48 protein-coding genes and 1 pseudogene (2 of these 49 cut by a window edge) are annotated in these 57,671 nt (G+C 48.0%); 32 read left to right on the top strand and 17 right to left on the bottom strand.

Annotation, left to right across the window (positions count from 1 at the left end; all coding sequences use genetic code 11):
• Positions 1 to 1,594: the 3' portion of a beta-glucoside-specific PTS transporter subunit IIABC gene (locus GUA98_RS18025; protein WP_193723990.1), read on the top strand. 326 nt of this gene lie to the left of the window's left edge; the window shows 1,594 of its 1,920 coding nt (coding positions 327-1,920); its start codon lies off the left edge, out of view; the stop codon is at positions 1,592 to 1,594.
• Positions 1,595 to 1,727: 133 nt separating this feature from the next.
• On the opposite strand, the gene GUA98_RS18020 is transcribed toward GUA98_RS18025, so the two are convergent.
• Positions 1,728 to 2,609 carry a LysR family transcriptional regulator gene (locus GUA98_RS18020; protein WP_193723989.1) on the bottom strand — a complete coding sequence of 294 codons (882 nt, stop codon included), beginning with the start codon at positions 2,607 to 2,609 and terminating at the stop codon, positions 1,728 to 1,730.
• Positions 2,610 to 2,779: 170 nt separating this feature from the next.
• On the opposite strand from GUA98_RS18020, the gene GUA98_RS18015 reads away from it, so the two are divergent.
• Entirely contained in the window at positions 2,780 to 3,373 is a 594-nt protein-coding gene (locus GUA98_RS18015) for an ankyrin repeat domain-containing protein (RefSeq protein WP_193723988.1), read from the top strand.
• A gap of 50 nt (positions 3,374 to 3,423) precedes the next feature.
• Positions 3,424 to 4,779 carry a uracil/xanthine transporter gene (locus tag GUA98_RS18010; protein ID WP_193723987.1) on the top strand — a complete coding sequence of 452 codons (1,356 nt, stop codon included), beginning with the start codon at positions 3,424 to 3,426 and terminating at the stop codon, positions 4,777 to 4,779.
• On the opposite strand, the gene GUA98_RS18005 is transcribed toward GUA98_RS18010, so the two are convergent.
• Positions 4,766 to 5,143 (bottom strand): PilZ domain-containing protein, encoded by a 378-nt coding sequence (locus tag GUA98_RS18005; protein ID WP_153979574.1) that lies wholly within the window; start codon positions 5,141 to 5,143, stop codon positions 4,766 to 4,768. The genes GUA98_RS18010 and GUA98_RS18005 overlap by 14 nt on opposite strands.
• Positions 5,144 to 5,252: 109 nt before the next feature.
• Positions 5,253 to 5,717 carry a hypothetical protein gene (locus tag GUA98_RS18000; RefSeq protein WP_193723986.1) on the bottom strand — a complete coding sequence of 155 codons (465 nt, stop codon included), beginning with the start codon at positions 5,715 to 5,717 and terminating at the stop codon, positions 5,253 to 5,255.
• 151 nt (positions 5,718 to 5,868) lie between these two features.
• Between GUA98_RS18000 and GUA98_RS17995 the strand changes: the two genes are divergently transcribed.
• From GUA98_RS17995 to GUA98_RS17955, 9 genes are all read left to right on the top strand, one after another.
• The gene (locus GUA98_RS17995) at positions 5,869 to 7,452 is read left to right on the top strand and encodes a HEAT repeat domain-containing protein (protein WP_193723985.1); all 1,584 of its coding nucleotides are present in this window, start codon (positions 5,869 to 5,871) and stop codon (positions 7,450 to 7,452) included.
• A gap of 28 nt (positions 7,453 to 7,480) precedes the next feature.
• Positions 7,481 to 7,945 (top strand): DUF6386 family protein, encoded by a 465-nt coding sequence (locus GUA98_RS17990; RefSeq protein ID WP_193723984.1) that lies wholly within the window; start codon positions 7,481 to 7,483, stop codon positions 7,943 to 7,945.
• Between the two features lie 78 nt (positions 7,946 to 8,023).
• Positions 8,024 to 8,707 (top strand): hypothetical protein, encoded by a 684-nt coding sequence (locus tag GUA98_RS17985; protein ID WP_193723983.1) that lies wholly within the window; start codon positions 8,024 to 8,026, stop codon positions 8,705 to 8,707.
• Between the two features lie 21 nt (positions 8,708 to 8,728).
• On the top strand, positions 8,729 to 9,349 hold the full coding sequence (locus GUA98_RS17980) for an SMI1/KNR4 family protein (protein WP_193723982.1): 621 nt from the start codon (positions 8,729 to 8,731) through the stop codon (positions 9,347 to 9,349).
• A 22-nt stretch (positions 9,350 to 9,371) separates the two neighbouring features.
• Positions 9,372 to 9,893, top strand: a complete 522-nt coding sequence (locus GUA98_RS17975) for a DUF5412 family protein (protein WP_227779787.1) — start codon at positions 9,372 to 9,374, stop codon at positions 9,891 to 9,893.
• A gap of 376 nt (positions 9,894 to 10,269) precedes the next feature.
• Positions 10,270 to 10,818 carry an RNA polymerase sigma factor gene (locus GUA98_RS17970; protein ID WP_249281152.1) on the top strand — a complete coding sequence of 183 codons (549 nt, stop codon included), beginning with the start codon at positions 10,270 to 10,272 and terminating at the stop codon, positions 10,816 to 10,818.
• Entirely contained in the window at positions 10,808 to 11,947 is a 1,140-nt protein-coding gene (locus GUA98_RS17965) for a DUF4179 domain-containing protein (RefSeq protein ID WP_193723980.1), read from the top strand. The genes GUA98_RS17970 and GUA98_RS17965 overlap by 11 nt, the downstream gene beginning before the upstream one ends.
• 317 nt (positions 11,948 to 12,264) lie before the next feature.
• Positions 12,265 to 13,809, top strand: coding sequence for a methyl-accepting chemotaxis protein (locus tag GUA98_RS17960; protein ID WP_193723979.1), 1,545 nt, complete (start codon positions 12,265 to 12,267; stop codon positions 13,807 to 13,809).
• 138 nt (positions 13,810 to 13,947) lie between these two features.
• Entirely contained in the window at positions 13,948 to 14,661 is a 714-nt protein-coding gene (locus GUA98_RS17955) for a DUF4274 domain-containing protein (RefSeq protein WP_193723978.1), read from the top strand.
• A gap of 86 nt (positions 14,662 to 14,747) precedes the next feature.
• On the opposite strand, the gene GUA98_RS17950 is transcribed toward GUA98_RS17955, so the two are convergent.
• The 3 genes from GUA98_RS17950 to GUA98_RS17940 form a co-directional block, all read right to left on the bottom strand.
• A complete protein-coding gene (locus tag GUA98_RS17950) occupies positions 14,748 to 15,620 on the bottom strand; it encodes a DUF4850 domain-containing protein (protein WP_193723977.1) in 873 nt (290 codons plus the stop codon).
• Between the two features lie 119 nt (positions 15,621 to 15,739).
• Positions 15,740 to 16,105, bottom strand: a complete 366-nt coding sequence (locus GUA98_RS17945; protein WP_193723976.1) for a VOC family protein — start codon at positions 16,103 to 16,105, stop codon at positions 15,740 to 15,742.
• 210 nt (positions 16,106 to 16,315) lie between these two features.
• Positions 16,316 to 17,968, bottom strand: coding sequence for an alkaline phosphatase (locus GUA98_RS17940; protein WP_227779738.1), 1,653 nt, complete (start codon positions 17,966 to 17,968; stop codon positions 16,316 to 16,318).
• Between the two features lie 237 nt (positions 17,969 to 18,205).
• Here GUA98_RS17940 and GUA98_RS17935 point away from each other — a divergent pair, with 237 nt between their 5' ends.
• The 3 genes from GUA98_RS17935 (at position 18,206) to GUA98_RS17925 (ending at position 22,540) form a co-directional block, all read left to right on the top strand.
• Complete coding sequence (locus tag GUA98_RS17935) at positions 18,206 to 19,510, top strand: hypothetical protein (protein WP_193723975.1); 1,305 nt, start codon at positions 18,206 to 18,208, stop codon at positions 19,508 to 19,510.
• Between the two features lie 226 nt (positions 19,511 to 19,736).
• Positions 19,737 to 21,236 carry an AbgT family transporter gene (locus GUA98_RS17930; protein WP_193723974.1) on the top strand — a complete coding sequence of 500 codons (1,500 nt, stop codon included), beginning with the start codon at positions 19,737 to 19,739 and terminating at the stop codon, positions 21,234 to 21,236.
• Between the two features lie 47 nt (positions 21,237 to 21,283).
• The gene (locus GUA98_RS17925) at positions 21,284 to 22,540 is read left to right on the top strand and encodes an amidohydrolase (protein ID WP_193723973.1); all 1,257 of its coding nucleotides are present in this window, start codon (positions 21,284 to 21,286) and stop codon (positions 22,538 to 22,540) included.
• A 131-nt stretch (positions 22,541 to 22,671) separates the two neighbouring features.
• Here GUA98_RS17925 and GUA98_RS17920 read toward each other — a convergent pair whose 3' ends face one another.
• Entirely contained in the window at positions 22,672 to 24,258 is a 1,587-nt protein-coding gene (locus tag GUA98_RS17920; protein WP_193723972.1) for a choice-of-anchor I domain-containing protein, read from the bottom strand.
• 484 nt (positions 24,259 to 24,742) lie between these two features.
• Here GUA98_RS17920 and GUA98_RS17915 point away from each other — a divergent pair, with 484 nt between their 5' ends.
• Positions 24,743 to 25,186: an Hsp20/alpha crystallin family protein gene (locus tag GUA98_RS17915; protein WP_153979557.1), complete on the top strand. Its 444-nt coding sequence runs from the start codon at positions 24,743 to 24,745 to the stop codon at positions 25,184 to 25,186.
• Positions 25,187 to 25,316: 130 nt separating this feature from the next.
• Here the strand turns inward: GUA98_RS17915 and GUA98_RS17910 are convergent, their stop codons facing one another.
• Both GUA98_RS17910 and GUA98_RS17905 read right to left on the bottom strand, forming a co-directional pair.
• Entirely contained in the window at positions 25,317 to 25,871 is a 555-nt protein-coding gene (locus GUA98_RS17910) for a DUF1697 domain-containing protein (RefSeq protein ID WP_193723971.1), read from the bottom strand.
• Positions 25,872 to 26,009: 138 nt separating this feature from the next.
• Positions 26,010 to 26,660, bottom strand: a complete 651-nt coding sequence (locus tag GUA98_RS17905) for a hypothetical protein (protein ID WP_193723970.1) — start codon at positions 26,658 to 26,660, stop codon at positions 26,010 to 26,012.
• A 435-nt stretch (positions 26,661 to 27,095) separates the two neighbouring features.
• On the opposite strand from GUA98_RS17905, the gene GUA98_RS17900 reads away from it, so the two are divergent.
• The gene (locus tag GUA98_RS17900) at positions 27,096 to 27,902 is read left to right on the top strand and encodes an alpha/beta fold hydrolase (RefSeq protein ID WP_153979554.1); all 807 of its coding nucleotides are present in this window, start codon (positions 27,096 to 27,098) and stop codon (positions 27,900 to 27,902) included.
• Between the two features lie 24 nt (positions 27,903 to 27,926).
• Positions 27,927 to 28,847, top strand: a complete 921-nt coding sequence (locus tag GUA98_RS17895) for a sensor domain-containing diguanylate cyclase (protein WP_193723969.1) — start codon at positions 27,927 to 27,929, stop codon at positions 28,845 to 28,847.
• A 112-nt stretch (positions 28,848 to 28,959) separates the two neighbouring features.
• On the opposite strand, the gene GUA98_RS17890 is transcribed toward GUA98_RS17895, so the two are convergent.
• Positions 28,960 to 30,438: a right-handed parallel beta-helix repeat-containing protein gene (locus tag GUA98_RS17890; RefSeq protein ID WP_227779736.1), complete on the bottom strand. Its 1,479-nt coding sequence runs from the start codon at positions 30,436 to 30,438 to the stop codon at positions 28,960 to 28,962.
• Between the two features lie 116 nt (positions 30,439 to 30,554).
• Here GUA98_RS17890 and GUA98_RS17885 point away from each other — a divergent pair.
• Positions 30,555 to 30,788: pseudogene (locus GUA98_RS17885) on the top strand (SMI1/KNR4 family protein); the annotation flags it as partial.
• A 19-nt stretch (positions 30,789 to 30,807) separates the two neighbouring features.
• Positions 30,808 to 31,464 (top strand): DUF2625 family protein, encoded by a 657-nt coding sequence (locus GUA98_RS17880; protein WP_193723968.1) that lies wholly within the window; start codon positions 30,808 to 30,810, stop codon positions 31,462 to 31,464.
• 146 nt (positions 31,465 to 31,610) lie between these two features.
• On the opposite strand, the gene GUA98_RS17875 is transcribed toward GUA98_RS17880, so the two are convergent.
• The 3 genes from GUA98_RS17875 to GUA98_RS17865 form a co-directional block, all read right to left on the bottom strand.
• On the bottom strand, positions 31,611 to 32,957 hold the full coding sequence (locus tag GUA98_RS17875) for an MFS transporter (protein WP_193723967.1): 1,347 nt from the start codon (positions 32,955 to 32,957) through the stop codon (positions 31,611 to 31,613).
• A 239-nt stretch (positions 32,958 to 33,196) separates the two neighbouring features.
• Entirely contained in the window at positions 33,197 to 35,848 is a 2,652-nt protein-coding gene (locus GUA98_RS17870; protein WP_193723966.1) for a cation-translocating P-type ATPase, read from the bottom strand.
• 207 nt (positions 35,849 to 36,055) lie between these two features.
• A complete protein-coding gene (locus tag GUA98_RS17865) occupies positions 36,056 to 36,427 on the bottom strand; it encodes a hypothetical protein (RefSeq protein WP_193723965.1) in 372 nt (123 codons plus the stop codon).
• 243 nt (positions 36,428 to 36,670) lie between these two features.
• Here GUA98_RS17865 and hcp point away from each other — a divergent pair, with 243 nt between their 5' ends.
• The 3 genes from hcp (at position 36,671) to GUA98_RS17850 (ending at position 40,559) form a co-directional block, all read left to right on the top strand.
• Positions 36,671 to 37,963 (top strand): hydroxylamine reductase, encoded by a 1,293-nt coding sequence (gene hcp, locus GUA98_RS17860; protein WP_153979549.1) that lies wholly within the window; start codon positions 36,671 to 36,673, stop codon positions 37,961 to 37,963.
• Positions 37,964 to 38,190: 227 nt separating this feature from the next.
• Positions 38,191 to 39,582, top strand: coding sequence for a PTS transporter subunit EIIC (locus tag GUA98_RS17855; RefSeq protein WP_193723964.1), 1,392 nt, complete (start codon positions 38,191 to 38,193; stop codon positions 39,580 to 39,582).
• A gap of 278 nt (positions 39,583 to 39,860) precedes the next feature.
• Positions 39,861 to 40,559 (top strand): collagen-like protein, encoded by a 699-nt coding sequence (locus tag GUA98_RS17850; protein ID WP_227779798.1) that lies wholly within the window; start codon positions 39,861 to 39,863, stop codon positions 40,557 to 40,559.
• Positions 40,560 to 41,016: 457 nt separating this feature from the next.
• Here the strand turns inward: GUA98_RS17850 and GUA98_RS17845 are convergent, their stop codons facing one another.
• Complete coding sequence (locus GUA98_RS17845) at positions 41,017 to 41,766, bottom strand: isoprenyl transferase (protein ID WP_193723962.1); 750 nt, start codon at positions 41,764 to 41,766, stop codon at positions 41,017 to 41,019.
• A gap of 155 nt (positions 41,767 to 41,921) precedes the next feature.
• On the opposite strand from GUA98_RS17845, the gene GUA98_RS17840 reads away from it, so the two are divergent.
• From GUA98_RS17840 to GUA98_RS17825, 4 genes are all read left to right on the top strand, one after another.
• Complete coding sequence (locus GUA98_RS17840; RefSeq protein ID WP_193723961.1) at positions 41,922 to 42,566, top strand: hypothetical protein; 645 nt, start codon at positions 41,922 to 41,924, stop codon at positions 42,564 to 42,566.
• Between the two features lie 225 nt (positions 42,567 to 42,791).
• Positions 42,792 to 43,334 carry a CueP family metal-binding protein gene (locus GUA98_RS17835; protein ID WP_193723960.1) on the top strand — a complete coding sequence of 181 codons (543 nt, stop codon included), beginning with the start codon at positions 42,792 to 42,794 and terminating at the stop codon, positions 43,332 to 43,334.
• A 286-nt stretch (positions 43,335 to 43,620) separates the two neighbouring features.
• Entirely contained in the window at positions 43,621 to 44,637 is a 1,017-nt protein-coding gene (locus GUA98_RS17830) for an ABC transporter substrate-binding protein (protein ID WP_193723959.1), read from the top strand.
• On the top strand, positions 44,634 to 46,685 hold the full coding sequence (locus GUA98_RS17825; protein WP_193723958.1) for an iron ABC transporter permease: 2,052 nt from the start codon (positions 44,634 to 44,636) through the stop codon (positions 46,683 to 46,685). Before GUA98_RS17830 ends, GUA98_RS17825 begins: the two co-directional genes overlap by 4 nt.
• A 100-nt stretch (positions 46,686 to 46,785) precedes the next feature.
• Here GUA98_RS17825 and GUA98_RS17820 read toward each other — a convergent pair whose 3' ends face one another.
• Together GUA98_RS17820 and GUA98_RS17815 are read right to left on the bottom strand one after the other, a co-directional pair.
• The gene (locus GUA98_RS17820; RefSeq protein WP_193723957.1) at positions 46,786 to 48,858 is read right to left on the bottom strand and encodes a methyl-accepting chemotaxis protein; all 2,073 of its coding nucleotides are present in this window, start codon (positions 48,856 to 48,858) and stop codon (positions 46,786 to 46,788) included.
• Positions 48,859 to 49,022: 164 nt separating this feature from the next.
• Positions 49,023 to 50,195, bottom strand: a complete 1,173-nt coding sequence (locus tag GUA98_RS17815; protein WP_193723956.1) for an aminotransferase class I/II-fold pyridoxal phosphate-dependent enzyme — start codon at positions 50,193 to 50,195, stop codon at positions 49,023 to 49,025.
• 166 nt (positions 50,196 to 50,361) lie between these two features.
• Between GUA98_RS17815 and GUA98_RS17810 the strand changes: the two genes are divergently transcribed.
• Entirely contained in the window at positions 50,362 to 51,387 is a 1,026-nt protein-coding gene (locus GUA98_RS17810) for a hypothetical protein (RefSeq protein WP_193723955.1), read from the top strand.
• Between the two features lie 79 nt (positions 51,388 to 51,466).
• Here GUA98_RS17810 and GUA98_RS17805 read toward each other — a convergent pair whose 3' ends face one another.
• Positions 51,467 to 53,752, bottom strand: a complete 2,286-nt coding sequence (locus GUA98_RS17805) for a helix-turn-helix transcriptional regulator (protein ID WP_193723954.1) — start codon at positions 53,750 to 53,752, stop codon at positions 51,467 to 51,469.
• Positions 53,753 to 54,102: 350 nt separating this feature from the next.
• On the opposite strand from GUA98_RS17805, the gene GUA98_RS17800 reads away from it, so the two are divergent.
• From GUA98_RS17800 to GUA98_RS17785, 4 genes are all read left to right on the top strand, one after another.
• Entirely contained in the window at positions 54,103 to 54,768 is a 666-nt protein-coding gene (locus tag GUA98_RS17800) for a hypothetical protein (protein WP_193723953.1), read from the top strand.
• A gap of 466 nt (positions 54,769 to 55,234) precedes the next feature.
• Entirely contained in the window at positions 55,235 to 56,140 is a 906-nt protein-coding gene (locus GUA98_RS17795; RefSeq protein WP_227779782.1) for an ABC transporter permease, read from the top strand.
• A 48-nt stretch (positions 56,141 to 56,188) separates the two neighbouring features.
• Positions 56,189 to 57,025 carry a carbohydrate ABC transporter permease gene (locus GUA98_RS17790; protein ID WP_193724020.1) on the top strand — a complete coding sequence of 279 codons (837 nt, stop codon included), beginning with the start codon at positions 56,189 to 56,191 and terminating at the stop codon, positions 57,023 to 57,025.
• 44 nt (positions 57,026 to 57,069) lie between these two features.
• Positions 57,070 to 57,671, top strand: partial view of an extracellular solute-binding protein gene (locus GUA98_RS17785; protein ID WP_193723952.1) — the 5' portion only. The gene runs 958 nt beyond the window's last position; the window shows 602 of its 1,560 coding nt (coding positions 1-602); the start codon lies at positions 57,070 to 57,072; its stop codon lies off the right edge, out of view.

Below are 57,671 nucleotides of genomic sequence, written 5' to 3'. Positions count from 1 at the left end.
TTCAGGTGTGTTCACTCCAATCCTTCCTGCCATCACTGGCGCGGGTATGATCAAAGGGATCGTGGCCTTGCTGCTTACCTTTGGGTGGATTGATGCAACAAGTTCAACATACATCATCTTGTCCGCTATTGGTGATGGTGCGTTCTACTTCCTGCCAATCATTCTCGGGATTAGTACAGCACGTAAACTCGGAAGCAATATGTATATTGGTGCGGCCATTGGTGCATCGGTTATGCATCCAACCATTACGGCTTTGTTAGCACCGGGTGAGAATGTATCTTTCATCGGTTTGCCTGTTGTAGCTGCAACCTATGCATCTTCGGTTATTCCGATTTTGATTGCAATCTGGCTGGCGTCTTATGTGGAAAAGGCGATCGACAAAGTTACACATGCTTCACTTAAATTGATTGTTGTGCCTACAGTGACTCTGCTTATCATTGTTCCTGTTATGATGATTGCCGTAGGACCACTAGGGGTTATTATTGGTAACGGCTTGACGGACGGTATTAACTGGTTGTTTAATAATGCTGGTTTGTTTGCAGGATTGCTTGTTGGTGGAGCGTTCTCACTCTTGATTATTACAGGAATGCACTATGCACTCGTTCCAATCATGATCGGTTCCATTGCAACATTGGGATACGATTACTTGATTCCGCTTATGATGGTAGCTAACTTTGCACAAGCAGGTAGTGCTCTGGGTGTTTCTCTGAAATCCAAAAACAAACAAATCAAATCCTTGTCTGCATCGACTGGTGTTACCGCACTTATGGGTATTACAGAACCGGCCATGTACGGGGTCAACATGCGATTCAAAAAACCGTTTGTGGCAGCACTGATTGGTGCGGCAATTAGCGGAGCGTTCATCAGCTTCTTCCAAACTAAAGCGTATGTTATCGGTGGCCTGGCAGGTCTTTCAGGAATTCCAATGATCATCGGTCCGACATTTGTATATGCTCTGATCGGAATTGTCATTGCGGTTGTAGCTTCAGCAATTCTGACCTACATCCTTGGATTCGAAGATGTTCCAGAAGCCGTTCCAGCAGCAGCGACTACCGCTTCAGCTGAGCCTGTTACACCAGTTGCCGCTGATGTAAACAGTTCCGCTTCCGCAGTATCTGCGGTTGAAGAAGAAAAAGCCCAGGATCAAGAAGTATTCAGCCCGATGACAGGGGAAGTAAAACCGCTGAGCGAAGTCCCAGACCCTGCATTCGCTGAAGAAATTATGGGTAAAGGATTTGCAATTCAGCCGACTGAAGGTCGTGTGGTTTCCCCGATTAACGGAACGGTGTTCTCCTTGTCGAAGAGTGGACATGCCATTGGTCTGGTCAGCGACAACGGTGCCGAGATGCTGATCCACATCGGAATTGATACGGTGAAACTGAAAGGCCAATTCTTCTCGCCTAAGGTTCAGGCAGGTGCAAAAGTTGCTGTGGGTGATGTGTTGATGGAATTTGACCGTAAAGAAATCGAAAAAGCCGGTTATACAACCATCACACCAGTCATCGTCACAAACATGCATCAATATGAGTCGATTGTATCTGCAGGTCGCACTGCAATCAAAGAACAAGAGCTGCTCTATACAGCCAAAGCCTAACAATAAGAAACAGCAGAGTTTCCAAACATACTGGAGACCCTGCTGTTTTTTTGTTTTATAGCTGCGCTAATCGCCTGTGTTTCATTGCAGCTGAATAGCTGTTGCTTTCAATTAACACCTCATCCGTTATGTACTATGGGAGCATCTCCCGAACCAACTGCACGAATTGCTGGGCCGGCTTGGACAGATAACGATGGTGCAGCCAGACGAGCGCCGAACCCACGGTGGAGTTCGGATCAAGGATCCGATAGATATGGAATGATTGTTCGTGATGGAGCTGCAGTACAGTGCCAGGCACGATGGAATTCGCGAATCCGAGCCGGACCAGCTCTAGCAGCATGGCCACATCTGAGCATTCGCCCATAATCGAAGGCTTCACCTGATGTTCCCGAAACTTCTCGAGAATCAGTTCAAACATGCCGAGTCCTTCTGTACTGGGAAGCAGGAGTGGAACTTCGGCCAACTGATCAAAGTAAGTGCCATTTTCCCCCTTGGTCTCCAGCGGCCCCGGCGATATGTAGTAGAGCGGCTCCTGCGGCAGATGCAGTACTTCGTAGTGTTTGGTTTTTACCGGCATGCGTACGCAGGCCAGCTCAATCAGTCCATCATCCAGCATGCTGCATAGTTGAGCGGATTCATTCTGCTGAATTTTGTAGGTTACTTGAGGATGGCTTGTACGAAACTGCTGGAGTGCCTTCGGGATCAGACTATCGGAAATGGTATTCATGCCCAGGGATAGCTTGCCCCGGATTCCGTAACGGAAGCTCTGCATCTCCATAACGGCTTCCTCCATGTATTTGGTCATCGTGACGGCATAATCATAGAAGCTGCGGCCTGCTTGCGTTAATTCCATCAAGCGTCCTTTGCGTTCAAAGAGTGCTACGCCCAGCTCTTCTTCCATCAGTTTTAATTGCTGGCTGAGTGGAGGCTGTGCCATGTGCAGTCTACGGGCAGCTGCGGTAATCTGTTTCTCTTCGGCAATGGCAATAAAGTAGCGACATTGTTTGATATCCACTTGTTTTCACCCTCGTTGCAAGTATATGTATTTCGTATAGTTAGCCAACAAAACATGTATTTTTAATATACTATCCTCCTATGGTACCATACATTAGATTTACGCACCTAAATAGCAAGATTCGATCTCCATTGGAACGCTGATCCACAAGGTTAACAACGAATTGGAGGATGAACACATTGATTATTACGATACATGCCGCTGCTGAAGCTGGACATACAGATGAGGTGATCCGGTTTATTACACAAGGTGCCGGATTGAATGAACGGGATGCGCTTGGGAGAACTCCGCTAATGGCTGCAGTGCATGGCAATAAGGTACAGACCGTTAGCATGTTGATTGATGCCGGAGCGGATATTAACATTCAGGATAAACGATTGGATAATCCGTTGTTATATGCCAGTGCTGAGGGCCTCAAGGACATTGTTGAAATGGCCATCGCGGCTGGGGCAGATACAAGATTAACGAATCGCTTTGGCGGAACCGCACTTATCCCTGCAGCAGACAGGGGCCATGTGAACATTGTGGAATTCCTGCTGACTTGTACGGATGTGGATGTGAACCATGTCAACAATCTGGGCTGGACAGCGCTGCTGGAGGCCGTCATTCTGGGAGACGGTGGACCCCGGCATCAGCAGATCGTGGCATTGCTTCTGCAATATGGTGCCGATAGAGAGATCGCGGATCGGGATGGCGTTACCCCGCTAGCTCATGCCAGACGGAACCGTTTTACCGAAATGGAACGGTTGCTATCGAATAGCTGAATGAAGGTGCCTAACTCTATATTGAGGCGCGAAAGGACACGAATTAAATCATGAACAGACACCAAGAGCATTTCATTACAAAATATATAAGTCAGACATCATCTCTGGTTTTGGCAGGGATTCAATGGTTCTTCTTCCTGTTTACCAACACGGTCGTGGTACCATTATCCATTGGTCATAATTTTCACATGTCACCGGATGCCATCGCTGCATCCATGCAGCACGCTTTTCTGCTGACCGGAGCCGTGTGTATTCTGCAGGCCTTGTTTGGGCATCGCTATGCAGTCATGGATGGACCGTCCGGTCTCTGGTGGGGATTGACCCTCAGCCTGACCGTCTCGGCATCTTCCGCCGGCATGAGTCTGGAGCGGATCGGGGGCGGACTTGCTGCCGGCTTCCTGCTCGCAGGACTGACGATGGCCGTTCTTGGCCGATTGGGCGCAGCCCATCTGCTGCAGAAGCTGTTTACACCCATGGTTAAGAGCGCCATGCTGTTTCTCATGACGATTCAGCTGACCATGAATTTCTTCAAAGGCATGATAGGGTATACCGAATTCGGTACATTTAACCTGCCGGTTGCAGCTTTGTCTGTAGCTATTGCCTTTCTGGTCGCCCTGATCCAACTGAAGGGAAGAGGTAAACTGGGCAACTACTCCATCCTCATTGGCATTGTGACAGGGTGGATTGCCTACAGTCTTGTGTTTCCAGGCCAGCATGCAGGGTTATCGGGCAATTCTGGGGGGAGTTTGTTTACGCTGTTTCCATGGGGAGTACCGACGTGGGAGCCAGGCATTGTTGTAACGGCGTTCTTCGTGGGATTGGTCAACATGACGAATTCAATTACGACATTAAGCACAGTTGAGAAAATATATGAAACACAGACGACAGACCAGCAATATAAACGTTCCTATGTACTAACCGGATTGTTCAGCATGCTATCCGCATGTGTGGGTGTGCTGCCATTTGGTTTATTTGCTTCGTCCATCGGTTTTCTAGAAAGTACTCGGATTTTGCGGCGTGCTGCTTTTATTATCGGGGCTGCCATGTTATGTATTTTGGGACTCACCCCTTCGGTGACGGCCTTTTTTGCGCAAATACCACCGAGTGTGGGCAGTGCCGTGCTGTTTGTAGCCTATCTGCAAATGTTTGGAACGGCTCTCCGCACCATTGAAGGTACTGCATTTAATTCCAAGACGATCTACCGCGTGGCGCTGCCCGTGCTAACCGGTGTTGCCGTGATGAACATCCCTGCTGAAGCCTTTCAGGCATTACCGATTTACCTTATTCCGATTATTAGCAACGGTCTCGTGATCGGAGTTATGGTCTCGCTTATTCTGGAGAAAAGTGTGAACTGGTCCAAAATGGAGAGTGCTTCTACCGCAAGTAAAACCGTTACTTCACCATAATTCTCCCCTGTCCAGCAAGCATGCGCAGTTCTCTGGACAGACGATCATGGTTCCCGTCTTGTATTTCAAGCTGTACGCCGTAGTGCCAGGTTTCGTTCTCCTCGTTGCCCCAGCGCAGTGTTCCTTCCAGATCTAAAGGATCTTCAAAAAGAAGCAGATTCATTCCGATCCGGATTTCATTGGACTCCACATGCAGGCTTAGCGGAAATGAAAGCTGGCACCCCGATCGGCTGATATCGATCAATTCGGCCTGAATGGGTTTGTGCGGAGCAGAGACTCCGTTAATGCTGATAATGTAAATTTCAAACGTGATGGGTTCCTTCAATGTATAACGAAAAGGCTCTCTTCTAAGGTTGATTGACATAGTTTCCTCCACAAAGTTCAACAGATTCATGTTATGGATATATCGTCAATTTGTACCCAAAAATGAAGAGATACGGCCCTGTTTGCATTGAAGGGGATCCAACACCATATCAGGTAAAAGTGATCCCTATGCTCGCACTCGCAGACCGTGGATCATAGCTGGAATATATCGAGCCCCAGGGAAGCCTGTATTCCATGTAGGGATAGGGTTTGGAGCGATTAATTTGCGGTGCAGCGGCAATCTGCTCACGAAGCCACTCATCATGGGCCAGCTTGCGCTTCGTCTCACCTGCCTCGGTCCAGTCATCCCATGAAGAGGGGAATTCTTCGCCGTCCAGTGCCAAACTGGCCTGAACCAGCCTAGACTGATGGAAACACAAGGCGAGGTAAAATGCCTTACCATCTGCAGAGGCATCTGATTTGAATTTGTACCACGTATATCCCGTAGTGAGCTTCTGAACCTCCGTGCTGTTCTCCCGATAAAACGAACTTGCCTTCAATTCCTCCTCCGTAAGTCCAGAGTACAGTTTCAGGCTATCGTGAACCCGAATGACGCCGCTTTCCCATCCGTCCATATTACAGTCCTACCCTCATTGCATTTTTCTCACAAGTATAGCATACACAGATATAGCCCCTGAGTTCCTTTAACCCTGTTGCTTGGCTTGATATAATGGTTGGATATGGTTCTGATTCCTCACCTGAATCAGATGGGAAGGAGCGGATGAAATGCGGCAATTAACTTCAGAACTACGGCTTAGATTGGATCAGCTCGGGACGGGAACGGTTCAGGAAACCGACGAGCAGCTCCGTCATCTTGGTCAATCCGGAGAGTATATCTTGATCCCAAGTCTGCTTCGACTGATGGATGACGACAGTCTTGTTATCCGTCAGGCTGCGGAGCAGGCAGTAGCCCGTTTAATAGAAGCGTGTCCAGTATTCGAGCTGGTGTGGCTGAACGAACATGTGAGGGAATGGCGTCCTTCACCCGTCATTTGGAAGCGGGTCGTGGAACGTGAGGTACTTAAGATAGATCAGGCCAGTACAATCCGTTTGTCCATGCTGACGATGCACTGGAGCGGCTATATCAGAGAGGCTGCGGTTAGAAGAATGATTCGGGAGGATGAGTCCTACAGCTTTCCTTATTTGCTGCTTCGGTTGAATGACTGGGTGTCCGAAATTCGTCAGTTGGCGAGAGCTGCACTGGAACTTAAACTGAAGCCCGAGCATGCCAGGCTGTGGATGGAAAATATCCTGCTTGTGGAGCGACTTCGGATCTGCGGACGGGATCAATTCGAGCCTTTTATCGGATCCGTACATCACCTGCTGCGTCAGAAGGAATGCAGGTTTGTCCTTCATAACGCACGGGTATCCCCTGAACCCAGCATCCGTCAGTTCGCTTTTCGGATTTCACTCGAAGCAGAGGGAACGGATACTAGCATGATTATGGAGCAGGCATTACGGGATGAGAACCCTGCCATCCGGCGATGGGCAGCACAGCGGGTAGATCGTATGTTGTCTGGTCAAAAGCTGAGAGAAGCCCTACTTGGCATGCAGCTGGACAGTGTTCCTTCAATCCGCCGAGAAGGTCTGGCTGTACTTGCCACGAGGTATCCTGATGATGCGAAGGCCCTTATAATGGATCGGCTTCTGGATTCAAACCTGTCAGTGCGGGATACAGCACGGAGGTATGCCAAACGATGGATGAATGTGAGCTATGCGGAGTGGTATCTGGATGTCATCTGGGGCGATGATCATCATCATCTCGCTGCAGCAATTTCAGGACTGGGAGAGACGGGGGACAAGGCAGACGCAGAAGTGGTGTATGAATATGCGAAGCATCCATCGATTGCCGTACGAAAGGCAGTTATCCGCGGATTAATGCGGCTGGACGCTTCTTCATACGGAATGCATTTTGTACATTCACTAACAAGCGAGCAACCTGGCATTTCCCGGGAGGCCTGCCGCGCGCTTATGCAGCATCCCTATCTTATACAGCCTGATGAAATGGCTGGTCTGTTGTTGGACCCTGATGCCCTGCCTCATGTCGTTCGCAATGTGCTGCGCATTATTTCTTCCATGAGCAAGTGGAATCAGGTTGGACTGCTGCTGCAGCAGCTTCCAGCGGCAAGACACGAATGGGTGAAACAAGCCATTCATCGCCAGTTGTATAACTGGGCCAGATACCCGAACCGCAGCTACGGCGGGAGATTGTCCACGGCAGAACGGGAACGTCTGCATAAGCTGCTGTCGTTATGCGGGCAGGAACTGGACAGTGATCTGCTGCATCGCTTGGAGTGGCTAATGCAATAAATCATGACAATCAGAGAGGAAGATAAGAATGCGTGGGACATTTCAATTCGTGACGGGAACGGCAACCATGTGCCTGTTCGATCTGGCTTCGTTAAAACATCGTGTAGAAGAACCTTCCGACTGGTGGTCCATTCCGGAAGATGAACTGGCTGAGGTGAATGGGGGCAATTGCCTCTTTTTCAATCTCGGCGCCGATGGATTGTACGAAGTGTTATGGCGTGTGGACATCTCGAATTCAACGAGGGCAGTGCAAGAAACGGATGGTGCGCAGGTATTCTATCTGCAAGTTCCAACCGGCAGCGTATTTCTGGGTGCAGCTGAAGATGTCAGCGGGGGAGAACTCGAGCCGGATGAGTCATGCGATGGAATGATCCTATCGCTGCAGCCGGGAAATGTGGCTTGCATCGTCTCAAGAGAAGGCAATCAGATCTCACTGACGATTCAACCAGGTGCTCAAGGACACAACGATCTGGATAGTTTGATCCGGATTTGAAGTGTTTTTATAAGGGTAGACAGGACTCATATAACTCGAACTCAAGAAATGAAGAAAGCTGAAGCGGGAGGAATCCACATGCCGAATTGGAATTTCACAACGATCACGGATTCAGATAAACTGCACCAACAGATGCGGATACTTGCTGCACTGGATATCATTCTGTCCGAGGAAGCATGGCTTCGTGTACATCGCTATGAAGCAGAGCTGCAGCCTGGTGTAGCTTGGGGGAGTATTGACAACGGGGCAGGAGATCACCTGCATGTGCTGTTTACCCCATCGGGTACCTTAATCAAGGGGTTTGATCATGAATCTCCCTTAAGTCCCCATGCTCGTGACGATGGGGAAGTCTATCCGGGCATGTATGATGAAGTGCCGAAGGCATTGCGAGCAATCTTGGCGGACCAGGAAGAGAGAATGGAACCCGAAGATGTTACCTTTTGTATTTGGCAGGAAGGAAACGACCCGGAGTGGAAGACTGGAAGCTGGATTCAGCAGGCGTTCATCGAAGAAAGCGAAGACGATGCCACAGGCGGTGCCGATTTTTTGCTGGGTTATATTGAGGAAACACCGGAGGCGTTCGCTGATTGGGCAGAGGGGTATTACGAGTCACATGAACTGCCGCTGTCTGCGATCGCTGAGGTATATGAAGGAAAACCAGTAACGGCCAGTATAATCAAGAAGCTATGTCCTGAACGTGATGTAGAAGCAGCACTGAATGAGCTGCATCAACGTGGATATGTCGTAGAACGAATGGGATAGAGGGTGAGGGGGACAGCAGTCGTGTATAAGCAGCAGCTGGAACGCATAAGCGAGAAGTTGCAGGATCTTCGCAGCTTGGATGCGGAAATGAGCTTGTTTGGGGCAGAAAATCATGAGTATGTGATGGAGCGGGTATGGACACCGGAAGAGATCACAGGGTTCGAACAGAAATGGATGATTACTTTGCCAGAGGAATATGGGGCTTTTTTGCTGCATATCGGGTCGGGAGGAGCTGGTCCATATTACGGACTGGAGAAGCCGGAAGATGGGGTGTATGCCTTCATTGGATATGACAATGAGCTGAATGCTATCTCGGATCCATTTCCCTATGTAGAAGCTTGGAACTGGGAAGTTGACTGGTATGATGACAGCAAGGAAGAAGAGGAGTGGGAGGCACTAGACCATGATTATCTGAATCCTAAACGGTCGGCTGGCTTGCTGCGCATCAGTGATTTTGGCTGCGGCATTTCCATGAATCTGGTCTTGAATGGACCATGCAGCGGGGAGATCTGGACCGATGATCGGGCAAATCGCGGCGGCATCTATCCGGATCATTATTTCGGCAATACGGAACGTCTGCATTTTCTGGATTGGTATGAGTTATGGCTGGATCGTTCCATCCATGAACTGAATGAAGAGTAGGGGATTCTTGATGGTGAAAAAAATGAACAGGATTGCATTGCTGCTCGTGCTCATTTTATATTTCATTACGTTTTACTCATTATATGCCAATATGCATAATCAATGGTTGATCGCTCCGCCTGTCTATGTGCTGCTCGTTACTTCTATATTTGTTCTTGCTCTAGCCTTATTTGGTATTCAAGATCGATCGAACAACTTTGCGAAGCTGAGAAGCTGGATCTCGGTGATTCTCTCTTCAGTCCTCATTGTCCTACTACTTGTCGTTGCATCATTTACTGCGATGTTCTCCGGAGCAAAAGTATTACTTACGACGACACATTCGCCAGATCAGCACTATACACTGAAATTATATAAAACAGATGCGGGTGCAATGGGGACATTCGGTATTGTAGGGGAATTACAGGGACCGCTTTGGTTTCGAAAAGTAGTGTATTCGGAGCGAAAAGCAGATCAAGTCCAGTTGGAATGGAGCAATAACTACACCGTTGTCATTAATGAGCACCAAGTGAATTTATTGCTAGAGAAATCCTGGATTCCACAATAATACTCATTGAGAATAAATAAGCTTTCTAGAGATCCCGTTGTAACTCATGCAGATCAGTAATAACCCTTTAACGTGAGTGGAAATCGCCCATTCCACATTACATAAATAAATAGAGTTTATAGAAAACGTACGAGGATCGATAAAGCACATTTTAATAAAGAACAGTACGGATTAATGAATGATCTCTGCCTTAAACAGGGGTCATTCTTTTTATCGTTTAACTCAAAAGAGCTCCAGACAGCAGCCCTGAGCCTTAACGGGCCAGTTTTAATCTATTTTACAATCCGGCTCATTTGGCATGTGGGCAAATAATAAAAACCGTTTGGTGCAGTTGCCCGTCTTATACCACAGAAAGAGAGAGAAGGAGGGAACCGGGGTGGAGACCAAAGCCGAGATGAAGAAGATGATATTCGTGCAAACCGAAGATGAGACGGTGTTTGTCCAGTCCATCATGGAGCATCAGGATACACTGATCTCCATTGCCTACAGCTATCTCCGCAATCGTCATGATGCACTGGAAGCTGTACAGGAGATGACATGCCGGGCTTGGACGAAGCGTCGGAGTTTGAAAAATGAAAAAGCGTTCAAATCCTGGATCATTCGAATTCTGATCTATGTCTGTATTGATGAACAGAGACGCCGCAAGCGGACCACACCGCTGTCTAATGACGGTTTGGAGGAAGTGGTAGCAGATTTCACTAGTGCAAGCCTGGAGGATAACCGAATCGCCATGTGGTCATTGCTGCAAAAGATAAAACCAAAATACCGCCATGTATTATTGCTGAAATATTATAACGACATGACCCTAAGCGAAATTGCCTCGATCCTCGGTAAACCCGAAGGCACCATCAAAACCTGGCAGCACAAGGGATTGGAGCACTTACGCAAACTGATGAAGAACAGGGGGGATTGGCATGAGAACTAGTCCGGAGGAAAAGGTACTACTCGCAGACGCCTATCAGGTCAAACTGGAGAAACAGCAGCTGAACCCGGCAGATACGGCGTTTGCTATCCAGCGAGGGCTTGCAAAAGCAAGAGCGAGGCGAACGACAAGCGGTATCCCAATAAAATGGATTACTGCTGTGCTCATAACAGCAATTACTGCAGCGTGCCTCCTACTCGGGCCATACCGAGGGATTATGATCCCCCAGACAACAGCTGTTGAACCCATTCAGGATTGGGGAGTGCTGGAGCCTTTTCGTAAATTAGCTGAGACGGATATCGATAGAGAGTCAATGGAATCCGCAATAAATAACGGTTATGTTCAGTTTGTAAACCGTAGCGTTAGAACGGGGGTTTATCAATTGAACATTGATGCAATTATGGCAGATGAGAATCGGATCACCGTGTTATATACAGCGAAAACAGATGATTCTCAAGAGATCTATAATGTTAACAGTGCTCGAATTACGGATGGTGTAACCCATCGTAAGTTGGATAATGGCAATGTCGGAGGAACGCAATTGGGTAAAGGCATGCACACGCTTCATGGGCGTGAAACGATAGACATCGACCGAGCCAACCCACTTCCGGAGAAACTATTGCTGGATTTTCAGATCGCCTCTGTTGACCCGGGTAAGTTGGATGATCCCCAAATCGGGACGAAAGTTTCTGAAATGCATTACTCGGATCGTCTAAAAATGACTCTTGATCTGGATCCCAAATTCTCGGTTCCACAGACGGAAGTCTTGGAACTGAATAAGGTATTCACAGTTGGTGGATATGAGGTGATGTTATCTGAGGTAGAGATATCACCACTTGTGACTCGTGCCAGATTCATCTACGAACCTGAGAAAGAGATTGATTACCAAACCAAGCTTAAGATCTCCGATGCGGTGAATCCGGTTAAAATCGTTTCAACTACCAAGGATGGTAAGCAGATAGAATTATCCTCGGTAGGAGGAGCGGGCACCGAAGACGGCATGATCTACTCGTTCAGCAGCAACCTGCTGGATGATCCACAATCGTTAGTATTAAAGCTGCGTGCACCAGGCAAAGTGTACAATGATCTTCAGGAAGCAGAGCGCGAGATGATTAAGTTGAAAATCAAATAGGATGGTCTGCCAACATCATATATTGAGCTGAATCAAACTGGATTGGCCTGCCTGTACGCGTAGCGTTCAAGGCGGGCTTTTTGTCTGATCTCTCAATGGATAAAGAAGCATTTTATTTTGCAGATGCATATAAAATTTACATTTAGTTTACCGATATACATAATGTAGCGCTCATTTCATGTTTATGAAGTTAATTTGTACTATGCTACAGCGCGGGGGATTTGCGGATTGCGTATAAGCAGGACCATAGACCAATGGAATGTAGTACAGAGTTGCCCTACAACACCACATTTACCTAGATAAAGGACGGGGAACGGATGAATCGGTATGATGAGATTATTTGGAAAAGGAACAAGCTAATCAGTATCATTTTGTGGGTTATTCTTGCGATTGGTGTGAGTCTGAGCTTCATGCTCCCTAAGCTGCTTGTTTCCAATGGGATTGCCATTTTGTTTGCAGCTTGGGTTACATACGCTAATGTGAAAAGAAAACATATTCATTTAATTCCTTGGCTGTTTACCATTTTGATTACCTTATGTGGGGTCTATGTCGGTTGGGGTACGGTTAACCTTACGATGAGTCTGGTAATAACCGCTGTTTTGCTGCTCATTCCGAACAAGAAGTTTTTTATGATTGGTTTTTTTGTTTTGCTCGCCCACAGTGTGCTCCAGCTATTTGTTATCAACACAGCTCATGCTGATGAACTTATAGAGAACATTGTTAACGTTGGACTGTTCGCTCTTACTGGAGCAATCCTGATGTTAGTCTCCCATTTGAATCAAAGGCTTTTCCTGGACAGCGAAGTTCGCTGGCAGGAAGTAGAGCAATCCAAACAAAGAGTTGAGACCATGATGGAACGTGTCAAAGCTTCGGTGGAAGGCCTGTCTCTGTATACGGATCAACTGAAACAAAAGGTGGACGCGACCGGGTCCATCACGCATGAAGTGACGCTTGGATTCAGTGAAGTGGCCAAAGGTGTGGAGTTCCAGGCGACCAGCGTAGCGGAAATTTCGGAATCCCTGTCCCTGTCGGATCATCATATCCGTGATGTTGCTTCCTATTCGTCTCAAATGAAAGAACTGTCTGCCAGTATGGCATCCAGCACGGAAACGGGAAGTGCACGGATGGACCATCTGAATGTGCAGATGCAGGAACTCTATGAGACGATTGATACCACAGCATCCGATATGAGAAAGTTCAATGAGGAAAGTGAAGCGATGTCCCTGATGTTGAACAGTATCTCGGATATTGCGAACCAGACCAACTTGCTTGCACTCAATGCCGCGATCGAAGCCGCTCGTGCAGGCGAACATGGACGCGGATTTGCCGTGGTATCGGAGGAAGTTCGCAAGCTGGCAGAGCACTCTGGTCAGTCGGCAAGTGAGATTGGCACTATTTTGACCCGGTTAAAAGGACAAACGCAGGCTCTGACGGATCGCTTCGAACGCATCCGCCTTGCTCTTCAGGAAGGAAGAGATAGCGTGCAGACGGCAGAAGTTGTTTTCCGTACAATTAATAGCAATTCCCAGGAAGTGCTGAATCAGGCCACGGACATTGAGAGCAGTTCGGCCACGATGAAGGAATCCTCCACCAAAGTCGTGAATGAGGTTTCCGAGATTTCAAGTGTGACTCAGCAATCCAGTGCAGCTACAGAAGAGATTCTTGCCAGTATGGAGGAGCAGCGTAACCTGACTCAGAAGATGGTGGACAGCTTCGGCGAGCTGGAGCAACTGATTCTGAACCTGAATGAACTGGTGTCGGATCATCAGTTGTCCGCTCCTGTCACGGAAGAGAAGGCAGATGATCGCCCTTCGCCGAGTGTCGTACCGATCGATACGCTGTCAGCTAAGAAGGCAGGCTAGCTTTTAGTAGAAAATGTTGAGACCGCCCTTACGTTCATCGTGAGGCGGTCTTTTTGCTGCCAATTGGTGACTTGAACCCCATGTATATCTCCTTTACAGTGTAATGTAGAATGAGAGTTGCAAGGGGGAGAATGGTTAATGAATTGGCTTGAAATCAGTAAGTCCAAAGATGTGGAGCAAGCTTGCGCAGCAGTACATAGCCTGGATATCAATGAGCGGGATGAACGGGGACGTACGCCGTTAATGCTTTTCTTGACGTATCGCATGCCAGCTGAGGCTATTAAATGTCTGTTGGAGCAGCAAGCAGACTTGGACGCGGAAGACAAACTCGGCGATACCGCTCTAAAAAAAGCTGTGAAGTTCAAGCAGATCGAAGCCATCCAGCTATTGCTTGAATATGGGGTGAAGCTGGACTCTACATATGGAATTCAGGCGACGGCCTGGAATGCAGCTAGACGGGACCCGGCGATTGCAGATATGCTGCTCGGTACCACGGGCTCGGTAAGACTTCAGCTGACCCAGGCGGAACAAGCCATCGTGGATGACATTTTGTACGAAGAATCTTCAGAGAGGGCAGCCGCGAAGATCCGTGATCTGGACTCAGCTGTACTTCTGCATGCTGTCGTGGACGGGTACAACTGGGATGACAGTCCCGAGCCTATGCTGGCTGCTTGTGAACATCCTGCCTGTGCGGAGATCACACTGCTGGACATGATAGATCTACTGGATGCCGATTATTGGCTGGAAATGGACGAAGATGAAGTGAACCAAAGCGAAGATGGACCGGGATATCGCCGGCTTGCCGAGCTGCTAAGAATGAAGTGTCCGAGAAGTTCCTCAAATGAATTGTGAATACAAAACAAGAGCATGTTCTAGGCACAACTAGAGATGCTCTTTTTTTGTATAGTTGAAAATAATCTCATTATCTAGACGAGCGTTTAGTCTGCCTCTATATTAAGCGGTCCATGGTGAAACTGGAAAAAATGCAAAGAGGACTGAATTACCTCGTCTTCGATAGAGGGAACTTGTGCTAGGTTGAATTCCAGCAGCCGGAATACATAATCATTGCTATCTTCTTCGTAATAAACGACACCTTCTTGGTAGTAACCGTCTTTCAATGTCGTCACATATGATGCTGTTCGGTGATTCTCTCCCTCCGAACCGCCAACGTTCCATTCGTGAAAAGACATAGGATCATAGACAGTGAAGCCCTGTTCATCTGCCCAGCCGGCCTGATCGGGAACATATGTTCCAATGTTGTTTATGGCACAGCCTTGACAGGCCCAGGCGTTATCCGAATAATGCAGATTCTCTTCTGTATTATCTGGATTCATCAGTGTGAGTCCATATGAACCGTTCGCACCGACGCTTCCCGAAGCTTCCCAGCCTGCTGGCGCTAGTAACAGGTAGCCGCCTGGCATGTCTGGTCTATACACCAGCACGGCTTGCAGCTTGTCTTTAAGATCCGGTGAGAGTTCATAACTCATCTCCGGAATTCGGGGAGGTGCAGATCTGATATAACTTCGATCACTGTCCACGCTGAGATCTGCTTCCGTCAATTGAAGAGGCAATACAACCTGACTTCCATCTGTTCCTGGAAAAACGATAGTATCCTTCGTCACTTGAACAGGTGCTGAATATTGTTCAATCTCTTCTGAAGCAGGAGCCGATGCATTGCCAGTTCCCCAGGTGGCCGTGGTAAAGCCTGCATACATTCCACATACTAGCAGAGGAACGGCAGCGATTGCTGCGAACCAACCTATTTTGCGACGGGGTTTGACGGATGGTTGCTGTGCCACGTTTTTCCCCATTCCTTGCTCAACTCCTTATCTAATAGTCACTAGCTTAGCGTTCGGTTCGTGGCAGTCTTGATTGGGCGCATATAATGAGAGAGCAAGTTATTGGCACTGATGCACCTTGTCACATCAGATCATGCATGTTCGGCGAGCTGTACCTCGAAGCCGTCCGGGTCGGCAATGTAAAGGAAGCGTAGATGTGGATTCGGCTGAATGGGCCCGCGAACAATGGGAATATTCAGTACTGCCAGTTGTTCCATGGCTTTTTTCAGTGAACTTACCTCGTAGCCGATGGACACACCAGAGTCCTTTTTGAGGACGGATTCACTTCCCTCAATCAGCTCCAGCATGGTTTCATTTTCAGTGCCCAACATGGCAATTTGCCGCCCACGACTTTCGAATTGACGCTGAATTGGAAGCCCGAGCAGGTCGTGGTAGAACCCAAGCGAGGCTTCCAGGTTGCGCACCCGGAGCGTGATCCAGTTTAGTTTCATCAACATGGGTGAATCTCTCCTTTTTGTCTCTATTTATCAATGTTACGTCCATTATACGACAAGCAAGGAGGGGGAACCCATCCTTGTCTGGGAAACAACAAAAATAGCTGCCGATAAATTTCGGCAGCCCAATGATATAATTCCGGTTGAAACGTTGTAAACTGCTACGCTTTCCCATTATGTGTTTGGTTTATAAGCGCAGACTATCTTTCAAACTTACTGAATCAGATCAACTGCACCTTGTGGTACAAAGGCATCTACGCCGTTATACACGATTACGCCTTCCAGCGCAGTCTTTTTACCGTTAACCAGCGCAATGTTTTTGTAGATTTGCAGTTCGACTTTAGTGCTGCCTTTAGTGACCAGGATTTTCGGGTTTTTGGCATCTGTCAGGTCCAGCTTGTACGTTGCGCCTTTGGCTGTGAAGGCTTGTTTGGCAGGAACAAACAATTGTTTGCTCACGCTGTCCAGATCCAGATCCAGTACACGTGCCATGTATTTAGCCACATCCGTATTGTCGATTACGCCGAATGGACGGTCATTGTTCGGAGCATACGTGTACAGCACAACGTCTCCACCTGTGTGACCACCAGTCGTCCATCCAATGCCTGCGCGTTTGCTGATCATTGGTCCGATGGCGTAGTTCAGACTGCCTGGCTCGGCTGCCTTAATGGTAGCAATCTCCTCGGATGTCAGGTCGGAAATGCCATAGTATTGTTTCATGACCGCTTTGATATTGGTGCGTTTGGCATTCAGCTTGGCTTCCACGCCTTCGCCTGTCAGCTTGGCCTTTTTCAAAGGTCCGATAAAGGTGGACAATGGTTCTTTGTCATAGGTGCCCGTTGTTGCATTGTTACCGATCGTGAGACCGCCGTTACCGTGGTCCGTTACTGCCACAACAGCTGTCTCTCCATCGGCTTTGGCAAAATCCATGGCTACTTTTACGGCATCGTCAAATGCCAGCACGTCACTGATAATTCCGATCGGATCGTTGGCATGCGCGGCCCAGTCCACTTTGCTGCCTTCAACCATGAGGAAGAAGCCGTCTTCGTCTTTGGACAGAACATCAATGGCTTTGGAAGTCATTTCAGCAAGGCTTGGCTGCTTGGCAGGGTCACGGTCCATATCATAAGCCATGCCTGCAGGTGCGAACATTCCCCACAGCTTGCCGGAGTTTGAGGCTTTCATGGCAGCCGGTGTGGTCACGTAATCGTAACCGAGTGCTTTGATGGAAGAGACCAGATTCTCGCCGTCTTTGCGGCCCGCTGGCTCAAGGTAGCGACTTCCCCCACCCAAAACAACATCGAGGCCGTTATATACTTGCTGTTTGCTGAGTGCGTCGTAATTTTTGCGATCCGGATAGTGGGCAGAGAAGTCTGCCGGTGTAGCGTGCATAATCTCGGAGGTGGCTACAATACCGGTTGCCTTGCCTGCCAATTTGGATGCCTCCAGCACGGAAGCAATCGGTTTCTTGGCATCTCCGGGCGCGATCGCCTTCTGTCCAGGCATGGTTGCCTTGTCTGGCAGTACACCAACATATCCTGTATGTGATTTATAACCTGTAGCAAAAGCCGTTCCCGCAGGAGCCGAGTCCGCAATCGGAGCATCCGCGGAGTGTGTGCGAACCATACCGCTTGCCATGGAATCCAGAGTCAGGGAAGACCCTTTGTACCAGCGGGCCAGTGCAGTGGCGTCGTTAGCCATGCCGTCCGGAATCAGGATAATGACATTTTTGATCGGTGATGATGATGCGGGTGCAGCAGTGTCCTCAGCAGCCCATGCTGCGCTGCTTCCTCCCAGCGTAGCTGTAACAACTGTTGTAACCGCGAGCATCATTTTGGCCGCACGGGCATTGAACCGGTTTAACATGAATACATCCTCCTAAAATAGATATGTATAGTTTGGTATCCCAAAACCAGTGTATACAACAATTGCTAAACGAACGTAGGGAATGGGTTAACTAAATGTAAAATTTACGATTATGATGCATAATTAGGAATGAGAGGGTGCAAGCCCTGGCTGAGATGAAGAGGTTTACAGCGGAACCTCAGTTCGGTATGATTTTTGTATTAAACAATGCTGCGTTGGACAAGGGGATGTGAGTGCATGTACCGAATCGGAATTGTAGGACCGAAGCCGTCCATTGAGCGGACCATGCGTGCTGTCGAGGGGCAGGATCTGGAGGCTCATTTTGAGCTGTATCCCTATGAACACGCACGCGAGACGGGCGAAATAATTACGAGGAACCGCGACAAAGTACACGGGTGGGTGTTTACGGGCCCCATTCCTTATCTGACCGCCCAGGACGTCTTGCATGAAAAAGAACATGCCATCTACTGCCCGCCTACCGGGGCGAGCTTGTACAAAGCCATGCTGCAAGCCATTTATACACTGGGCAATCCGGTCAAGGAAATCTCCATTGATATGACGGGAAATGAGAGCTGGGGGCTGATGGACAGTCTGGAGGAATTGAATTTCTCGGATGAGCAGCTGCGAAAATACGTTTTTTCCACCGATTACGATGTCGAAGACATGATCCAATTCCACGTTCGTCACTGGGAGGAAGGGCAGACCAAGGCAGCCATTACCTGTCTGTACGCTGTATATGAAGGATTACTTCAGAGAGGAGTACCTGTCTTCAAAATCGATTCCACCAAGCTGGAAACGGTGCAAGCGGTACGAATGCTGATTGAGCAGATTCGCAGTTCTGCATTCAAAGACAGCCAGATCGGCGTGTTAATGGTTGAGATTGAAGGGTGGCATGCAGCCGGTGATCAATCAACGGAACGGTATCAGCTGCAGCATATGGAGCTCAAGATCAAAGGCATCCTGCTGCGTCATTGTGAACAAATCGATGGTTCCCTCCACCAGGATGGTACAGGACGATATCTGATGTATGGTTCCAGGGGTGGAATGGCCCGCAACATGGAATCGCTGCATACAACATTGCACCAGCTTGAGCTGGATACGGATCTGCTATCCTTTGCGGGGATCGGTTTTGGTGAGACGGCATTTGATGCAGAGCGTAATGCCCGGAAGGCGATTCAATATGCCAAGGACGATGAAGCTGGACGTGTGATTGTCTATGAGACGGATGGGACGATTGTGGAAGCAGCGGGTGAGGATCAGGAATTATCCTATGAGATGTATTCAAGTGACGCTGAATTGCTCGAACAGTTGAATAAAGCAGGGGTAAGCATCCGTACATTTCAGAAATTAAAGGCATACATACGCCGAATGGGCAGAGAAGAATTTACGGCCAGTGAACTAGCCTCGGGATTATCAATGACCATCAGGCACGTACAGCGAATTCTTGGCAGTCTTACGGCATTCTCCCTGGCTGAAATCACGGGGAATGAGCTGAATACCCGCAGAGGAAGGCCAAGTAACCGATATCGGCTGCTGCGTTAGATTTACGAACATAGAAACAGAATAAGGATACCGATGATGCAACCTTAGTTCTCATGTCCACTCCTGGCGGACACGGTGGACCTGGTGGCAGATCGGTATTTTTTATATTTAGTGTCAAAATACATAACATAAGTATTGAGTTTTGTGTGGAGTTAATTATATAATGTCCTAAAATTACGACATTTTCGTTAAATGTACGTTAATATCACAGTCAGGGGGTATTTGCATGGTGAAAGCGGAAAGGCAGGAGAGTACAGGACTTTTTGGTTGGGTAGAGAAAGTGGGGAACAAGCTTCCCAATCCGTTTTTATTGTTTATCTATCTCATTGCTACCCTTGTACTGTCGTTCTTTAACGCGACAGCACATAACCCGATTGATGGGGAGAAGGTTCAGGTCAAAAACCTGCTGAGCCGAGAGGGAATACAGTGGCTGCTGCCGAATGTGGTAAAGAACTTTGCTGATTTTAAACCGCTCGCTTCGATTCTGGCATTGGTACTCGGAATTGGTTTGGCTGAGAAAGTAGGGCTTCTGGAAGCAGTCATGCGCAAAATGGCTGTTCGGGTACCCGCCCGCTATGCCAGTTATCTTGTCATTTTCATTGCATTCTTCAGTCATGTATCTTCAGACGCAGCGCTTGTCATCATGCCTCCGCTTGGAGCCTTAATTTTTCTCGCTGTAGGCAGACATCCGATTGCCGGATTGATCGCAGCCATTGCCGGAGTTGGTGCTGGTTTCACCGCAAATATGCTGATTGTGACGACGGATGTATTATTGTCAGGCATCAGTACCGAAATTGCCGCCTCGGTAGATCCAAGTGTGGGTGTTACGGTCTTGGATAACTGGTACTTCATGTCCGCCTCTGTCATTGTGTTGACACTGGTCGCAGGTTTTATGACCGACAAATTCCTGGAACCGCGACTAGGCACATATGAAGGGGAACGTGTGTACAAGCTGGAAGCTCCAACACCTGAAGAAAACCGGGCACTTCGTGCGACTGGTATAGCCGCCCTTCTTTTTATCGCTGCTATCGCGTTTATGGTGGTGCCTTCGAATGCTATTCTTCGCAACCCGGAAACTGGCAGTGTGATGGGTTCGCCTTTTCTTGCAGGGATTGTGCCTGTCATTTTACTATTCTTCTTCACCGTAGCACTGACTTACGGCATTAAACTGAAAGTGATTCGGAACCAGAATGATCTGCCGAAATTGCTGATTGAACCAATCAAAACGATGGCTGGCTTCATCGTGATGGTCTTCCCGCTATCGCAATTCGTGGCGATGTTCAACTGGAGCAACATGGGTAAGTTTCTGGCACTGACTATCACGGATCTGCTTGAAAAAACAGGCATTAACGGCATCCCGGTGGTGATCGGATTGATCTTCCTGTCTGCGCTGCTAACAATGTTTATCGCAAGTGGATCCGCGATCTGGTCCATTCTGGCTCCGGTGTTTATCCCGATGATGATGCTGCTTGGATTCCATCCGGCATTCACTCAAGTCATTTTCAGGGTATCCGACTCCGTTATTATTCCACTTGCCCCGGTATCGCCTTTTGTACCCTTGTTCGTCGGATTTTTGCAGGAGTACCGCAAGGATGCCAAGCTCGGGACGTATTATTCCTTGATTTTGCCATATTCCATTGCATTCTTCTCCGTCTGGGTCGTCATGGTCATTCTCTGGTACGTCTTCAACCTGCCACTTGGCCCGGGAGTTCACGCCAGATTATAGAAGATGGACTGATTCGGAAATAAGAGAGTTGAGAGAGGGGAACCGATATGATCGACATTATCGCACTTCGCAGAGAGCTGCATCAATATCCCGAATTGGGATTCACTGAATTTCGTACCGCTACCAAAGTTGTACAGATGTTAACGGCATTAGGCTATCGTGTGACGTATGGAAAAGATGCCATTGATGACGCGTCCCGGCGGGGGCTGCCCAAACCGGAAGTACTGGAAGATGCTTATCAGCGTGCTCTCCAGGAAGGAGCGGAGCCCGCTATAGTGGAACAGATGCGCGGCGGATTTACGGCTGTTGTCGCCGAGCTGGATGGAATTCAGGAAGGGCCGACAACGGCATTTCGCTTCGATATGGATGCACTGCCGATTCGTGAAAGCGGACAGGACAAGCACGTACCGCAGTCCGGGCAGTTCCGCTCAACCCATGAAGGCATTATGCATGCATGTGCACACGATGGTCACACCAGTATCGGTCTAGCGCTGGCAGAACGATTAAGCGACAGACAGTTTGCCGGGAAAGTGCGGCTGTTATTCCAGCCTGCAGAAGAGGGAGTACGCGGTGCGTACGCCATGGTGGAAAAGGGCATGCTGGATCAGGTGGATCGCCTGTTCTGCATGCATCTCGGCACGGACGTACCATCCGGTCATGTCAAAGGGGCCTCCGCCGGTTTCCTGGCGACGACGAAGCTGGAAGCGCACTTTACCGGGGTATCCTCTCATGCGGGAGCTTCACCTGAAGAAGGGCGGAATGCACTGCTTGGTGCCGCAACGGCCATGCTTAACATTCATGCTCTGCCAAGATTCAGTACAGCCGATACACGGATCAATGTAGGCATTTTGGAAGGAGGAACTGGTGCGAACATCATTGCCGAGCACGCTCGCATGGTGATTGAGACGCGTTCCACGAAGGAAGAAACGAATCTTGAACTGGAGCGGCGTGTGCGTCAGATTCTGGAGCATAGTGCAGCCATGCATGAGTTAAGAGTTACCGTTGAGACTGTAGGCGGAGCTATTCCGATAAGGTGCGATATGGAACTTGCGGAGCTTGCTGTGAAGAAGGCAGAAGGGATATCCGGAATAAAACATGCTGAAGCAATCTCGGATGGCGCTGCCCTGGGAAGCGAGGATGCGAGCTATATGATCAAACGCGTACAGGAGCAGGGTGGACTTGCCACGTATATGATTGTGGGCAGCGACCTGCCTGCACCCCATCACCATCCTGAATTCGATATCGATGAAGCGGTTCTCGCTCCGGCGGTGGAATGGCTGGAACGATTGGCTCGCAGCGTGTAAAGCAGCAGAGATGGTGCATTAGCAGGCAGGAAAAAGGACATGAGAGCGTGATGCTCTCATGTCCTTTTGAGATTTCATAGACTCGGTATGCAGCAGGCAGCTGCTGGAACAGATGCCTGCTGCGTACAGGACTATTTTTTCTCGAAGAAGCTAAGGGTCCCTGTGCTCTCATCCGCACTGACAAATAGGCTGCGGCTGTTAACCCGGTGGATTCCTTCCGGTGACTCACCAGCTGTCGGAATCAGGCCAAGGTAGGCCGGGTTCACCGGGTCAGCCAGATCGAAGAACAAAATGGCATCGGCCCGTTCAGAGGCTACGGCAGCATAAGTAGTGCCGTCTACAGTGGATACCGTCAGATTCTCGACCTCACTGCCTTTGCTCGGACTGCGATCATCCGGGTATAAACCTGCTTTGGCCGTCGCCTCATCAATGAGATTTTGGCTGTCATATACCCGCTTGCCCTGCAAATCCCAGACGGCGATATTACGTCCGCCAGCTTTGACACCATCGTCAAACTCATCTTTGCCCAGGTCGCCTTCATTGGCAGTCAGCACGTATTTACCATCTGCAGAGAACGCAATACCGTCTGGCTCATAGCGGGCTGTCAGGCTCTCAGTGAACTGAACGACACCGTCATCGTTCAGATCAGCTTGATGTGAGGTAGTACCGAGCGAGAAGATCGAGCTGATCTGTTTCGTTTGCAGGTCGATGATGGCGATGACATTGTTCTCCTGCATTGTAACAGCAGCGGTTTTGCTGTCCGGGCTGATGGCAACATACTCTGACTGCGGGTCATGCGGATAGCTTGCTCCGCTCACATCTTCCAGAGACACAGGCAGGTTGGTTACCTCTCCTTCAAGGACGTTTCCGCCGGCAAACGATACGATCATGATGCTGCCAGGGCGTTTGGCATTAGGATAATCGATCTCGTCCGCAGCTTTGTTCAGTTCCTCATCTTCAATGGCAATCACGGCGTGCAATCCATCCGGGGACAATGCAATGGAGTCTGGCCCGATGCCGAGCTCATATGTTTTCACGGTTTTGTAGCTTGCAAGATCAACAATGGCCAGTAGTCCCTTGTTCGCCTCGGTATCTGTATCGCCGGTACGAATAACAGCGAGGCCATATTTGCCGTCCTTGGATACAGTTACACTAGTTACCTCTGCTTTGTCAGAGAGATCATGGAAGCTGACGGTTTTCAGAACGTTCACGTTGTTCAGATCCGCAATATCCAGCACGGAAATGCTGCCATGGTCTGCTTCCGTTACGAGGAGGCGTTGACCGTCCGGGGTAGAGGCCGCGATTTCGGCTTTGCCGCTTGGCATCTGGAAGGCCGCTGTCTGTTCAAATCCGGTTTTATTTTGGCTCAGGATCACCTGATCCGTAATCTGTTTCAACGTTTGCGTGGAAACGTATGTCGTTCCTTTCGTAACATAACTTTTGCTGTCCAGCTGCGTTTGCACCCCGTTAATGGTAGCTGTAGCTGTTCCGACCGGTAGCTGCACGCTGACTTCACCCAGCTGGATGTCGGCACTGCGGCTGCTGCTATCCCAAGTGATGGTTCCCTGCATATTTTGGATGGCTGTTCGCAGTGCGACATGGTTATTAGCAGATTCGGATGCGCTGGCCGCATGAATCATCGATGCGTAGCTGGTTGCGCCTGCGCCGAGTATAGCTGTCATGGACAGCACGGCGAGCCATTGTTTTCTCTTTTTCACAGTTCCAGATCCCCTTTATCGTTTCATGGTTGATCGTATGTATAATTGTTTTAGTATAGGGGCGAATTGTTAAGCCGAAGTTAGCGAACTAAAGCAGTTTTGTAAAATATCCAGTATCTATATTTAAGTGAAAAAAGCCTACTGGCAGAGCAGAGCTCTGTCCAATAGGCTTTACTTGGTATATGGAAACCATGTGGAAATGTACAGGCTTAGAACCAGCGGCTCAGATCTGGATAGCCGGTCGTTGCCCAAGCTCCATCCACGATGGATAGCGTTCTGTTCATTCTCTAAATGAGTCTGAAAAAGCAGGAAGGTCAAAAAAGGTCAAATCAAAAGAAACAAGGATCTATTTTCAGGCAGCGGGTCATATTGAAGAAAAATCATTTTTTTTCGGCCCTTACGTATTTTGAGCATCATCCATAAGAGGATTATAATAATCCATGTAAGCAACAACAAACCAATCACATATAAGGAGATGATGTTCATGTTTGATCTGATCCCGTTTCGTAAACGAAATGAAGACCTGTTCGGACACATGCTGAAATCCTTCAATGATATGGTTGACAGCCCGTGGCTTTCTCCCTTTGGAACCGGCAGCCAGCCATTCCGGACGGATATCCGTGAGGAAGATGGGAAATATTTGATTGAAGCGGATCTGCCTGGTATCGCCAAGCAAGATATCGATATTCAGGTACAGGGCAATGAACTGGTGATCCGTGCGAAACGTAATGAGTTTCATGAACAGAAGGATGATTCCAATCGAATTATTCGGCAGGAGCGCAGGTCCGGTGAATTCCTCCGGCGTTTCTATGTGGAACATATCGATGAGGAGAACATTAAGGCCCGATTGGAAGATGGTGTGCTGAAGCTTGAAATTCCGAAACGTTCCGGAGACGATCATACGCACAGACGTATTCAGATCGATTAATGATTTTAACAGTAACCCGCATTCCTAATACAAAAGGTATCCCTCAAGGTAAACAGCATGGAGAGACATCCGTCAACATATTCCTCCATGCCATCCCTTGGGGGATTTTTTCATGCCGAAGTTCTTATAATTACTCTGCCGCAGCCAGCATGAGCTTATAAATTTGGCGGGTCGTGTTGACGTTTCTGACCGTCATATATTTGTAGACAGAGGAGCCGACAAGCTTGTTCATCCCGCTGCGCGCAGCATCTTCTCTGCTTACTGAATACAGGATGGCTCCGGTAACGTATATCAGGGTGCCGACTTCCGGTTTGAGGGGAAGCTTGTCCAGCACTGAGACGTCATTGACTTCATCCCACAGAAACATCACGTCACTCTTCGCCTGCTCGTCATTCGTCCATTCCTCCGGCAGCGCCTGAAGCACGGTCTGCATTTCATTCATATTGCGTACCACGACACGGATCTCCAAGCCGAACTCGGCCGTAATGGCTTGCTCCAGTATCTTGGATATCTCCGCGTTAGCTTGAATGCGTTCCTGATGATCGGCGAAGATAATGTTGCCCGTGTTAATGTAAGTTACAACATCCTGCATGCCTGCTTGTTCAAATGTTTCTTTCAGCTGCTTCATATTGATCTTATTGTTTCCGCCTACATTAATCCCCCGAAGCAAAGCAACATAAATCATGGTCTTCCCCCTTGTTCATCAGAGATAAATTCTTCTGTACACAAATTTCAATGCAGGTCCTAATTCGTTAACGAAGCCATCGTACTTGGGAATAGCTGCAACCATCATCTTCAATTTGCTTATTCTCACTCCGATGATTTAACGAAGTGATAAATATTCAACCAGATGTGCGGTGTACTCAGCGCCGAGCAGATCAATCAATAGAGGTTCTATGTGCTCCAAATATTCAGGTTTGGTTTCATAGGTCTCTTCATCCTTCACTTCTCCGCCGTAAGCGCGTGCAGCTTCAATCAGGATGGCGAGTGCAGTGAACAGATCGGACAATGAATCGGCAATACGCCGGGGCTCTCCGCCTTCGAAGGCCGCATACACAGGTGAGTTGGCTGCGCTTGTATCCACGATCAATGGATCATCATTGAAGTTGGCAATAACGACATGATTTGCTTTCCAGGAGGGCGACTCCTCATACGGCTCATTCATGCCAATCCATCGGTAACCCTGCTGCTGGCGGTGCAGGTGCTCGGGGGCAACAAACGATAACAGGGCTGCATCGCCGATTTCCACGGCTGCATTTTTCATTTTGAGTGTCCCTTCAGCGTTTGCATCTCTCATCTCATAATGGGTGTACAGATACACAAGCTCAGGTGAGAGAGGTATACGCTTGTCCACTTCGGGCTGGCTAGGTTGTTCACGAGGGCGCAGATCATGCTGCTTGAAAAGTCCGTAAGCTTCATTGTATAAATCCTGCTGTTCAACAAACTGCTGTAAGGCAGCATCCAATTTTTGCATGGTTTTAATTCCTCCTGATGTTATGTATGTCATGTTAATACGATGTATAGGATCGAGTCACCATAGAAATTATACTATATCAAAATGGGAAAAGCTTACAACCTGTTATGGTGTGAGTTGTTGGATGATCCCTGAAATCATAGTGATCTTGTAATGAATTTATTGCAAATGGGCCGGACCTCAGCCTTCTGAAATAATCAAGACTGTCGAAGAAGTGAACAGTTGCAATGAGACAGGATTATCCAAGAATGATCATTCTGGATGGCCATGGCAAGCTCGTAAGTCAGATTGTAAAGGGTTTTATCTTTTGCGAAAATGTGAATCCAACTCATCTTTCTATCAAGGAAATTAATATTTTTAATTCATATTCCAGCAATTTCCGATATAATAACCACATATGAAGTGAATGGAAAATACCTCAGAGAGGTGAGTGTAATGACGGTTGACGTCCTTGTACGCAACAATGTAAAAGTGTTTGGTTCAGGCAGCAGAACGATGGTATTTGCCCATGGATTTGGATGTGATCAGGACATGTGGCGCTACATCGTTCCGGGATTTAGTGAGAATTATCAAATTGTTTTGTTCGATTATGTTGGCTCAGGGCAATCCCAGATCAATTATTACGATGCGCATAAATACAGTGATTTGCGAGGATATGCTACGGATGTTCTTGAGATCATGGAAGCGCTCCAATTGAGAGATGCCATATTCGTTGGGCATTCTGTCAGCAGCATGATTGGCATGCTGGCATCGATTCAAGCTCCCCAATATTTTAAAAGCATCGTGATGCTGGGGCCTTCTCCGCGATATGTGAACGACCTGCCGAATTACTATGGGGGCTTCGACCGCCGTGACATTGATGAACTGCTCGAGATGATGCAGCTGAATTTCATAGGCTGGGCAAGTTATTTGGCACCGATCGTGATGCAGAATGCAGAACGGAAAGAGCTCACGGATGAGCTGGAGAAGAGCTTTTGCTCCAGAGATCCGCATATTGCTAGGCAATTTGCCGAGGTAACATTTTTGTCCGACTGCCGTGAGGAGCTGGAACAGGTTTCTGTACCTACTTTGATTCTTCAATGCTCCGATGATAGCATTGCGCCGGTTGAAGTGGGTGATTATCTGCACGCTCATCTGAAGAACAGCATGCTGCAGCAGATGACCGCCAAAGGACATTATCCTCACTTAAGTCAACCGGAAGAGACTATTCGATTGATTAAGAATTATCTGACGAGCGCGTAAAACGCAGAAGAAAGGCTGTTATTGATGGATGCACAATTAGATCTCGCTCCCTGCGGGTACTTTTCCATTTCTGACTCGGGGGTCATACAATCAGTCAATCAAACCCTGCTGACGATGCTGGATTATGAACGCAGCGAGCTAATGGGACGACATATTGAGTCCACCATGTCGCTCACCAACAAGCTTTTTTTCCACACCTATTTCTATCCGTACATTCAGCTGTATGGACGCGTGGACGAGGTGTACTTTACGTTTCGTACCAGCAATCAGCAGGATGTTCCGGTTCTGCTTAATGGGATTCGCCAGACTCGTGACGGGGAAAGTGTCGTGGACTGTGTCGTTGTGGTCATGCGTAAACGGATCGAACATGAGAAGGATATTTTGAATACGAAGACAAAGCTGCAGGAGCTCTATCAAGCCACTCAGGAAGCAAACAAGGAGCTTGAACGGCTGCACGAGGAATATGAAGTGAAGCAGCAGGCATTAATAAAAGTGAATGACCAGCTGGAGACGATGGCTTCTACCGATCTGCTCACCGGACTCAAAAACCGCAGATTTTTCCAGCTGAAAATGCTTGAAAGTTTGGAAGGCTACCGTGCCACCCAGCGCGAGTTGGGAGACCTCGTACTTGGCAATCTGGCAGGTCTGCTGCAGTCGGTATCCAGAAGTACGGATGTTGTGGCTCGTTATGGCGGAGAAGAATTTGTGATTATTCTCACGGATTGTACGGCCGAGCAAGCAGTGATTACAGCCGAACGGTACCGTTCGCAGGTAGCTTCTGCGGATTGGGGAGTCTATAACATCACCATAAGTATCGGTGCAGCGACGGTTGCAGAGGAGGATACGGATCAGTCCTTGTTCCAAAAAGCGGATATGGCGCTGTATGCCTCCAAAACCGGAGGGCGCAATCGGGTGACCCATGCAGCTGATTTAATCCAAAGCTAAATTCTTCTTATAACGAATGATACAGTAAAAGCAGAAAATAACCGGACAGAATAGGGACACCCCTATATCCAATCCGGTTTTTGATTTTCTACGCATCTCTTAATCTCTTCTGTTACCTGGGTGCAAGGTAACCATAACCTTCTGCCGGTGATCCAGGCTGGAGATTGAAGTCTTCGCTGGTTTCGTTCATAAATGTAGGGTTTATATAACGTGAGTGTGTGTCATTGCCGGAGTCCTTCATGTAGGCTGGAAAACCGGAATACCCTTCATTTTTCCAAACCCACAGGGCATCTTCTTCTGCAATCGGGGTGTAGTATATATTTTCATCTAGCAGATTCCCTGAATTACTGCTGTATTCATTGTAGATGAGCACACCGGAGCTGCCTGACACGACAATGTTGCGTTTAAATGTGTTGTTCTTCGTCTTGGCTTGCACGAACAGCTGGCCATTGCCTGCACCCAAGGTGTCATTTTGAAACAGGGTATTGTACATCACCGTGCTGTTTTCGGTAGACCCGCGCTCCTCGTCATATCCTCCCATGGCAATGCCCGTCAGCCTGTTGTGATAGATCAGATTATCCTGCACGGTAATATGGCTTGTGGAACGCCCGGCATGTTCGGATGCAATTTCGATGCCGATATCGTTGCGGTAAACCCGGTTCTGATCGATCATATGATCTGTACCCCCATCGACATAGATGCCCCCGGCTGAATGGCTGTCATTCGGAAGGCTGGTGCCATAGGAAGGATTGTAATTGGACGTAATATCGTATACTTCGTTACCTCTTACAATTCCATTTCGGGCCCGATCATACTTGTCATCTGCAGAAATCCCTTCATACCCAATCAGATCGATGCCGATGTTATCCGTATCATGGATGGTGTTGTCCAGTATGGAAAAAGTGTCTACATTTCCGTTAACAGCGAGTGACTCGCTTGAACCTAGCACGAGATCATACAATTCATTATCCTGGATTAGAATATCCTTCAATGCTTCGGGGTGTTCTGTGCCATAGATAGCGATGCCGTGTGCATCTCTACCTGTTAAGTCTGGTCCTTCGGGCTGCACGTTGCTGGCGATAGCATGTACGGTATTGCCTATAATCTGGATATGTTCTCCAGCTCCATGCACATAAATTCCGACGGGTACTTGGTCTGCACGTGCTGTGGTGAAGTTGCGAATCTCAAAATTTTCAATTGTGATGAAGCTGGCATTCTCGACTTCAATCAAGCCTTCAAGTGCATTTACAGACAGGCCTTTTCCGTCAATAATGGCTTTCTCATTGGGATAACTGGAAAAGGTGGTAGGCTTGGTGGAGGAATGGCCGCTCCGGGTGATTTTGACTTTCTGCTGGTACACGCCCTCTCGCAAATAGACCGTACTCCCTGGCGTGGCATGTTCAGAAGCATGCTGCATTGTTTTCCAAGGGGATTGAATCGTACCGCTGTTTGCATCGTTACCTGAAGGTGATATGTAATAGAATTCCTGTTGGCCAGTAGGAGCAGGAGTTGGAATAGACGAAGCCTGATCCTGACAACCCGCTGCCAGCAGCGTCAGAGCCAGAAAACAAAGTTTAACTGCACGAAACAAAGTATTTCCTCCTTATGATTAGCTGTGAAGTTTTGATTATAGCAGATTTGAATGGTGAAATATGCCATGTTATGCTGATAGAAAGGTAAAATGTGTGTGCGTATGGGGGGTTAAGCATGTGGAACGATGTTTTTGAAAAGGAGTGGGAGAAGCGGCCATTGCCAGACAGTCATGCGCATTTACTCACCTATTCCAACGGTGGAGAATTCCAGCATGGGGAGAGAATCTTTCCGTTTTTGGGTACTTCTGATTTTAGAGAGATGAATCTGGCCTATGAATTTGCAGAATACATGCCGGGCTCGGTTTCCTTTGCGATGGATGGGAGCGGTAATCATTATATTATTGATATGACTTGGAAGGAGTAAAGATATGCAAACATTATCTGCAGATGAACTATTGGATCGGGACAATCACGCGTGGGAGGAACTCAAGGAACTACTGGATAATGGGCAAAATACATATGAGTATGTTTCCGCACAACCAGTGGATGGAGCAGATACACTCTATCGTCTTCAGGTGAGCACCAAATCCTATCTGGGAGTTGTTGCTTACGAGACGGAAGGTATGGTGTTTGATCACGGGTGGATCTCGCTGCTGGGTGCAGGCGGTGAGAGTGTATTTGGAAGTCTGACGAGCTGGAATGGTGTGAGCGACAAGCCCTGCGTACAGGCACTGGAGGGCATGATGGTGGTTGCCTATGATGTGGCAGGTGGATTTTTTGCGCTGGATACCGGCAAGTTCGGTCGCACTGGAGAAATATATTATTATGCGCCGGATGCTCAGGAATGGGAAGCGACGGAGCTTACTTATTCGGAATTTCTGACCTGGCTGGCAGATGGCGATTTGCAGCAGTTCTACCAGACCTTCCGCTGGGAAGGATGGCAAAATGATCTTGGTCAGCTTCAGACGGGCCAAGTATTTGCCTATTACCCGCCTCTGTGGACACAAGAAGGCAGCGGAGAGAGCAGCAGCAAATCCCCTGTGTCGGTGGAGGAAGCCTGGAAGGCAGCGCAGAATGTAAACTAATACGGAACTTGCAACCAGAGTTTGAATCAATGCGAATGACTCCGTACCAAAAGCGTATCAATGAAACCACATAAAACAGCCCGCATACTGTGCGGGCTGTTTTATGTATCATTTTATAACTATCATTGTATAGCATTCATTATTCATTATTTAGCCGTGCCACTCTGACTCTGTATAACTCTGGAATGAGAGGCTCTGTGGTGCCACACAACGATAACGAGTGAGGCAAGACAGACGAAGAGCAGACATCCATAAACAACGTGATAGGCTTTCTCTACCGAAACGCCCGGGATGCTGTGCAGCAGCAGTCCGCAGACCGCCACAGACATCGAACCCCCGAAGAATTGAATCAGCTGAAGCAAGCCCATACCTGCTCCGATCTGCGCTTTGGGAAGAATGCGGGACGTTTCATTATTCAGTGAAGCCATGGAGGCTGAGAGTGCGGGCGAGAAAAAGAGATAGCCTGCGGTAATAATAAAGGCGGACTGATTCAGTCCGAGCATAAACAGGGCAAGTACAGCTGCAAGCAGCACATGCCCAATCATCAGAAAGCGCATGTTGCCGTAACGGTCGATCCAGCGCCCTACGAAACGGGTGCAAAAGGCTGCGACAATGGCTCCCGGAGCAATGAGCAAACCAATCGTGAGCGATGAACGCCCGAACAGGTCGGCAAGGACAAGCGGCATCAGAAACAGATTACCCAGATTAACGACCAAAATGCAGAAGCCAATGAGAATCAAACGTGTATATCCTGGCGTTCGGAATACATCCGGATTGACAAATGGAAGGCTTGCTTGGTGGATGTACCAAATATGAGCCACAAGAGACAGGACACCGATGGCAAACCAGATCCAGGACTGCTGGGTAATCGCGACCAGAAGTGTAATGGCGTTAATGACCGTTAACACTGCCCCGATCATATCGAAAGGGTTCTCAGGGCTTGGTGTTTCAAGCGGCAGAAAATAGAGCAATACAGGTAGTGCAAGCAGGACCAGCACAGTTATGGCAAAAAGACCATTCCATCCCCAGTACTCGCTAATAAGTCCGCCCACAATGGGACCCAGCCCAAAGGCCATGGCACTGCCTGAAGAAATGAGGGCAATGGCGGCTCCGCGGCGTTCCAGCGGAATGTACCGGCTGGCAATCACAAGGCCCAGCCCGGCCATAACCCCTGCACCTGCGGATTGCAAAATGCGCGTTAGCAGCAGGACGGCGAAGCTATGTGCGAATAATCCAAGTAACGAAGACAAGCCCAGAATCAGCAGTCCGATCGTTAGTAGTTTGCGCACCGGGACCCGATCGGATAGCCGGCTGAAAATAACGGTCGATAATGCGTAACCAATCGAGTAGCTGGAGATGACCCATGAGCCCAGGTCAGATGTAATTTGGAGATCGTTAATAATAACGGGTAAGGATACATTAAACATGGTGGTGTTCATCACGACAATGAACAGACAGCATGTCCAGAGAGGCATTACAATTTTATCTTTCACGTTACCATTCCTGTCTATGATTGAGTCAACCTATATTGAAAATCAATAAATCATTTTACGCCCAATCTTCATATATGGCAATAATGTCATAAAATTCGAAGAGTTTCGCATCGGTAACAAATGAGATGAACCAGATCGAAACCAACAGAAAACATAGGAAATGCCTTGTGTTGAAGAGGTTAATTCCAGGCAGCAAAAAGACGCCCGTCAGAGGGCGCCTTGATGGTTTGAAGTATTTCTCATGCTGGACTGACCGCTCTGCCACGGTTGCGAATCCATTTGATGACATCCATCAGAATGACGGCGAGCAGGGCAAGGCCGCCTGCAATCAGGAACTCGTTCCAACCAAACGCATCCGGAATGGCGAAGATGCTGCGTACACCCGGAATCAAAGTGATTCCGTAGAGACAGAGACATACCAGAATGGAGCCAAGGACAAGCTTATTCGTCGTGAAACCCACCTGGAAGATGGTCTGTGTGTTGGAACGGGCTGCAAATGTTTGCAGACTCCGTGCCAGAATCAGGGTCGTGAAGGCCATCGCCACGCTCATTTCTTCAGAGATGCCAAGCCCGATATACTGGGACACAATAACAGCTGCACCGATCAATACACCACGAGTAATCACAGCTTGAAGCGTACCGCCGGCAAAGATGCCTTCATTGATATCACGCGGTTTGCGCCGCATTACATCCGGTTCGGCCTTTTCCGTCCCCAGTGCAATGGCAGGCAGGGAGTCATTCACCAGGTTGATGAAGAGAAGCTGCAGGGCCGTAAACGGGTTCACCCAACCAACGATAAGAGCGAACAATATGGCGATAATGGCGCCAAGGTTACCCGCAAACAGATAAGCAATGGCTTTTTTGATGTTATCAAATACCATACGACCGACACTGACTGCGTTCACGATGGATACAAAGTTATCATCGGTCAAAATCATGGCAGCTGCATCCTTGGCAACATCCGTACCGCTGCCCATGGCTACACCGATGTCGGCTTGTTTCAGGGCTGGTGCATCATTGACGCCGTCTCCGGTCATGGCTGCAATTTTGCCTTTGCGCTGCCATGCGCGCACAATGCGGATTTTGTTTTCAGGGGATACCCGTGCGTAGACCGAAATGTGTTCAAGCTGGCGATCCAGCTCTTCATCCGACATTTTGTCCAGCTCAGTGCCTGTGATGGCGAGATCATCGGGGCCTGCAAGTCCAATATCCCGTCCAATTGCCTGGGCTGTCGTTTTGTGATCACCTGTAATCATGATTGTGCGGATACCCGCCTTCATGGACTCTTCAATCGAGCCGTACACAGCTTCACGCGGTGGATCAATCATGGCTGTGAGTCCAACAAGCGTCAGATCATATTCATCTTCAGGTGTAACCTGCGTTTTGTCATCGAATTTCTTGTAAGCATAAGCCAGTACACGGAAGGCCCGTTTGGAGAAAGCTTCATTTTTCTCCTCGAATTGTGTGCGAATCTCAGCGGTAAGCGGCTGAACCTCTCCGTTCATGAACACATGGGTACACCTGCTGAATAGCACATCCGGACCACCTTTGGTTAATAAGGCTGTCTGTCCTTCGAAGGTATGTACTGTGCTCATCAGTTTCCGATCTGAGTCAAAAGGAAGCTCTGCTTCCCGCGGGAACTGGTCCCGGATTTCGTTATAGTCCTTGTTCACACGGTTACTGAAGGCAATGAGAGCCACCTCGGTGGGATCACCCAGCTCCTTGCCCTCCTGGTTAATATTCGAATCATTGCAGAGTACTGCAATATGTAACAAGCGTCGTTCCTCTTCAGACCACTGATCGGGATCGTCCGGGAATTCCTCTTTGGTGCCATGAGGGATGTAGTAATCTACAACCGTCATCTTGTTTTGGGTAAGCGTACCTGTCTTATCGGTACAGATAATGCTGGCTGAACCGAGCGCTTCCACGGCAGGCAGCCGGCGAATGATCGCATGCTGCTTGGCCATTTTATTCGTTCCCAGTGACAATACAATCGTCACGATGGAGGAGAGAGCTTCAGGAATGGCGGCAACGGCGACAGCAACGGCAAACATCAGTGCATTGATAATTGAAGGACCCAGATTGTCTGTGCCTTCGGTTAACCAGACACGTCCTGCCTCGATGGCGAAAATAAGAATGGACAGTCCCAGTATGAAAAAGCCCAGTTTTTTGCTGAAGGCTTCCAATTTGCGCTGCAGCGGGGTTTCTTTGGCTTCAGCATTTTCAATCAATTCGGCAATCTTGCCGATCTCGGTTTTTAATGCGGTGCCGGTAATCACCAGAGTGCCGCGGCCGTATACGACAAGCGAGCCGCTGAAGGCCATGTTGCGCCGATCACCGATTGGAGCTTCTTCCGGGATGGCATCTGCATGTTTCTCCGCTGCTTCGGATTCTCCGGTCAGCATGCCCTCATTCATTCTCAGACTGCCGGATTCCAAAATGCGACCGTCTGCCGGTACATAATCACCCGCATCTAATAAAACGATATCGCCGGGAACGAGTTCCCTGGCCGGGATGGTCTTTTTCTCCCCATCACGGATAACTTTGGCTTCAGGAGCAGACATTTGCCTTAGGGCATCGAGAGAGCTTTCTGCTTTTTTGGTCTGTACCACACTAATTACGGCATTCAGCAGGATAACCAAAAAGATAATCAGGGATTCAATAAGATGTCCGAGCACAACCTGTACACCTGCCGCAATGAGCAGCACGATGACCATGGGATCTTTGAAATTTTCAAGAAACAGTTTCCAGACAGGTGTTGCATTTTTGCCTTTTAACTCGTTATATCCTTCTGTCTCAAGTCTTTTTGCAGCTTCGGAGGCTGTCAGCCCCTTGGGGGAACTATCCAAGTCTTGAAGTGTCTCCTCAGCACTGTGTCTATAATGTTGCAATTGACCAGCTCCTTGATTAAATGGATTTCTTCTGTGTATTACCCTTACGGGCAAAATATAGAATCGTTTCATTTCCAACTTTTTTATGTTCACAGTATTTTTCATAAGCAGCCAAGATATGCCTCTTGTCCAATATATTTATTTACAGTGATGCACGGTTACGTGCACCACTGCATTGATATAACATGCACCTGCGAAAAGGACAGGTCAGATTAAGCGGTAACCGGGAGGTAACTCTCCGGTTCTTCTGATCTCGCGAATCTGTGCCAGAGTTAAGCGCTGATTGGATGCGATGAGGGATTCCACATCTCCTCTGCGCAAAAAGTCATCCAGTTGGCGAATGCTGCGATTCCCCCGCAGTACAACAAAATTGTCACGAAAACGTGAACGATTAAACAACACGAGTGTGGCGTTTGGATTGGTGGAAAAAAATCGCAAGCTCTCAATTCCAGTCAGAATGGCATCGACATCGGAGATGCCCAGGTTGCCACGATAGACTCTTCGGCGTCCCCTGAAGTTTTCTTCACTGAACACTGTCAAGCGAGGATACGTTTGAGAAATGGAAACGGGTTTAGCCATTTGAACTCCTCCTTTTCTATAGACCTGCTGCTATGGCAGCTTGGACTACGCAATAACATATGCGAAGGAGCTAATGAAAGATTGGATGATAGTCTTGTAGGAGGAATAATAGATTCATATACTTGCTAATTTTGACTATAAGGTGTCGAATGATAAACTGTGTCCGCCATCACACTTGGTCCCCTGAGGGTTTGTTACGCTGTTACCAGTGAATGAAATCGAATCACGTTGGAGGGAACAAACATGTTTTGTTATCAGTGTGAGCAGACACCGAGTGGTGGATGTACGGTAGTTGGGGTCTGTGGGAAAAATGAAACGATAGCCAGTCTGCAGGATACCATGATCTTTGCGTTGAAAGGCATAGCGGCTTATGCAACACATGCTCGGCAGCTGGGGTATCATGATCCGGAAGTGGATCGAATTACGCATGAAGCCCTGTATATGACGTTGACCAATTCCAATTTCAATGTGCAGGAACATCTTGATATGGCCATGCAAGTCGGAAACGCGGCGATCCGAATCATGGACGTGCTGGATCGTGCGCACACGGAGAGATTCGGCATTCCGCAGCCAATCACGGTTTCGCAGAATCAGATTGAGGGGCAATGCATTGTCGTGACCGGACATAACTTGTATGCGCTGGAGGAGCTTCTTCGCCAGACCGAAGGGAAGGGCATCAACATTTATACACATTCCGAGATGCTGCCTGCTCACGGGTACCCGGCACTTCAGAAATATGCTCATCTGAAAGGCAATATCGGCAAAGCATGGTATGATCAGCGCAGATTATTTGAACAGTTCCCGGGTGCCATCCTTGCGACCACAAACTGTGTCATGCCTATCAAAGGTACATACGCTGACCGATTCTTCTCGTATGAAGTCGCGGGTCTTGAGGGTGTAGCCAAGATTGTTAATGATGATTTCACACCTCTAATTGAGCGCGCGATTTCCCTGCCGGCTGCAGACGTTAAGTCTGAGCAGGTGCTGACGACAGGGTACCATCATGAGACGGTAATCGGACTCGCTCCGGAGATTATTCAGGCAGTCAAAGATGGGCATATCCGTCGTTTCTTCGTTATCGCTGGCTGTGATGCACCTGGAAAAGGCGGAAACTATTATCGCGAGCTAGCCACTTCGCTGCCTAACAATACCGTGATTCTAACCACATCATGCGGTAAATTCCGCTTCAATGATGTGGATTACGGTACAGTCGGGGATACAGGGATTCCCCGTTATATCGATTTGGGGCAGTGTAACAACTCCGGTTCAACCGTGAAAATTGCAATGGCTCTTGCGGACGCTTTTGGCTGTTCAGTCAATGAGCTTCCTGTCAGCATTGTCCTGTCCTGGTTTGAGCAAAAAGCAGTGGCGATCCTGCTGGGGCTGTTCAGTTTGGGTATTCAGGACATTCGAATTGGACCCAAACCCCCAGAATTTATCTCGGCTGGAGTATTGGATGTGCTTGTTGACATGTTTGGCTTGAAGCTGATCACCACAGCAGAGGAAGATATGAACGCCATGCTGTCGTTGTCATAGGGGGTCAGAAATTGAATCGATCATAAAAGAGATTATGGAAGCGCCTGCGGAAGCAGGCTTTTTGCTGTCTTCAGGTGAGTTTAGGTCCATGTACCCTGCTTATATGGTAATGAAATGAAAGGAAAATTAGTTTGAATATCCTATTGAAGTTCGATCATGGAAATGGGTATATAGATAAGGGCACATCATAAAACTCGGGTTTACCGCAGCATAAGGAGAAGGTACATATGAATGATAGGCAATTCGAACAGATCTTGAAACTTGCAGGTGGGGAGGGGAATATCAGGCAGGTCAAGCGGGATGAGCAATCGACAATACTGATGTTGGAGGATCACAGCAAAGTAGATATGTCAGCGCCTGATGCAGTCGATCTAGAAACAATAATTCGGATAACAGGTGCAGAATGCTTCTTGGTGATTAAAGATGAAACCTCTTCTTATTACCGTTTGTTAAGGGACATGGGTAAGCCAGAGAGCATACAGGATCATCCCGAACGCAAAGAGAGGCATACATACCGCAAATCGTTTTCATTATTAGAGTTTATATCCGATGTGTTTAGACCCATAATGCCTGCCATTTTGGGAGCAGCGGTCTTCAAGATTGTGCTTGCAGTCATAACGCTGATTAGTACGTACGGTTTTTCGGAACCCTCATCGTTCCTACAGAGTCAGACATTTATGATATTGAAATCGATTGGGGAGAGCGCCTTTTATCTGCTGCCGGTACTGGCAGCTATTAGTACTGCCCGGCAGTTAAAGAGTAATATTTACGTTGCGGCAGCTATCGGCGGATTGATGTTTTACCCACAAATGAGTTATTTACTGTCAGGTCAGGAAGAAGTTCATTTTATGGGTGTGCCGATGGTGTCGCAGGCAGCCTTTTTCTCAGCGACTCTCTGGATGATTTTAACGATCTCTGCGGCGTCTTATGTAGAAAGGGCAGTTGAACGAATCAGTCCCAAGATGCTGCAAGGCATTCTGGCTCCGGCATTAACCCTTGGAATTTTGGTCCCGCTGGTTCTGCTGTTGCTGGGTCCACTCGGTTCATGGATTGACAAGCGGATGCCCGCTGCTTTCGATTCCTTGCTCATGGATGCGCCTGTAGTGGCTGTAATGCTGCTGGGAGCGGCATTTGCATTCATGCTGTTTGCCGGATTGCATTATTGGCTGGTTCCCCTAATGCTTAATGAACTGATGACCAACGGATTCTCCGTGATCATTCCTGCAATGTTTGTTGCTTTTACTGCTCAGGCGGGGGCTGCACTGGCTGCAGGTCTGCGCAGCAGACAGCCTGGGTTCAGAAAGCTGGCATTCTGGGCGACAGGAACGGCTCTATTGGGCGTTCCGGAGCCTGCGCTCTATGCCGTCAACATGAGAAAAATGGCTTCTTTTGGTGCAGCACTAATTGGTGGAGCTATAGGCGGACTGTATTTTGGCATCGTGTCCGTAAAATCCTTTGCTTTAAGTGAATCAGCAAGCTTGTTGGACATCCCATTATATATTGAAGATGGCACGCTGAACTTGCTGCATACCTGCATTGGTCTGCTCTTGGCCTTCGCCGTGTCAGGTGCACTCACATACTGGCTTGCGGGTAAAGCATCACATACCAAACATGTGTAATGTATAGAAATTTAATATGCTTTGCATTATATTCTTGGCTGTTTGGTAAGAGACTTTTCAATATGTAATAGAAGCTTAACGTCTAAATATTGCTCCATGAGATAGACAACTTTCCTCATAATGGGCCCTGTAATTTTCTGAATTATGGTTAGTTGTCTACGCCCCCAGTGATGACTGCACATAGTATGTGGAGAAATATCACGGAGGTGAGTTATTTGATCAATCATCATGGGAAACGGATTTGTAGACGTAAATTCAAAAAACATGTACATTGCGGTGTGAAAGTTAAAGTTGTGAAGGTTAAACCGAAGGTTATTGTTAATGCACCACAAGGCGTACCAGGGATTCCGGGTCCAATAGGACCGATAGGTCCCAAAGGGGCCACTGGTGCTCAAGGGATACCGGGGCCAGTCGGATTGCAAGGAATCCCTGGTATACAAGGACCCGTGGGTCCGGCTGGTGCGGTCGGAGCAGTGGGCCCAGCAGGTCCTACTGGCCTCGTGGGTCCAGCAGGTCCTGTCGGCCCAGCAGGTGCAACTGGAGCAACAGGTCCTGCCGGTCCAACGGGGGCTGGAATCTCCGATTTCCTGAGTGTTTTCCGGGCTGATCCCGGCACAGGTACGGACACCGTTCCAGGAAACTCGCCAATTACGTTGACTGGTGTTTTGGCTAACGTGGGTGGTGCCTTTACCTTCGTGCCGCCATCTTCAACGATAATCATCAATGAAACAGGAAGTTATTTTATCTCTTTCTCCATTCATAATCAGGGCAATGCCGATTTCAACCTTACAGTGAATGGGACGCCCATCACACCTGTTCCTTTCACAGGTAATGGCGGAGGCCCCATATCTGCTGAAGTTATTATTACGGTCACAACAGTTCCGACAACGATCCAGCTGGTCAATGCGAATGCAACTCCTGCACAGTTGCATAACAATCTGAATACCACGGTGACTATTCTGAAACTGACTCCTTAATGTCGATCCACGATATAGTCTATGTCAGCATAAAAATTAAAGTATATGCCTTTTGTCCAGTCCATAAGTCTATTTATTGAGAAGATAATATAGGGATTCAGGAGCGGCGGGATGCTGTTGTTCAATAGACATGACCGCTGCTCTTTTCTTTTTCATAGCAGAGACCTAAGCGAGGGAATGGACTCTAAACTGGGAGGATTGTTATTGAAGGGAATTTCTTAATAAACCTCAGATCTTGTAATTGGTGTATGAGAGACAAGCTCAATGGGGCTATAGCAGCTGATACAACAGACATCCATTGGTCTGCCTACGGATAACAGTGATCAGGCTCGAACAAATCTTGTTGTAAGATAACATAGTATATGGTGCAGAGTTTGAAATGTTACGGTACATATGGCTGGAGAGCGAATGCCTCATTGATTTTATAATCGCCGGGCACGGATGAACCCTCGCGACATTAAACCTCTAATGCCCGCAACTTGCGCTGTTGATAATCAAGCATGGCTTCGTATAACAATTGCTCGTTAAAGTCGGGCCACATGACATCCGTAAACCACAGCTCAGCGTAGGCAACCTGCCATAATAAAAAGTTGCTCAGTCGTTTCTCCCCGCTTGTCCGTATCAATAGATCCGGTGCAGGATTTTGCCCGGTGTACAGAAACTTCTCGAGGTCCTGTTCAGAGATGTCCGGTATGTTTTTGTTTTCTTCAATACATAATTTAACGGCTTGAACAATATCGCTTTTCCCACCATAGTTCATGGCGAAGTATACATTCATCCCGCTATTGGCCTCGGTCAGCTCAACTACCTTGCGCATGGCCTCCTGTGTTTCAGGGGGGAATCTGGATATATCACCAATAAAATTGATTTTAATGTCATGTTGATTCAGTTCCTGAACGGTAGTATCCTGTACAAATTCGACGACCAGGCTAATGATATAATCGACTTCCTCTTTTGGTCTTTTCCAGTTTTCCGTGGAAAATGCATAAAGGGTGAGAGAGGCGATCCCGTTTCGATGGCACATGCCTATCGTTTCACGCATCGTCTGCATGCCGGCATAATGGCCTGCACTTCTCGGGAGCCCTCTTCTCGTGGCCCAGCGTCCATTTCCATCCATCATTATTGCAATATGTTTAGGGAGGTTACCGTTCCAGTCTATCTTATTCCTGATATCATGATCTGCCTTATGTACATGGAGCCATTTCATTGGATATTCCTCCTACATGGTCTGCTTGGGGAACAATGCTGTCTGAGCTAATGAGTAATAAGTCTGTTGTCCACCATGGTTTCCAGAATTTATAATTATTATATAGGAATGGATTGGAAGTTGAAACGAAAATCGTAAGAAAGGAACGTGCCCTTATGTCCACATGGACTGATCTTTTTGAGAATAGAACACATTCGCTCGTTATGTATCCAGATTCTACAGACGACTATTCATCGCCGAGTTGGATGGGGGGGAATGCACCCGGTTTTTTTGATAATAACGCCGCATTCGCATTTCTGCGTGAGCAGAATTATCTGTTTTATCTCAGTGTGACTCTTCCTGACACAAACTCTAAGGGACCTGTACCAAGCCAGGAGATGATCTCTGTATTTGTACCAGCAGAATATGAGAGATACCTGGAGAACAATAGATATCCAACCTGTGATATCCAGGTGTTTCTGCATCCTGCTTCCCCTGAAAGTGCACTGGAAACCTACAGCAATCCTGCATTGGTTAAGCACAGCCTAACCGAGTGGACATGGGTTGAAGATGGAGCTGTAACAGATGAGCCGTGCTTGGTCAGAATTGGAGGCAATCCGAGGCTCATTCAGCAGGAGGACAGTTACTTCACAGCTTTGCATCAGGACGGATACGAATTTTTCATCCAGATTGACGAAGAGGGGTATGCGGATGGGATGGTGGAAGAGTATGTCTTTGGTTTTGGGGCATTGTACTTGTTCGCCAACTTCGATGACGGGAAATGGATCGATCCCATTGCAGGTTTTTGGCAGTATTCGTAGTTTGGGAATGCGGTTTATAAATGCTTCGATCCCGGTCATATTAGGATGAGGAAGTAGACATGACATGCCGATATCCAATTATCTATGATATTGGTTACAAGAGTATAAATTCCATGACTTACAAGACAAATATGTGAATATCTGGTGACTTCGGTGTCGTATTCAGCACTGGCATGGAATTCTCTATTATAATAAACCAAAAACGAACGGGGAGATGAGCTTCAGTTGAGAAAAGGAATACTTATTGCAGCCTTATTCATTACGGTCGTTGGCTTAGGAATATATTTTATTGCTGATAATATGCTGAAAAAAGAAGCAGGCCCTCCTGAATCAACCAATGTTAAGGAATTGGTATACGATATCAGTACGGGCAAAGTCGAAACAAAATCGGCCTCCATTAATGCTACCCAGTTGGTCGTTACCGGCAAGGATGATCAAACGAAAACCTATACTTTGCCTGAAGAGGAGTTTTTCCTTTCGATTGCGCCGTACATCGAGCAGACTCATCCATGTGCCGTTCATAGCTTGACGGGTTGTCAGGGGGAGATGAAGAACAAAGAGTTCCTGGTCACAATTCATGACTCTGAAGGTAATACGTTTATGAAAGAAGAACCGATGAAAACCGGAAAGAACGGGTTCATGGATCTGTGGTTACCGAGGAACAGAACATACCTGATCCGTTTTGTACATGACGGGAAGGTTGCGGAATCCCAGCTTTCCACATATGAGCAGGACAATACCTGCATTACTACAATGGAACTGAACTAACATTCGCATTCGTTACAATAGGGGCACGTGATATACAATGGAAGGCGTGCATGGTAGATGAATAATAATGCAAATCTGGCATGTCATGATGCTGGTTGAGAAGAGTCCATGGGGAACCAGGGACTCTTTTTCTTTTTATTCTCATAATAGGCACAATAGCAGAATCTGTAGTCAGCCCGTTATCGCTTTTTTATTGACAAAATGTGATTTCTGTCGCATAATCCAATATGTGATAATGATAATTATTATCAGAGACAATACATATAAACAGGGGAGATTACAGTACATGAAAAAAAGCTTGAACGGACTACTATTATTGTTGGTTTTTGCTCTTACATTAGCAGGATGCGGTTCTGCAAGCACTAGCTCGAACGGATCAGCTGCGGATGCTGGTGAAGGTAATGCTTCTGACAACACGCAGACGGAAGCGGCTTCAGGCCCTGTTACCGTTAAACATAAACGCGGAGAACTGACGCTGGACAAGCCAGCAGAGCGCGTGGTTACACTGGAATGGACCTATACGGAAGATGTGGTTGCACTGGGTGTTCAGCCAGTAGGTAATGCCGACAATGCGAACTACAAAGTCTATGTCACTTCCGAAGCAGCCCTGGATGACAGCGTGACAGATATTGGTACACGGAGTGAGCCGAATCTGGAAGCTATTGCTGCATTGAAACCAGACCTCATCATTGCCAATGCGGATAACAATAATGCAGTCTACGATCAGCTTAATGCAATTGCACCAACGATGGAATTCGACCCTTATGAAGGCGATGGCTATAACTATGACAAAATGACAGATATCTTCAATAACATTGCCATTGCTCTTGGCAAAGAGGACAAAGCGAAGCAAGTACTGGATGAACTTGATCAACATTATGTAGAAGCCAAAGAAAAACTGGCTGCTGCAGGCAAAGAAAATTTCCACTTTGCTCTAACCCAAGCATTCACGTATCAAAATGCAGCTAGTCTGCGTATGTTCACGGACAACTCGGTCGTTATTGGTACATTGGACAAAATCGGTTTGGTAAACGACTGGCAGCCTGAAAAGCTCGAAGGCTATGGTTTCTCCACAGTAGGAATAGAATCCTTATCTGATGTACAGGACAGTAACTTCATTTATATTACACAGCCGGATGATGACGTTTTCGGCACAGCCATGAAAGATAACTCGGTTTGGAACGGACTGAATTTTGTGAAGGAAAACCGCCTATATCAACTGGATAGCACAACATGGACATTCGGTGGACCAATCTCCTCCAAAGTGCTGGTTGACGGAGTTGTTGAGGCGATTACCAAATGAGTTCAGTTCAGGGAGCTAGGCCAGCGATGAACTGGCGCACAATAAGCATATATGGGGGCGGTCTAACCGCTCTCATCGTGCTTTTTTTTGTAAGTCTTTGTTATGGAGAGGCTTCCATTCCATTGAGTACAGTCTGGGATGCTCTTACAGGCAGACAGAACTCATTGGAGCACAATATGATCTGGGATTTGCGTATGCCGCGTACGGTTATCGGCATTATCGCAGGCGGTGCGTTAGCTGTGGCCGGAGCACTGCTGCAGACGATCACCCGTAATCCGCTGGCAGCGTCAGACACACTGGGCATTAATGCAGGGGCCTACTTTATCGTTGTGCTGGGAGCGATTCTCTTTCCGGGGGTGCTCAATCAGTCACCTTTTCTGTTCGCAGCACTTGGGGGTCTGCTTGCGGCATTTGCTGCTTATTTCATGGGCGGGGGACGGCGATCAAGCCCGGTTCGACTTGCGTTGTCCGGTATGATCGTGTCAATGGTGCTTGGTTCGTTTACTAGTGCACTGCATATTTTCTTCTCCATGGAAACGCAGGGACTATTCCTATGGGGTTCAGGAACACTCGTCCAGAATGACTGGAGCGGTGTCGCTTATGCTTGGCCCTGGGTCGTGGGCATAACCATTCTGGCGCTAATCTTGTCCAGACAGTGGGATATGCTGGAGCTGGATGAATCAACGGCGTCCTCTTTGGGTCAAAGGGTTGGACTGGCTCGTGCCGGTGGATTGATTATCGCGGTTTTGCTGGCTGCTGTCATAGTCAGTGTCATCGGGCCAATTGGTTTCGTGGGTCTGGTTGCACCTCACCTGGTCCGATTGAGTGGAGTACGCTCTAACCGATTACTGCTGCCCGGTGTGTTTATATGGGGAGCGGCTCTCCTGGTTGGCGCTGACGTGCTCGCCAAGATGGTACATAACTCCAGCATGGAGCTGCCGACAGGGGCTGTCATGGCGATTATTGGAGCACCGTGGCTGATCTGGCTGGTACTTACACGCATGAAAGCAGCGAATGGCTCGGGCATGTCCTCTTCCATGAGCACAGGTGCACCTTCGCGTCGCTTTGCGTTCGGCCCGATGGCAGTATTGTTCTCGGTCGTAACTATAGCGCTTATATTGCTCAGTACGATGTTTGGCGGTCTGCGAATTCCGCTGGCGGACCTGCTGCCGAGTTTATTCCAATCGGATGGACTGTTCTCGGCGGTGATCCAGCTTCGAATTCCGCGTACGCTTGTTGCTGCAGGTGCTGGAGCTGCACTGGCGATCAGTGGTGTGCTCATCCAGATGGCCGTGCGCAATCCGCTAGCGGATGCTTCCATCGTTGGTGTGTCCTCCGGGGCAGGGCTTGGAGCCATGATGGTCATCATTTTATGGCCGGGTCTTCCAATATATCTGCTGCCCATCGCAGCCATCATCGGTGCAGCTATTGCGGCAGTGGTTGTATTCTCCCTCTCCTGGAAGAAAGGACTGAATCCGTCTGCGGTTGTGCTGCTGGGGATCGCCATGTCGGCCATTGCTGGAGCAGGAATTCAGATCCTGATTGTTCGTGGCGCCGTATACGGCAGCAGCGGATATATCTGGCTGACAGGTAGTACCTATGCCCGTACATGGGATCAGGTGAAGGTTATCGGTTTATTTTTGGTTATTCTAGTTCCGCTGGCCTGGTGGCTCGCCCGTCGATTCGAACTGTTGGTATTCGATGACAATAGTGCATCAGGGCTTGGATTGGGCGTGCGTCGAACAAGATTGCTCGCCATGACGACAGGAGTACTGCTGGCAGCAGGTGCTGTTGCTTGTGTAGGAACTGTCGGGTTCATCGGTCTGATTGCCCCGCATATGGTACGGCTGCTGACAGGACATAAGTTAAGACGGTCAATGTTTTTATCCGCACTCGCAGGTGCAGTGATGCTGGTGCTCGCTGATACGATCGGCAGAACCGTCATGGCGCCGACAGAGATTCCGTCCGGAATCCTTATTGCCCTGATTGGAACACCGTACTTCCTTTACCTGATGTACCGTTCCAACTGGCACAGACCAATGAAATAAAGCACATATTCTAATGCGAAATCGAATTTGGAACGCGAAAAAGCCCGCTCACGCAGCGGGCTTTTGTTGTTGATTTATGTTCATTGCGATCATGTGCACACTATGCTTTCTGATCAACTTGGAACTGGCTTAATTCTTCCTCAAGCTTGTTCGACAACTGACTCAATTGCTCGGATAATTCCGCAACCTGCTGGATACTGTCCAGTTGTTCCTGTGTACTTGCACTGACCTCTTCGGTAGAGGCTGAATTTTCTTCGGTGGTGGAGGAGATGATTTCGAGTGCCTGGACAATCTCATCCTTGTGTTTATGGACGCTGGAGGTGTTGTTGCTGATCTGCAGCATGCGCATTCTCAATTCCTCCAGATCTTTATTGATGCTGTAGAACACCTGCTTGGTGCCTTCGACAGACTTGGCATTTTCCTCTGCAATCAAGAGGCCGTGGGCCGTGTGTTCTACGGATGTCTTCGTTTTATCTTCGATTTGGCGAACCTTTTTGCTAATCTCCTCTGTTGCCATCGCCGTCTGCTCGGCCAGTTTGCGAACTTCCCCTGCGACCACGGCAAAACCTCGTCCCTGTTCTCCTGCACGTGCAGCTTCGATGGAAGCGTTGAGTGCAAGCAGGTTGGTTTGGGTTGCGATCTGATGGACGGTGTCCACGATACCGGAGATTTCATGACGGCTTAGATCAATATCATGGATAATGGTTGACATGGCCTGGGTTGAATGGTGGTTCTCCTCTGCCCATTTGGATAACTGATTCAATACTTCCAATCCTCGTTCGCTTTGTTCTGCGGAAGCTTGAACTTTGGTCTCCATCGTTTGGACATCACTTGAAATATCGTCGATTTGACCTGATAATGATCCGGTTTTTTGCAAAATGTTCTCGGATTCAATGGACTGATAATTGGTTGCATTGGCAATTTCGTTAATTGCTGTTGCCGTATCATTCATCGTTACGGCCGTCCGAGCGGAAATGGATTGCAGATCCTTGGAGGATTGGCCTAAAACTTGGGCTGTTGCCCCAACCATCTGAATCATGCTCTGAATTTTCTGCACCATGTTGAGCATACCTTGTGAGATTTGACCAATCTCGTTGCGGGATGCTGTATCAAACTGGACGGTCAGATCTCCCTGTTCCACAAGCTTGATTTTTTGCAGCAGTTTCGGGATGGATCTTAGCAGATATCTCAGGGTGATATAACTGATGAACACAAGCACGATGGCGGCTACAGCAAAACCTATAATGGTGATCCACGTAAAGGCTTTTAATTCTTCGAGCACTTCATGCTCCGAAATGGTCAAACCTACAGACCATCCGGTATCTGCGCTGGTGGCATACCCGATATAACGGCCTTCACCGTTGTCATCAATCAGTTGAATTCCGGATTCACCGGCCATCATTTTCTTGCCGATCTCACCCAAATCTCCTGGACTTTCGTTAATCTTTTCCTTGAGCACCTTGGCCTCGTCCGGGTGATATAAAATGTCACCGGTCTTAGAGGCCAAAATGGAATAGCCTGTGCTTCCAAGGGAGTAGCTCTCCATAATGGCGGGAATATCCTTGAATGCAATATCTGCCGCAGCCAAACCGATCAACTCGTTGTTGTCATCCTTAATCGGATAGAATATGCCCATTAGGATATTACCTGTAGCAATATCGGCATAGGGTTCGGAGAAGTATAAGCCATCGGCTTCAACAGCCGGTTTATAATACGGACGATCCTGAATCACAAATTCAGAGTCGGACGCTGCACCATCGTGTTGGAGCCAGAAACCTTTTCCATCAATGCCCGCGATCCAAGCATCTACAAAAGATGGCTCTTCCTTCACGATGGCTGCAAGTGTAGCTTGGGTTTCGGCAGCATAGGGTGATGTTGTGGCGGTAGAAGCAGATTCAGTGGTTTGAATATACTGCCTGAATAAGTTATTGGTGGACATCTGCTTAACCAGAGATCCTTTTTCCTTAAATAAAGCATCGAACTGGGCTACAATGGCCTGCGTTTTCGTTTGCAGCATCAATTCCTGCTGTTTCACAAGGATGCTTCGAGTACTGGTAAATATAAATGTTCCCAGGATGGAAAAGACGACAACAATGATGGCCAACAACATGATAGACAGTGTATTGGCGATGCTTGATGTCCGGGTCCCTCTTTTTCTAAATAACTGTGCCATGCTGCCAACTCCCCAAGATTGATATTGAGCTGAACCGCTCTTATTTTTTATTTCGGTATTTCGATTCTGTTTCGATAGAGGATGGGGAAATACAGTACATCTCCGCATGACAGCAGTAAAAAGCACCCGTTCCCTAATAAGGAATTGGTGCTTTTTGCTGAGGATTAGTTCGAGATCAACAGACGGCTGTTTTCCACAGCTTGCAGTGCCTGCTCCAGTTGTTCCCGGTCCTGGACAAGCGCAAGACGGACATATCCTTCCCCTGAAGGACCAAAAGCACTACCAGGTGTCACGATGACGCCCGCCCGGCTGACCAGATCCATGGCGAATTGCTCGGAGTTGTAATAATGAGCCGGAATCCGCGTCCAGATAAACATGGTGGCATCGGGCTTAGCGATTTCCCATCCGAGTCTGCTGAATCCTTCGCAGAGAATGTCTCGACGTTCCTCATAGATGGCCCGTACCCGGCCTACATCACTCTGATCACCTGTAATGGCGGCAATTGCTGCCTTCTGAATGGGAAGGAACATGCCGTAATCCATATTGGATTTCAGCTTTTTCAACATGGAGACGACGGCTGCATTACCTAAGCAAAATCCGATTCGAGCCCCAGCAAGCCCGTAGGTTTTGGACAGGGAATTGAATTCAACGCCGACATCCATAGCTCCAGGGAAGGCAAGAAAGCTTCCACATGATTTCCCGTCAAACACAAGTTCACTATACGCATTGTCATGGAGGACAATGATATCATATTTTTTGGCAAATGCGATCAAGTCCAGATAGAACTGTTCCGGTGCCATGGCTGTTGTTGGATTGTTGGGATAGGATACCAGCATGAATTTGGCTCTCTGCGCGATCTCTTCCGGGATCTCTTCCAGCTGAATCACATATTGATGTTCTTCCTTTTGTGGCATGTAGTACAGCTCAGCTCCCGCCAGAAGCGGCCCGTCCGCAAATACCGGATAGCAGGGATCCGGAACTAGAACAAGATCGCCTTCATCCACGATGGATAATGAGATATGTGCCAGGCCCTCTTGTGAGCCAAGCAGAGAGCAAACTTCGGTTTTGGGGTCCAGATCGACCTGATACCTGCACTTGTACCACTCACTGACAGCCTTCAGCAGCTCACTCTGGTCATTGATGGCATAGGTGTAATTCTGCACATCGGCTGCCGCTTCACACAGAGCCTGGATAATATGTTGCGCTGGCGGGGTGTTGGGTGCGCCTACACTCAGATCAATGACGCCGAGCCCCTGTTCCAGACGTTGTCGCTTAATTTCAGATAATCGTGTAAATATTCCTTCATTAAAGTGGTTCATTCGTTTGGCAAATTGCATGCTGTGGTTCCTCCAGTCTGTTCAAACGCTTATTTCTATAATAGATGGGCGAGAGGCAAATGAGAAGAGACGTGGACGAACTCTATCTATACAGGCTAAATTGCACTTCTCAAGGCGGTCTTCTTCATTTACAATTACAGGAAAAACAGAGGGAGGGGGTCTGAAAATGAGTGAACCTTGGACGGCGTCGATGAGTGGGGTTCCCTGGAACACAGCGAAAATGGACAATGCGGTTAAGCAGCTGCGGAATCGGGCTACCATTTCTTTTGTAGTCGGAGCAGACGTGATGGAAGATGTTGCGGAATTGGACAAACGAGTATTCTCCAAACGACCTGATCTGATCCTGAAGATTACGAATGTGGAGGAGAAGGGACGGTACACGGAAGAGTTTTGGAAGATCATTGCGGAATTAAAATATGTGAAGGCTTTGGAATTGGACCTGAAACAGAAACAGGATTTGAATGTACTTGGTGCGCTGCAGCGATTGGAGTTTCTGAATATACGGGCAGCCAAAACGCAAAATCTGGAGTTCATCCGACAGTACAAGCAGCTGCAGTATCTTTCTCTCAGTGGAAAATTTGATGACTTGGCTCCGATTGAAGACTGTATTCGGTTGAGCACATTGGTGTTAAACTGTGCAATCGAGACACTGGATTTTGCCTTGGACCTGCCGTTCATCGAATATCTGGCCATTGATAATGGTACCTTAAATGGTCCTCTGGATGTACTTGAAGACTCCAACATTCGTATGCTGAGACTGTCGTCTGTACGGAATCTGACTCATATTGATGAACTGAGTGCATTGCATCATCTGGAGTTCTTGCACTTGTCACTGCCCAAAGTCGAGCGGCTGTGCGACTTTTCAGGCATGAAGAACCTGCGGCAGCTGGAATTGGATTATATGAAATCACTACAGGAGATGGACAACCTGTGGACTGCGGAGCACTTGGAGGTGCTGATGCTGAAAGAAATACATAAGGGAATAAAGGCAGAAGCTTTCGAGTGTTTGACGGACTTGCCAAGTCTGCGACAGGTGGATTTTCGCTTCATTGATCAGGGCAAAGGCCGGTTTGCAGCCATGCGCAAACACATGATGGATGCGGGAAAAGAACATCTTCTTTATGAGAATATTCCTGAAGAACAACGCATTTCCTCCACGGCTCTTGTACACCTGTCCAAAATTCTCATGTGATATATTAGCAAACGCCCGCTTTCTAAGCGGGTGTTTGCTTTATATAGGCTCTTAAGATTTCCCCGCTCCTCACACTCGGCTATCCATGATTCGAGGAGATGAACGGGTCATCGCCCGCATGACGCTTGCGATACTCTCCTGGGGTCAGTCCATATCGACGCTTGAACATGCGGATGAACGAGTTTACGTTCTGATAGCCGACCTGCATGGCGATATCCTGAATTCGCAGATCCACAATGACCAGCAGTTCCTTGGCCCGCTCAACGCGAAGATTATTGAGATATTCGCTGAAGTTGATGTTCGTCTTTTCCTTGAAAATGCTGGAGAGATACCCCGGCGTGAGATTCAGCTTGTCGGCAACAAGATTCAGATTAATATCTTCCCCATAATGATGGTTCAGATAATCGAGCACAAAGCTGATAACGGGATCTTTCGTTTCCAATTGGCTGCTGATCGCCGAGAGGATCGGTTGAATCTGCGACTGAAGCCATGTCCTGTATTGCTCTATGGAATAAAATCCAGCAAACGGATCACCAGAAGGAGAGGCGTGAATTCCGCCTTCAATGCTTGTCAAATTCAGCTTCATCACCGTCTTACCGACCTGCTCCACTGCACCAAGAGCAAATGTCCGAAAATCCTCTGCGGCTGCGTCCTTGTGTCTCAGCTGCTCCAGCTGGCGATCCAGCCAGGCAAACACAGCCTGCTCCTTGCCTGATTGCAGCAGATCATGCAGTTCCTCCCCGTAAGTCACCTTGACATGAAATGAGCTGGATGAAGAGGCTCGTGGCTCGACAATAACCTGGGTTTCTCCGTTTAGTCTTCGTTCCTTGAGCAGAGTGGACAGATTCCCATACGCATCGGTAAACGGAATATCCCCCGAGTACACCGGGCTTACCGCGATGGTCAGGTACAGGCATTCTTCAGCAGCAAGCAGTTCCTTCAGCGTATCGAGCGCCTGCAGGATACCGCTCTGCGGGCCGGGATCGAATAGAAGCAGGAGTAATTGATCCTGTTCAGGCTGAAGTGCAACGCTGTTATTCGGATTGCTGGTGAACAGGCTCTGAATTAACTTCCACAATAGGAGGGTGTGCTGTTCCAATTCATTGGGCCGGTCTTTGAAGCCAACCTTGAATAAAATGGCCACGTAGGGATGTTCGGGCTGCCGAACCTCCTCAAGATCTGCCAGATGTGAGCTGAGCGGGATGTTCTTGACTTTATGCGTATAAGCGAACTGCCGTACCAGAGAGTTCTTCTGCGCAAGATCGCTTTGAATGAATCGATTGCTCTCCAGAATGGTACTCAGACGGTCACCGATCATGGCGAATTCCTTCACTCTGCTCAACTTGGCTGTCCCGCTTCCGGAATTTCGGTCAAGAGCGGCAATAAGATGCTGCAGCGGCTGATTTAACCTCAGGCTGAACAGCAGGGAGGAGAGTACACTGATCAAAATGGCAGCGCCGAGCAGTACCGTAAGCAGCAGCTGCATGCCGCGCATCTCCGCCGCAATCACTGAGGCCTGGGTGACCCTCACATAGGTGAACCCGGTCTGCTTGCCTTTTTCATAGAAGTAATACTGATCTCCAATGCGTTCATGTCTGCTTCCCTCTATAGGCAGCGAAGGATGATGAAGTTTCTCTTCTGTGGTAGTGAACAATAAACGCCCCTCACTATCCAGGATGTAGAACGGATTATGGCTGCCATCTCCATACGTATCCTGCATGCGCTGCGGATTCAGCATCACAATGCCGTACACTTCCTCATAGGGGATGGCTTTCATCATGACAGGCATCAGCTCTCCCAGAGAGCGGGACGAATGGACAGTTTTTTCTGTAAAAGCTGCTGCAGGCATCACTTTCAGGAACTGGTTGCTCATCGTTTGGCTTTTCCAGTAATCCGGCGAGTACGCTTCACTGTAATAATATTTGCCGAACATGTCGGCTCCGCTGCTAAGACCTTCCTTCTCCAGCACATAGTCCTCCTGCTTGAAATAAAGAATGAAATTGTTGATATGCAAAAAAGGATTGGTATACAGGGTAGAGAGGTCCGCCTTCACTTCAGCGGGAATATCGTAACGACGATTGTCCTTAAGGTGGCTCAAAATGCCCAGGTTGGCTGTCCAGGTATCCGATTGAATGAGGGCCAGAATCATGTTCTGGGTCAGCCGGAAGTGATTCTCATATCCTTCGACGGTCTGTGCGAGGCCCAGTTCATTTTGTCTTACCATCTCCTGATAAACTTTGTTGCTCAGGTACAGATGGGAGAACAGATTAAATGAAGCCAAAATCAGGATGACACTGAGGAAGCTCAGCATTAGCTTAACAAACAGGCCGTTCAGCGCAAATCGGTTTGTAAGCAGTTCCTTCATTATGACATTCCCCCCCTCAAATACAGCCGCAGATCAATGGTCTAATCTAATCATAGCGGCATAAAGCTGACACAAACAATATACACTTTTACTGATTTATACGCGGATATCTGGAAAATAGCAGTAGAGGGAAATGTTATATAACATGTAGATAGCGCTTACTATAAAGGGTTTGTTATAATAAAGGGATAATTCCAGGATTTAAAGAGAAGTTATCTGACATAATAAAATCCTTTAACGATGCTTTTGTGTGATCGTAATGAAGGATGCCTCGCTGAGATCGTGCACAATAGCCTCATTTCCCAGCTTCAAGATGTGGAGTAGAAGAATATTCTCACTGGAGGAAATTAATGAAACGTTCTTACCTGTTATTGGTGATTTTATTAACGCTAAGTGCATGTGAACAAGCTAATACGAGTGATAACGACAGTAATGATACCGCTGTTTCCAGAGGAATCAATGTTAAGAATGCTAAAGACGCAGAAGTTTCTCCCAACACTAAAGGAAATTCATCAAAAGTCTCCTCCCATTTTTTAGCTGAAGACGAAAGTGGTTTATCCGCTGTGGATACGGATACGGCCTATAAAATGTGTACAGAAGCGCTAACTGAATATTACAAAGCGATTTGGAACGGCTCCGACATTGAACTGGATCGTTATATCGATAACGAAAACCTTAAGCAATATACGCAAAAAAAGATTTCATCGCAATTTAATTTGTTTCGCAAAAACAAGCTCACTCATAATCGAGTGACAGGCGTAGATATTAGTGCCGGAAAAGTTGAACATGTTAGAGAAGATGAGGATTTTTTCTATTTTCAATTGGAGGCACACGTTAGGAAGGATGTGGGCAGCTTTGCTGAACCTACTGAATTTCTGGTGCAAAATGTGAATGGGAAGTTAGTTATTGTTGACTGGTATACGAATACAAAGGATAGTTATGATTCTGTTGTACGTGGAGAAAGTCAGACTATTGATAATCCGGATATCTGGAATGGCAGTGAGTGGGCCAATTAACTGGATTAATTTATATACTCAGCAATAACAATTGATCATTAGTATAGGAAGAAAAGCGCGAGCTGCAGGGTTTTTGATCACTGTGACTCGTGCTTTTTTGGTTCGCACTCAACTGCTCTAGTGCTGCTTCTGTTGGAAATAGGAGAGTTCAGATCAACTAGCTCAATGGACTAATCCTATGATAGGGGCATAAAGCTGACACAAATAATATGCACTTTTACGGATTTATACGCGGATATCTGGAAAATGGCAGTATAGGCGAAATGTTATATAACATGTAGATAGCGCTTACCATCGAAAACTGGCTATAATTCGGTTACAAACCCCGGTCGTTTAGGGGAAGTTAGCTCACATATAAATGAGCTGCAAACATGTAGCAAGAGGGGGCATGCGGATGGCTGATGCTGGCTTAATGGAAGACAAACTGCGAAGAAAATTAAATCATTCGTCACGGCGGAAGGTGCGGATGAACCGGATGACCCGGATCTGGAACAAAAACAAGGCGCTATGGCTGCTCTTCCTGCCATGCCTCCTGTATTATTTAATCTTCCGCTATGCGCCGATGTTCGGACTGGTGATTACCTTCAAAGACTACAATCTGTTTAAGGGAATATGGGCCAGTGATTGGGTAGGGCTCAAATATTACCGGATGTTTCTGGAGAATCCCGATTTTTGGCCGCTCATGAAAAATACGTTCCTGCTGGGAATGTATAAGTTGGTGCTTGGCTTTCCGGCCCCGATCATGCTGGCCATTTTGCTCAATGAGGTGCGTAAGGCGGCGTTCAAGCGTTTTGTGCAGACGGTCAGTTATCTGCCGCATTTTATCTCGAATGTGATTGTGGCAAGTATGGTCATTATGTTCCTCTCCCCAACCGGAGGGCTGATTAATAATCTGCTCGGATGGATTGGCGTGGGACCGATCAATTTCATGAATGAACCCGGGCTATTTCGGGGGATCTATGTCCTGTCGGAGATCTGGCAGCATATCGGCTGGGAGACCATTATTTATCTGGCCGCACTGACAGCCATTGACCCGCAGCTGTATGAGGCTGCTGATATGGACGGAGCAAGGCGATTGCGCAAAATCTGGCATGTCACGCTGCCCGGAATATCTCCTGCGATCGTCATCACGCTGATTTTGAATATCGGCAAGGTGCTTGAGATTGGTTTCGAGAAAGTCTTCCTAATGCAGAACCCGGCGATCTACGATACAGCGGATATTATCAGTACCTATGTCTACAGGGTAGGGATGGTCCAGGGAAACTTCAGTTATGGCGCCTCCATTGACCTGTTCATGGGAGTCATCAGCCTGATCTTCATCTATACGGCCAACTTGCTCAGCCGCCGATTTAGTGAAACCAGTCTATGGTAGAAATGAGGTGTGAATGTGAAATCCCTCCGGTTCTCCTGGTTTAATCTCATGGCATCATTAATCCTGCTGATTGTTGTGGTGGTCACACTCTATCCGTTCCTTCATATGCTGGCCGTTTCCCTCAGCAGCAACGCCAATGTCATCCAGAACAATATTACCTTCTGGCCCAAGGGCTTCGATCTGAGCATGTATAAGCTGGTGCTGGGAGATCCGCAAATCTGGACGGCTTACCGAAATACGATTATCTATACTGTGCTCGGTACGCTGATCTCGCTGGTGGTCACTTCAACCGGAGCGTATGCATTGTCCAGGAAAGACATGGCGCTGCGCAACAGCTTCACCGTGCTGATTGTCATCACGATGTTCTTCAGCGGCGGAATGATTCCGACCTTTCTGGTGGTCCGTTCCCTGAATCTGGTGGACACCGTCTGGGGCATGGTTCTTCCAGGGGCAGTCAGCACATGGAATCTGATCCTGATGCGAACCTTTTTCTCAGGCATTCCCAAAGAGCTGGAGGAATCGGGGCGCATGGACGGCCTGAACGATATCGGTATCTTCATTCGTATTGTCGTTCCGCTGTCCAAGGCGTCCTTCGCCACCATTGCCCTGTTCTATGCCGTGGGCATGTGGAATAACTTTATCTTCCCGCTGCTCTATCTAAGATCTCCCGATTTGTTTCCGCTGCAGGTGCTCCTGCGTAATCTGGTGCTGGCCGGCAGTGCAAGCTCAGGCGATGTTACGTCGATTGGCGGGGATAATGTGGTCGTGGAGGAATCACTCAAGTATGCGACCATCATGGTGTCCACTTTGCCAATCCTGATCATTTATCCGTTTGTACAGAAGTATTTTGTGAAGGGAGCCATGGTTGGGGCAGTCAAAGGCTAATCGGCATGAAAACCACTGCAAATTCAGTTAAGGGAGAGAAGTGTATGGGCAAATGGAAATCGGTAATACTTCCGCTGTTGATTGCTGTAACGATGGTAGCGGGGTGCAGTGGAGGCGGCAACGGTTCCGGCCCGCAGACGGATGCTCAAGGGGAGAATGACGTAAAGAATAACTCCTCGGGAACCGGAAAGACGTTTACCGCACTGCTGGATAACAATCCTACATTTCCGTATTCCAAGAGCTGGCCCGTTTGGAGCTGGCTGAAGGAGAGGACCGGCGTCACACTTGAAGTGCAGACACCTTCCGGCAAGCTGGATGAAAGCCTGAATCTGGCGATTGCCTCCAAATCGCTGCCTGATCTGATGTATATGCCCAATCGCAAAGAATCAAACAAGTTTGGACAGCAGGGCGCGCTGGTGGATCTGATGGAGTATATGGACAACATGCCGAATCTGCAGGCATGGATGAAGCAGTATCCCGAGGAAGCGAAGGCTGCTCTCTCCGCCGACGGCAAGATGTATATGTTCCCCAATCAGGGCTTTGGTGAGACGAACCGTATGATCTGGATGTATCGCAAGGACGTTTTCGATAAGGAAGGCATTCAGGTTCCGACGACCTACGAAGAGCTGCATGCGGCCCTGAAGAA

The sequence above is a fragment of the Paenibacillus sp. P13VS genome (assembly GCF_015143645.1).
Lineage (GTDB): Bacteria > Bacillota > Bacilli > Paenibacillales > Paenibacillaceae > Paenibacillus > Paenibacillus xylanilyticus_A.
Note: the sequence above shows the minus strand (reverse complement) of the source record. Positions and strands in the feature narration are given on the sequence as shown.

Bases quoted from the DNA above. Each gene is read 5' to 3' on its own strand.
- GUA98_RS18015 (WP_193723988.1), top strand. From the start codon at position 2,780: ATGAACACATTGATTATTACGATACATGCCGCTGCTGAAGCTGGACAT.
- GUA98_RS18010 (WP_193723987.1), top strand. From the start codon at position 3,424: ATGAACAGACACCAAGAGCATTTCATTACAAAATATATAAGTCAGACA.
- GUA98_RS18005 (WP_153979574.1), bottom strand. From the start codon at position 5,143: ATGTCAATCAACCTTAGAAGAGAGCCTTTTCGTTATACATTGAAGGAA.
- GUA98_RS18000 (WP_193723986.1), bottom strand. From the start codon at position 5,717: ATGGACGGATGGGAAAGCGGCGTCATTCGGGTTCACGATAGCCTGAAA.
- GUA98_RS17995 (WP_193723985.1), top strand. From the start codon at position 5,869: ATGCGGCAATTAACTTCAGAACTACGGCTTAGATTGGATCAGCTCGGG.
- GUA98_RS17990 (WP_193723984.1), top strand. From the start codon at position 7,481: ATGCGTGGGACATTTCAATTCGTGACGGGAACGGCAACCATGTGCCTG.
- GUA98_RS17985 (WP_193723983.1), top strand. From the start codon at position 8,024: ATGCCGAATTGGAATTTCACAACGATCACGGATTCAGATAAACTGCAC.
- GUA98_RS17975 (WP_227779787.1), top strand. From the start codon at position 9,372: ATGAACAGGATTGCATTGCTGCTCGTGCTCATTTTATATTTCATTACG.
- GUA98_RS17965 (WP_193723980.1), top strand. From the start codon at position 10,808: ATGAGAACTAGTCCGGAGGAAAAGGTACTACTCGCAGACGCCTATCAG.
- GUA98_RS17960 (WP_193723979.1), top strand. From the start codon at position 12,265: ATGAATCGGTATGATGAGATTATTTGGAAAAGGAACAAGCTAATCAGT.
- GUA98_RS17955 (WP_193723978.1), top strand. From the start codon at position 13,948: ATGAATTGGCTTGAAATCAGTAAGTCCAAAGATGTGGAGCAAGCTTGC.
- GUA98_RS17950 (WP_193723977.1), bottom strand. From the start codon at position 15,620: ATGGGGAAAAACGTGGCACAGCAACCATCCGTCAAACCCCGTCGCAAA.
- GUA98_RS17945 (WP_193723976.1), bottom strand. From the start codon at position 16,105: ATGTTGATGAAACTAAACTGGATCACGCTCCGGGTGCGCAACCTGGAA.
- GUA98_RS17940 (WP_227779738.1), bottom strand. From the start codon at position 17,968: ATGTTAAACCGGTTCAATGCCCGTGCGGCCAAAATGATGCTCGCGGTT.
- GUA98_RS17935 (WP_193723975.1), top strand. From the start codon at position 18,206: ATGTACCGAATCGGAATTGTAGGACCGAAGCCGTCCATTGAGCGGACC.
- GUA98_RS17930 (WP_193723974.1), top strand. From the start codon at position 19,737: ATGGTGAAAGCGGAAAGGCAGGAGAGTACAGGACTTTTTGGTTGGGTA.
- GUA98_RS17925 (WP_193723973.1), top strand. From the start codon at position 21,284: ATGATCGACATTATCGCACTTCGCAGAGAGCTGCATCAATATCCCGAA.
- GUA98_RS17915 (WP_153979557.1), top strand. From the start codon at position 24,743: ATGTTTGATCTGATCCCGTTTCGTAAACGAAATGAAGACCTGTTCGGA.
- GUA98_RS17910 (WP_193723971.1), bottom strand. From the start codon at position 25,871: ATGATTTATGTTGCTTTGCTTCGGGGGATTAATGTAGGCGGAAACAAT.
- GUA98_RS17905 (WP_193723970.1), bottom strand. From the start codon at position 26,660: ATGCAAAAATTGGATGCTGCCTTACAGCAGTTTGTTGAACAGCAGGAT.
- GUA98_RS17900 (WP_153979554.1), top strand. From the start codon at position 27,096: ATGACGGTTGACGTCCTTGTACGCAACAATGTAAAAGTGTTTGGTTCA.
- GUA98_RS17895 (WP_193723969.1), top strand. From the start codon at position 27,927: ATGGATGCACAATTAGATCTCGCTCCCTGCGGGTACTTTTCCATTTCT.
- GUA98_RS17880 (WP_193723968.1), top strand. From the start codon at position 30,808: ATGCAAACATTATCTGCAGATGAACTATTGGATCGGGACAATCACGCG.
- GUA98_RS17865 (WP_193723965.1), bottom strand. From the start codon at position 36,427: ATGGCTAAACCCGTTTCCATTTCTCAAACGTATCCTCGCTTGACAGTG.
- hcp (WP_153979549.1), top strand. From the start codon at position 36,671: ATGTTTTGTTATCAGTGTGAGCAGACACCGAGTGGTGGATGTACGGTA.
- GUA98_RS17855 (WP_193723964.1), top strand. From the start codon at position 38,191: ATGAATGATAGGCAATTCGAACAGATCTTGAAACTTGCAGGTGGGGAG.
- GUA98_RS17845 (WP_193723962.1), bottom strand. From the start codon at position 41,766: ATGAAATGGCTCCATGTACATAAGGCAGATCATGATATCAGGAATAAG.
- GUA98_RS17840 (WP_193723961.1), top strand. From the start codon at position 41,922: ATGTCCACATGGACTGATCTTTTTGAGAATAGAACACATTCGCTCGTT.
- GUA98_RS17830 (WP_193723959.1), top strand. From the start codon at position 43,621: ATGAAAAAAAGCTTGAACGGACTACTATTATTGTTGGTTTTTGCTCTT.
- GUA98_RS17825 (WP_193723958.1), top strand. From the start codon at position 44,634: ATGAGTTCAGTTCAGGGAGCTAGGCCAGCGATGAACTGGCGCACAATA.
- GUA98_RS17820 (WP_193723957.1), bottom strand. From the start codon at position 48,858: ATGGCACAGTTATTTAGAAAAAGAGGGACCCGGACATCAAGCATCGCC.
- GUA98_RS17815 (WP_193723956.1), bottom strand. From the start codon at position 50,195: ATGCAATTTGCCAAACGAATGAACCACTTTAATGAAGGAATATTTACA.
- GUA98_RS17810 (WP_193723955.1), top strand. From the start codon at position 50,362: ATGAGTGAACCTTGGACGGCGTCGATGAGTGGGGTTCCCTGGAACACA.
- GUA98_RS17805 (WP_193723954.1), bottom strand. From the start codon at position 53,752: ATGAAGGAACTGCTTACAAACCGATTTGCGCTGAACGGCCTGTTTGTT.
- GUA98_RS17800 (WP_193723953.1), top strand. From the start codon at position 54,103: ATGAAACGTTCTTACCTGTTATTGGTGATTTTATTAACGCTAAGTGCA.
- GUA98_RS17795 (WP_227779782.1), top strand. From the start codon at position 55,235: ATGAACCGGATGACCCGGATCTGGAACAAAAACAAGGCGCTATGGCTG.
- GUA98_RS17790 (WP_193724020.1), top strand. From the start codon at position 56,189: ATGGCATCATTAATCCTGCTGATTGTTGTGGTGGTCACACTCTATCCG.